Below are 57,671 nucleotides of genomic sequence, written 5' to 3'. Positions count from 1 at the left end.
CGAGAAAGTGAAACATATTATTCTTGTTTCATCTCCATATGATGCATGGGTTATGGAAGAAGACTGCAATCTTTCTGAACGCCTTGCCAATGAGTACCGCGGCCTGAACTTGAGCTCACCGCCACGCCTTACGTGGATATCCTCACCGGAAGACATTCCTTCAGCTCTGGAAAAGCGCCCCGCAGATATGGTCATTCTTATGTCAGGCCTTGCCGAACGGGAATTAATAGACCTGAAACAACGTATTGATCAATTTGTGCCGGATCTGCCTGTGGTTGTTCTTACGCACAGGGAAGTGGACAGCTCACAACTCAAACGAAAGAACCTTGATCACTGCTTCTTATGGACAGGTGATGCGGAGCTTCTGCTGGCAATTGTTAAACTGACTGAAGATAAAATTAATATTGACGCAGACACTCGAGAAGCCGGTATCCGGAATATTATTCTTGTGGAAGACTCACCAAGCTACATTTCATCATTTCTTCCTATTCTATACCGAGCACTCGTACAGCAAGCACAGGCCGTCATTCAAGAGGGGCTTAATCAGGAACATCGTCTACTGGTTATGCGCGCACGACCAAAGATTCTAGTTGCGGAAACGTATGAAGAAGCAATGGAATACTTTCGACAGTACGAACAATACGTGCTTGGCGTAATCTCTGACGTCCGCTACCCCCGAAACGGCAAAATAGACCCTTCTGCCGGCGTCGCGTTACTTTCTGAGATCAAAAAAGAGAGTAAAGACATACCACTGCTGCTCGCAAGCAGTGAATCTGTTAACAAATGGTACGCAAAAGAAATTCCCTGTGAATTTATTGATAAAAACTCACCGCTTCTACTTGCAGAATTGCATAGATTTGTCAGTGAGCATCTAGGTTTTGGCGATTTCGTATTCCGCAATAAGGCTGGAGTTGAAATAGACCGTGCGCACACGATGTATCAATTGAAAGAAAAGTTGAATCAGGTGCCTGACGATGTCTTTCTTGCCCACTGCCTGAATAATGACTTTTCCCGCTGGTTCTTTGCCAGAACGGAAACAGAGCTTGCCTGTCTCATGCGTCCACTTACACCTGAAGACTTTGACAACAGTGTGGAAGCAATGCGCGCCTTTGTCATCGAACAGCTCCACAACAGGCTACATCAGCGGCAACGCGGGATTGTTGTCAGCTTCAAAGAAAACGACTTTGACCCACAAACAGATTTTTTAAAAATAGGTGAAGGCTCCATCGGCGGCAAAGCCCGTAGCCTTGCCTTCATGTTTCGCCTTATAGAGAAAAGCAACGGATTAAGTAAAAAGTACCATAACATCGATATCATCACGCCAAAGGTACTCAGCATTGCCACAGAAGGCTTTGACAGTTTCCTGCGGTTAAATGACCTAGGCTACTTGGCAGACGAAGACTTTAAAGATGATGAAGTGGTAGAAATCTGTCTTAAAGCAAAATTACCTGAATGGTTGAAAAGCAAGCTGCGTATCTATTTAGAAAAAGTCAAAAAGCCATTGGCCATTCGCTCCTCAAGTTTACTTGAAGATGCCCAGTATCAGGCATACGCAGGACTGTACTCAACGGTCATGCTCACAAACACAAACCCTGACATTGAAGTTCGTTACGCCGAGCTGGCAGCAGCAATAAAAAAAGTTTACGCCTCAACCTTTTTCCAGTCTCCAAAGTCTTTCTCACGAAGAGTTAAACTGCGCACTGATGAAGAAAAAATGGGTGTTATTATTCAGGAAATTATCGGAAGACATTACGATGAATATTTCTATCCGGCAATTTCCGGCGTTGCTCAGTCAAAAAACTTCTATCCGTTTGGAAGAATGAAAACAGACGACGGTATCGCATCTATAGCTATGGGACTTGGGAAAACCGTTATGGATGGCGGACAGGTACTCCGATTCTGCCCGAAATGCCCTCATGTTCAACCGCAAGCTGCCAATCTGCAGGAGCTTCTCAAAAATTCTCAGAGCACATTCTACAGCCTATACATGGGAGATCCTAACCTTGCACCAAAGGCAAAAGAACAACATGGGGCACTGATACAACGACGAATCCACAATGCCGAACCAACAGGTCCTATTTCTTTTCTTGCAAGCAGTTACCTTCCGCAGGAAGGAGTTATACGGGATACAGCATCTTTCCCTGGCGGCTCCAAGGTTCTGCTTTTTGCGCAAGTTCTTAAACACGGCCTGTTCCCGCTTCCTGCTCTCCTGAATGATCTGCTTGCATTAGCTGAGGAAGCAATGGGTGGCCCTGTCGAACTGGAATTCTGCGTTAACATGGATATGGACGGCTCAAACGCTGAGCTTGCCTTACTGCAACTGCGCCCGATGAGCTCTCTTTCTGCTTTATCTACCGTAACCATCACCAAGCGGGAACGTGCAGCTGCGTTCTGTTATTCCAAACATGCGCTGGGGAATGCTGAAAGTCAGGATGTCTGCGACATTATCTTTATTCATCCAGATGACTTTGATGTGACAAAAACCATGGCTATCAAACAAGAAATACAAGAGCGCAACAAACAGATGCTCCGCGAAGAACGCAAGTACATCCTCGTAGGACCCGGACGTTGGGGGACATCTGACCGCTTCCTTGGAATTCCGGTAACATGGAATGATATCTCTAGCGTTTCTGCGATTATTGAAACATTTACGGAAAACCTGCGGGTTGAGCCGTCGCAAGGCTCACACTTCTTTCACTGCATCACAACGTTAGGTATCAACTACGTAATGATCACTAATTCCAATGAAGAATTTATTCATTGGGAGTGGCTGGCAAATATGCCAGTACACTACAAAGGAGATTTCATTACCCACATACAATTTGAATCTCCAATTACTATTAAGGTAGATGGTAGAACAGCTGAGTGTGCAATGTTAAGACCCGCCCCACAAGGGGCTGAAGTTCCAATCATTTAACACACTCTTCCCAGCTGGAATAGTTTACTTTTTTGGAAATGTTGCAAAAATAACACACTCGCTTGGAAATTCTTTTTCGAGAATATACTCCTTAACTGTTGATATTAAAGGACTCTAACGCCACGCTGCGTTTTTGCAACACGATACAAAAACAAGCTTTTGCTAGGGATGCGTTTTTGCAACACAACTAAAGGGACACTATTATATCTAGTTTTCCGCAAACACTTGATATTGTGTATTTTATAAAAAAAAACATCGTTTTTATAAAGTTGGCACCACAGTTGCTATATTAAAATTAGCTTTTCAAAAAAGCACATGTGGTATCCTCTAACACAGTGAAATTGTGAGTAACTGCCAACACTCATTTCACCTCCGGTACCAGTTTACCTAAACTTCCTTTTTCTATCTGACACCCCGCTGTGATTGCGCTTTAATGGCGGGGAGTTGTCAGATAGCCTGAATGTTCCACGAATATTTCCTTGCAGAGGCTCTGTAATCGTCATGATTACAGAGCCTCTCTTGGTTTTATTGCCGTTTATTTCAGCACTCATCTTGTTCATAATTATCTCTTATTTGACGATGAGCATTCTTTTTGAAACAGTGCTTATCCAATGCTTGATTTTTTCTCACCAGAGCTGGGATACCCTGCTCTTTTCTTTCTCAGCTTCCTTGCTGCAACAATACTTCCTCTCGGCTCCGAGTGGTTGCTTATTGCTATGGTAGCTGGCTCCTTTGACCCATCCTCCTCAGTGCTGATAGCAACAGCAGGCAACACTCTTGGCGCGTGCACAACCTATTTCATTGGTATATGGGGTGGTACCTACCTCATTGAACGAGTTTTACGAATCGATGAGACATCACAAAAAAAAGCCCACCATTTTTATTCCAAATGGGGGCAATGGTCACTTCTTCTTTCCTGGTTACCTGTAATCGGAGATCCGCTCTGCCTTGTGGGGGGGATTGCTCGCGTCCGATTCTCTTTCTTTTTCCTTCTTGTACTAGTTGGGAAATTTTCCCGTTATGCAGCCCTTACGTGGCTGACGCTACAGGCAGTCTAGACCGCCAACCTCATGAACTCTGTTCAATCTGTTATTCTTTCATGCAGAAGCATATAAATCTTCCATAAGGCCATTAAAAGACTATACACCAACGCTTCCTATGCTAGAATGAACCAAACTTCTTTATACAGATCATTATGGACATTTTACGCGCCGGAGGAAGGTATGCGAACAATCAAACACATCCTTGTCGCTGTTGACCTCATGGAAGACAGTTCATTTATCGCGGCATATGCAAGACTTTTTGCGGAAAAACTGAATGCTAAAATGACAGTAGTCTATGCCACGCCGCCTCTAAGCCAGTACTTCGGGCTTTATCTCCCACAAGATACCATTGCAAAATTCCACGAAGAATCTGAACAAGGTGCCATCCGCGAACTCAAAGAATTTGTTGAAAAACACTTTGAAGGTCTGGATGTTGAACGACGACTAGCTAACGGTCATCCGCAGGATGTTGTTCTAGGAGTAGCCAGAGAAGGCGACTTTGATCTGATTATTATTGGCACTCATAGCCGCAAAGGCGTTGATCGAATTATGTTCGGCTCTGTTGCCAACAGCGTTGTAAAACAGTCTGACATTCCTGTACTGACAGTACGCCCAGACATGTAACCTTCTGCTATAAAATAACAATTCCCCTATTAACAAAAACCAGCGCTAGTAGGGGAATTGTTCTATTCTCAAATAAATATAAAAAATTTCATCTGTTGACTAATTTTGGTTGCATTCAACCCCTTCTTAGTATTAATTACTATTAACGACAGTGAATAATATCTAAGCAACGTTTGCTTGAATCCAGCACAGCATTTTTAATTCAAACAAACAAAAATAACGACGAGTACCATTGTCCACAATGTAACCAGCATTCCCGATTATTAAACATCCTTGGAGGTCACCATGCGTACTATCAATAATATTCTTGTTCCTGTTGATGTCATGGAAGATAATGATTTTTTTGTTGAATATGCAAAAGTTTTAGCAGGAAAACTAGGTGCAAAAATCACCCTGCTGTACGCTAGACCGCCTCTGGACCGCTTCTACGATGCATATCTGACAGATGATATTGTAGAAAAACTCAAATTAGAATCTAAAGAGCGCGCTATCGCAGAGCTTGAAAAAATCGCCGAAAAACATTTCCAAGACATGGATGTATCCATCAAGTTACGTCGCGGTCAGCCACAGGATCTGATTCTGGAAATGACCGATACTGATGAATACGATATGGTTATTATGGGAAAACATTGCCGTAAAGGCGTTGAGCGCGTCCTCTTCGGCTCTGTTGCAAACCGTGTTGTAAAATACGCCAATACCCCAGTTCTTACTGTCCATCCCCCTGAGTGCAAGCACTAGCGACAGCAGAGCTTTTTACTCCCACCCCCTAGCAAACACAGGATCATGTAACGCCCGAGCATAGACGGGAACGTTACAGAAACAACAACTTCACTGACGCAAAATGAAAAGCCCTTCCTGTCCTTTCCCTCAGGTAGGGCTTTTCTGTTTTTCTTACCCAACAATATTTATTATACATTAATATCATAAGATAAACATACCATTCTAGACAAAGCCACGCATCCAGACAAGCACAGCATTATCATCCCCCAATATAACCTCTTGCAGGCAGGTATGAGAGTTTCCCTAAAATTATTACTTATATTTTACACAAAAGTATAAAAATAAGTGTATCTTCTTTTTTTTGTTAGATAATTTAATTAAAAAGTGTAAAAAAGATGACTAACAAATTCTATTTATTGGCAGAAAAACAAATTAGTAGTTGCAAAAAAGACTTTTTTAGTATTGATTACTATTAACGAGTGACTGACAGGACATATGTGTGTTCTGTTAAAAATATTCAACTTTCTTTTGAAACCTGGGCGTCCGCTGCCTGCTCTGACAGGACGCTAGCCGAAGGGGGTTAATGTATGGACGTAGTAATGCTGTCCAGAATTCAGTTTGCAGTAACTGTATTCTTTCATTTTATTTTCGTACCATTAACGCTTGGTCTGTCTGTACTGCTTGCCATCATGGAAACCATGTATGTGCGCACTGGTAATGAGATGTACAAGCGCATGGTAAAGTTCTGGGGAAAACTGTTCATCATCAACTTCACCCTTGGTGTTGTTACAGGTATTACGCTCGAATTCCAGTTCGGCACAAACTGGTCACGCTACTCTGAATACGTAGGTGACATTTTCGGCTCCTTGCTTGCAATTGAAGCGAGCACCTCTTTCTTCCTTGAATCTACCTTTATTGCGGTATGGTACTTCGGTTGGAAAAAAGTCTCCAAAAAAGTTCACTGTATGTGTATCTGGCTTGTAGCTCTTGCTTCCAACATGTCTGCTTACTGGATCATCATGGCAAACGCGTTCATGCAAAATCCTGTAGGCTACAAAATGGTTGAAGGTAAGCCACAGCTTAACGATTTCTTCGCAGTCATATTTAACCCATATGGACTTGGCGAATTTGCGCATACAGTATCCTCTTCATGGATGGTTGGCGGCATGTTCGTTCTTGGTATCTCCGCATGGCATCTTGTACGCAAAAATGAAGTAGAACTATTTAAAAGCTCTTTTAAAATTGCGTCCATCTTCTTCCTTATTTTCTCCTTAGCAACAGCAGCAGCCGGTCACCATCAGGGACAAATTGCAGCCAAGTATCAGCCTGCTAAACTTGCAGCCATGGAATCCCACTGGGAAACCGGAAACAATGTTCCTATGTACCTTCTTACATGGCCTAACGCAGAAAATAACGGTAATGCCATTCAAGCTCTGCCAATTCCAAGTGCATTATCTATCCTTGCATACAACGATCCTAATGCTGAAGTTATCGGTCTGAATGATATTCCAGAAGAAGATCGTCCACCGGTACTGCCTACATTCATTAGTTTCCGAATCATGGTAGGTTTAGGCACCTTCTTCCCTATCTTTGCTATCGCCCTCTTTATGTGGCGTAAAAAAATTGAAACAAAGACTGTTGTTCTCAAAGCACTCCCTTGGCTTATTCCGCTTCCATACATCTGCATCATGTTTGGATGGACAGTAACTGAAGTAGGTCGCCAGCCTTGGATTGTATATAATATGCTTCGAACCTCAGATGCGGCTTCTCCAATCGAAGCCTCCATGGTTGTCTGGTCTATTGTCGCCTTTACCCTGATTTACACCTTCCTTGGCCTGCTCGATATCTACCTGCTCAGGAAATACGCAATGAAAGGCCCTAAATAGACTGACAGGACAAATCCTAAGCAATCAATAGAGAGGTTTTTTGTATGACTCTTGAACTTATCTGGTTTTTATTATGGGGAGTCCTGTGGAGCGTCTACTTTGTGTTAGACGGCTTTGATCTTGGGCTTGGCACACTGTTCCCTTTCTTTGCGAAAAACGAACGCGAAAAGCGCGTTTTGTACAATACAGTGGCACCGTTCTGGGATGGTAACGAAGTATGGTTGATTGCAGCAGGTGGTATCACCTTCGCAGCATTCCCTAAAGCTTACGCTATTATGTTCAGCGCACTTTACGCACCACTTCTCATTATCCTGTTTGCACTCATCATGCGTGCAGCAAGCTTTGAGTTCCGCAACAAAGTAGATTCCGATGGTTGGCGTAAGATGTGGGACGTATTCCAGTTCCTCGGCAACTTCGTTCCGGCTCTGCTGTTCGGTGTAGCTTTTGCCAACATCTTCCAGGGCATTCCTTTTGATACTGACGGCGTATACCACGGCAGCATCATTAAGCTGCTGAACATCTATGGCATCATCGGTGGTCTGTTCTTTGTGATCAACTTTGCAATGCACGGTGCCATGTGGCTTTCCATGAAATCTGAAGGCGAAATTCACAATCGCGCTATTCTCTACGCAAAGAGATTGTGGCCGTTTACTGTTGCTCTGGCGATTGCCTTCATAGCAGCTACAGTTATGCACACTGACCTGTTCAAAAACTACCAGAAAAGTGGTGTGCTGCTCTTTATCCCTGCAATCGGCGTAACAGCGCTGTTTATGGTTCGTGTATTTCTTGCCGGTGGTCGTCATCACCTTGCATGGATCAGCAACGCCATTTCTATCTTCTTTATAATCATGGGCGGCATCGTAGGTATGTTCCCGAAACTACTACCTTCCAACCTTGATCCAGCAGCTTCTGTGACAATCTTCAACGGTGCATCCAGTACTCTTACCCTGCAGATTATGCTCGGCGTAGTGGCTGTAATTATCCCGCTCGTCCTTCTATACCAGCTGTGGGCTGTAAAACTGTTCCTGCACGTAGTAGACGACGAAGTGCTCGATTCTGACGAATCCTACTAGCACTAGATAACTGTGCCTAAAAAAAGGCTGTCCTTCGTATGAGGGACAGCCTTTTCTTTTATTGCCACTAGAGGAAAAAAAGCCCCTACTTGCCCTGCTCCTCAAAGGCCTTTTTAATAGACTCAGCAAACGGAGGACGCAGCACGCCTACTTCGGTTACGATACCAGCGATAAGCTCGTTTGGAGTTGGGTCAAAAGCAAAGTTAAAAACAGGTACATCATCAGGAGTAATCTGAGTATCGCCTACGTGTGTTACTTCCAATGGAGTACGATCTTCAATCGGGGTTGAATCACCATCAGGCATGTTTCTGTCGATAGTGGACAAAGGCGCTGCTACGTAAAAAGGAACATTGTGTGCTTTTGCAAGCAATGCAACGGAGTAGGTACCAATTTTGTTTACGGCATCACCGTTTGCTGCAACGCGGTCTGCACCTACTACAACCTTGTCGACCATACCGCGACGCATGAGAAGACCGCAGGCATTATCACATGCTACTGAAACAGGAATATTGTCTTCTTTCAGTTCGTAGGCTGTGAGGCGAGCGCCCTGAAGGAATGGACGGGTTTCGTTTGCGATAACGGAAATATCTTTTTTACCTGCGTCAATAGCACCACGAACAACACCAAGCGCTGTACCGTAACCTGCTGTTGCAAGAGCACCGGCGTTGCAATGAGTCATAATGGTATCGCCGTCTTCAATAACAGTTGCGCCGTGCACGCCAATAAGTTTGCAGATTTCAATATCTTCTTTATGGATAATTTTTGCTTCTTTAAGCCATATACCCATGAGCGCTTCAATAGTTTCCAGCTGGGAAGATTCCCACAGAGCTTTCATACGTTCCACACCCCAGCGCAGGTTAACCGCAGTAGGTCGTGCTTCTGCAATTTCTTCAAGCTTTACTTTGAGTTCTTCTTTCCAATTCTCGCTGCTTGCTACTTCTTTTGCAGCAATCCAACAGCCGTACGCAGCGGTAACACCAATTGCAGGTGCACCACGAACAACCATTGTCTGCAGCGCATAGATAATATTTTCGACAGTGCGACAGTAGTAATCGTCCTCACGTGTTGGCAGGTAACGCTGATCGAGCAACACTAAGGCTGAATCTTCATCAGAAAAACGAATATGACGTTCCATTAAATACTCTCTATGGGGTTTAGAAAACGCCTCAATACGCCGATAAAAGAGTTAGGGGGGCAGAACTATGAAAGACCGGAATACTTCTGGCACATCATAACTGCACATTTTCCTGCACAAAAAATATTTTTAAGCAGAAAGCATTGAGCAACGTATTCTGTGAGTAAAATTTGTGACTCAACTGATACCCTGTTGGCCTTAACTGAGCAAGACAACACACAGGGTTGCTCCGCACGACACTTCACGCTATGACGTGCATTAGAGAGGGTTGGAATTAAAGATGATATCAAAGGTTACGAGGTTAATATGAGAGCACTTACCAATTTAGTACTCTCTTTGTTCCTGCCTATTACCATCCTTGGGGGAACGTTTTTTATCTTAATGAATCAGCACGTTATCCCGGACTCTGTTTTCCCAATTATGCCTGCTTTACCGTTTGTTTTCGCCGCTAGCGGCAGCGCTATGGCATGGCAGTTTAAACGAAGCAGAGCGGTTTTTCTTTTACTACTCATCGCACTTTGCTGCTGGTTTATTACCCTTTATTTACCCGGCATGAGCAGCACCGGTATGCGCCTACGTTTAGCGTATGATCTTTCTGCACTGTTACTGCCAATAAACCTTGTTATCTTCGCCTACTGTGAAGACAGGGGTGTACTAACCCTCTGGGGCGCTCTTTCCGCTGCCTTTATCACTGCCCAGGCCGCAGCTGTTGCCACCATGCTCGCCCCTCCCCAACATAGCGGTGCTATCGCTTGGCTTCAGGACGCTGCATTGTCTCTCGACCGCATACAAATTCTTCCCACATGGGCAAGCAATTGGACGTTTCTCCCACAAAGCGTGATCATCATTACTGGCACCGTCCTTTTTCTTTTGCTTCTTTTTATGGTGCTTAACAAAGGAAGAAGAGACAGCATGTACGTTACGCTTATTACAAGCTGCCTCGCTGTTATTGCGGCTTATCACTATGTGGCTATACCCCACGCAAGCGCCCTGTTTTTTTCAGCAGCAGCACTCATCATCACCCTTTCTCTCTTCCAAGATTCCTATTTCATGGCGTACGTCGATGAACTTACAGATCTACCTTCACGAAGAGCTTTAAACGCAGATTTCAAAAAACTCGGAAGAAAATACGCGCTAGCAATGGTGGACATCGACCACTTTAAAAAATTCAACGACACCTATGGGCACGACATCGGTGACGATGTTCTTCGTATGGTTGCAGGGCATCTATCCAGAGTTTCCGGTGGCGGCAAAGCATACCGGTACGGTGGCGAAGAGTTCACCATCATCTTTCCTAAGGGAATTGCCACTGACGTCCAGTCACATCTCGATGAGTTGCGCGAACGCATAGCAAAAACAGACTTCCATATCCGTAGCGGTAAACGTGCTCCTAAAAAACGCAATGCACGCAAGGGCTCTGTAAACGTCACAATCTCTATCGGCGTAGCAGAACGCACAGACGGGGCACAGTCTCCTATGGAAGTAGTAAAACAGGCTGACAGAGCCCTCTACAAAGCCAAAGGCGCTGGGCGAAATATTGTGAAACTTGCCACTGCACCTCGAAACAGCAGGTCTAAAGAAAAGTCTTCCCGATTGGGCTTCAAGCGCAATACTCGCAAATAAGTTTTTCGAGATAAAAGAGTTAGCATAATGCCTCCCCCACAAGAAGATATCCTCTTAACTGCGATTAGCGACCCAAACCTGTTTTTGCACCACATCCGGCTTCATGCAATTCTCAAAAAAGAAAAAAAGTCAGTTCCTCGTTTGAACTGACGTTTTTTCTGTTACGGCTTCTTCGCGATACACAATTCTGTACTATTTCCATCGGCACACCAAACTAGCTTAAAAACAACCATCTCAACTTCACACACTACCTTTATCCACTTAAAGATATCACAACTACTCACTTAATAAACAAAAAAAGCGACTTATCCCATAAAGGACAAGCCGCTTAAAATTAACTCTGCCACTCGTTAATACATGTTCTCTTCCACTATACGAAAAATGAACTGTACTCTGTCGAGTACAGTTCATCATTATTTACGCAAGAAGATTGAGAATACAGGTACCTACAGCAATACCGAATGCTGGAGGGTCAACGTGAGAGTCGCCATGGTTCCAGAAGAGGCGTGCGCCAAGTTCCTGAAGAAGTGCACCAGCAACTGCAGCTACTACACAAATACCAATGTTACCAAAGTTAACCCAAGCGATACCGGCAAGAATCGCCTGACAATGCCATACAGGTACACGCTGAATGCTGTCATTACCAAGCTGCAATGAAATAAGAGAAACAGCAGCAACAGCCCAGCCAATTACAACCTGAGCAGTAACGGTTACACCAGAAGCGATGCCCTGTGCCTGAGCATATTCACCAATTGCCATCGCAGCACCACCGGATGCGAAACCAATGCCGATAGCAAACATGATCATGCGGGAGAACGGCAACATCCAAGGTACCCATGACAAGTTATTGTCATCAGTGCCGAGCAGGCCGAATTTTTTAATAGATTCAGAGTTACCAAATGGGCTCTGACGAAGGAATAACGCGCGAGATACGAAAGCGCTGGTAAGAACAGTCAGGGCGATAGTATCCTGGCCAGTCATGAAAGTGCTGAACCAGTAGTTACAAAGATGGCCAAATACTGCGAATACGCCACCAACGAACAATACGTCCCAAGAAGTAGGCATGAGAGATGCAAGAATATCCTTAGCTCCACCTGTAGGATGGTTCTTGCGAATGCCCTGTGCATAGTTAGCAGCAGCAACGCCAGCTGCGAAGCCACCAACGTGTGGGCCGAAGATAGGACCAAAACCAACAACGGAGAACATAAAGTCGCCGCCGCCAGCTAAAGCGATTAAACAGCCTGAAAAAACAAACAGACCACAAAGCACGAAAGACAGCAGCCCGCCAAGAGTGCCGCCCAGAATTCCTCCACCAAAACAGACTAGTAACGTCGTTAAGCTTAACGGTTCCATTCTGCCTCCACTTTTTGTGCTCTCCTTCTTAGCGTATGTACTGTACACCCCAAAATGTGGCAGTAAGGGCGTTCAAGTGCATATAACTAGGGCGATAAGAAGGATTACATAGTATAAATGAGATAACGATTGGTCGTATATACTAGTATAATCAATAAAATGCTACTCAAATCCATAACGTTTTAGCTTATTATGCAGCGTAGCCCGCGTAATTCCTAATCTTCTTGCCGTCTTACTTTTGTTATACTCACACTCTTCCAACGTCGCCAAAATAGCTTTTCGCTCTAACTCATCAAGAGACATACCTGTTAATACAGTATGTTGCGCTGGCTGTACTGGTGCTTCATTTTCCTTTGCAGATAATGATAGAGGCAGTTCGCGGGTCGAAATATACTCGCCCATTGTCATAATTACAGCGCGTTCAATAACGTTTTCCAGTTCACGAACGTTCCCCGGCCACGCATAACGAATAAGGGTATCCATTGCCTGAGGAGCAAGTCCCTTAATGGTTTTGCGATTCTTATTTGAATATTTCTTAACAAAAAATTCAGCCAATAACGGAATGTCACTGGGACGCTCCCGTAATGCCGGAACGCGAAGCGCAATAACATTAAGTCGGTAATACAGGTCTTCCCTAAAATTACCGTTCTCAACTTCTTCGGGTAAATCACGGTTCGTTGCAGCAATAACCCGCACATCAACCTTTTCGACAGTATCACTGCCTACACGCTGAACTTCTCCCTGCTGCAATGCACGCAGCAACTTCGGCTGCAAGGAGACAGGTATTTCACCGACTTCATCAAGGAACAAAGTACCGCCGTCAGCCTGTACAAAACGTCCTTCACGCCGTTTATCAGCACCGGTAAAAGCACCACGTTCATGACCAAACAGCTCTGATTCCAACAGATTCTCACTTAAAGCAGCACAATTGATTGCAACAAATGCCTCATCTGCTCGACTACTAGCATTATGAATTGCGTTTGCTACAAGTTCCTTCCCCGTACCAGATTCACCTGTAATAAGCACGGAAGCATCTGAAGGGGCTATAGTTGCTATAATCTTGCGAAGCTCTTTTATTACTTCGCTATTACCCACCATGCCCATGGTGTTAGGCTCAAGAATGCTTCTCAACTCCTCATTTTCCGAAACAAGACGAGTATGATCCAGCATGCGCTCAAGAGTGAGTTTAAGAACATCAAAGTCCAACGGCTTAGTAAGGTAATCGTACGCACCAATTTTCAATGCTTTCACCGCAGTATCTACAGACGAAAAGGCAGTCATAATAAGAATAGGAATGGATGGATTGTATTCCTTGATCAACTCAAGAGCGGTAATACCATCCATATTTACCATCCTGATATCCATCAAAATTGAGTCGTACGACTGGTTACGAACCATACTCACTGCGACATCCCCATCATCAGCTTCCGCTACATCGTAGCCCCAGCCCTTAATGATTGTCTTAAGCATGGAGCGATGCGCCAAATCATCATCAACTACCAATATTTGCGCGCTCATTATGCGTTCTCTCCTACCGGCGATACTGGAATTTCGATAATAAACTGAGCACCAGCACCTTCCTGTGATTTCACACGAATAGTGCCGCCATGTGCTTCAATAATCTTAAGAACAATGGCCAGTCCCAGCCCTGTGCCCTGACTTTTCGTTGTATAATACGGTTCAAAAATACGGACTGCATCTTCTTTGCTGATGCCCTTACCGGTATCAGAAATAGCCAACGTAACCAGATTGTCCGTATGGGCAAGATTCATAGTAAGAATACCGCCTTGCGGCATAGCTTCAAGACTGTTCAAACAAATATTCAAAATTGCCTGTGACAATCTGTCCGGATCAACAAAGAGCTTAGGCAAGGTGTCATCAATACTTATATCTAAAACAACGTCATGTGCTGCTGCATCTTGTTTAATTAACCCAAAGCAATGTTTTGCAAGAACATTCAAATCCGTTTCAGCACGCCGCAAATCTGATGGTCGCGAAAGACTTATGAGGTCTGTAATTACACGATTAAGGCGTTCTACCTCGTGCACCATAATGTTAGCTGCTTCCCGATCCTCTGACCCTTCTTCAAAACGGCTACCGAAGTATGTTGCATACCCCTTAATTGAACTTAGCGGGTTACGGATTTCATGTGCAACGCCCGCTGCAAGAGATCCCACTGCAGCAAGCTTTTCTTTACGACGAACTTCTGCTTCAAGGCGACGCACTTCGCGAAGATCTCGTAAAAGATACACATATCCGATGGAAGTACCGTCATCCAACGTAACAGCAGACCCGCTCACACCGATCGGGATAATTTCACCACGCTTACCAAGACACTCAACTTCAACCTCTGAAAGCGCCTCACCGCCGGTCAGTTCCACAAGACGGGCCACACATTCCGGCAACACTTCCGATGGGCTTTTTCCGACAACATTAGCGTCAGTAATATTCAGCTGTTCCAGAGCAACGTCATTCAATAAGGCTATACGACCATTGTCGTCTGTTACCAGTAATCCATCAGGCAGATTAAACATAACCTCGTTTGCCAAGGCTTCAGAGCTCTGCATACGTCTACGAGACTGGCGCGCTTTCTGCGCCCATGTGAGAGCAAGGAACCCAGCAAGACCAATAAGCAAAATGAACACTGCATTCACAACAGCGTGTTCTCTATTCACCTGCTGTGCAGTTGCGAAGGTCTTCTCATCCAGTCCAATATAAATAACCGGAACAGGACCGCTTTTCGGAACAAGCTTACACCTGAACGAATGCTCTTCTTTTGTACATCCTTGTTCCTGCGCTCTCATTTTATGCCCCATCCTACGCCCCATCATTTTCATATGAGACATCATCTTGGGCCTGCCCCCAACAGGCGCAAATGGCCTGAACTCTCTATAAACAACAAAGGCCTTTTCGTTACCTTGCTCCATAATTCGCCATGAGACCTGCCTTCCCGGGCGTAATTCAGCCAACTGCTGTGCAGTAAATGCACGGGAACCAACAGTATCTGGATTACTATGAGCAATGATCTTGCCGTTAGCATCTGTTACCATCAAAAAAAGTATTCCAGACTGGCTGGCCATTTCTTCAAGCAACGTCTGGAGCCTGAGCGCTCTCATGTTGTGGCGAAAATCTGTTCTGGTTCCGGCCTCCAGAGCTGTAATGATGGAGGCACCTTTCTCTTCATAGAATGTTTCCAACTGGCGATTTTCCTGCTCAATCCCCCGTATAGTCATAAAGGTGATCACAGTACCGAGGATAACTATTCCCCCGATAAGCAACCATAGCGAGGTAGCAAATTGAGATCGCAATATTTTTTTCTTACGAAGAATGGTCTCTTTCATATCAGCCCTGTGTATTCTTTTTTATCAGTGTAAAAAAAATGAACAACCAGCACAAAGCATTCTGTATGTTTTTTTTACACCTGCATTTCGGCTCATCTTTCGCCAAAATAACTTTCTCTATTTAACCATTTGTTTTTTAATGAATTACAAATCATGCAAACAAGTTTGGCACACGCGTTGCTCTAGTAGAACTAGCAAAACGCGAACCATTACTTGATTATTGAACATAGGAGTTCATTATGCGGTTTAAAGCATTCAGATTATTAATTGCAACAGCATGTGTCATGGCTGTCGCTACCGTAGCGTTGGCAGCAGGTCCAAACTGGACGGATCTCAGCGAAGCTCAACAGCAAAAATACATGAGCCTCCATGATGACTTCATTCAGAACACTACTCCACTCCGTGATGCCATGTGGGCAAAAAAAGTAGAGCTAAATGCTCTTATGAATAACGAAAACGTTGATGCAAAAAAAGTGGCAGCTTTAGCTACTGAAATGAATAAACTCCGTGCCGAAATGCGTGCACAGCGCGCCACATTTGCAGCTACTGTTAAAAAGGAAGTCGGAATTGAACCACTCGCCAATCCTCATCGTGGCAACATGGGCTACGGCTGTCCAGGATACGGTCCTAACAACGGCTGTGGATATGGTGGAAAAGGTATGGGTAAAGGCATGATGCGTGGAAAAGGTATGGGACAAGGTATGATGCGCGGACATGGTCCTTGCGGCAACATGCCAATGCAAGCACCAATGCAGGCTCCTGCCCAGTAGTAACTAACCTTCACACATTCCGTTTATACACTTCGCAATTCCGTCACACTCGTGACAACGAGTCCTTCACCTCGCGTGACGCATTGCATACTCGTTCTTAATTACCTCTCCTAAGGTAATATGAATATAAAGGGTAATAGGTACCCTTTCTCCCCCAAAAGGAAGAGCCCTGTACACACTCCTCAAGTACAGGGCTTTTTCTATTATCCTATCGAAAAAATGGTCATATTCTCTGCCCCCCTATCATACCTCTATCATTGAGACGTCCTCGTTCAATAGTACAATGTTGGGAACCTATACACTTCCGGACACACATTAAGGGGGAACTATGCGCCAAACCACCCTTATCTGGGGAGCATTCGTAGCCCTGCTACTCATTCTCTCCATTACTGCCGTACAATATGAAACACGGAAAAATTCCGACACAATCTATGTTGAGCAGACTGAACCACAGCAAGTCACACTTATCCTCAACACAGCAGCCCCAGATAAAGTCGAAACAACTTTTTCTCTTGCACGCAAGCTCTACGACAGAGGAGTTGACACCACGGTGCTCCTGGAAGGTTCAGGAGTAACACTGATACGGACAACGCTCGCAACATCAACTAGGTATAAAGGTGCGATTGCTATCTGCCCTCACTGCATGGCTAAATTCAATATAAGGAAAAGCGAACTACCGGATGGAGCCTACATGGCCCCAGAAGAATTAACCTACAGCATTCACGCAGGTGACAAGCTACGTCCAAGATTCGAATAAACAATGAAAACAAATGGGGATATTCCAAAAAATATTAGGTGCAATATGTACCCTAACTCTTCTTACAATCACAACTACAGCATGTGCCTCAACACCGCTTCCGGCTAAATTCTATTCACCGGAAAACCCCATGTATCAAAACATGACATTTGTCATTCACAATAGGGATAACCTTCGACAAGCAGTACGTATCGTGACTCTAGCAAACAAACGCCAACAAGCTGGGATTCAGACTATTATTCTTTTTCAGGACACAGCGGTAGCGCTTCCAGTTGTTCAAGGTATCCCCTACGGAAACATAACAACATACAATACGAACAAGCTGAGCGTACAACCGCAACTAATGCCCATCTGTCCCAAACAGCAGTACAGAGGATATTTCTCCTCTTGTGCCGGAAATCAGTCTTCCGGATGCTCCGCAAATCTACCTGCCAATTTTAAAAAAACTGCTCATCAACCACGCTAAACTGGGTGGAAAAGTAGTGCTGTGCCCATGCTGTTACCAAATTCCATCAGAACGAATCAAATTCCTCCCGAAAGAAATTACACCTGAAAAATTCCAGCGCCTTAAAAAACAAATGAAAATAAAAGAAGGTGGGTATTAAAGCCCCCGTCGATAACAAGAGCAAAATAAAAAAGGAAGGAAAGTGTACTAGCAGAAATACATACGCCCTATATAGCCAGTGAGTTATTTTAAACCATAAAGGACACGGCCCTATTCTTCATCAAATCCAAATAACCTGCCACGAAAAATAGCTTTTTTTCCAAACTTGTTACGCACAGCATCCAACGCTTCATCAAGCTTTTGCTGTTTTTGCGTAGCGCGTACAACTCCAGTGCATTCATGCTTCATATGATCAAGCATATTCAACTGTTCGACACCGGTTGTGTTGTAATTGGAAATTCCAACTCCAATGAGACGAACAGGCTTCACAAGCTCAATTGCATCCAGAAGATCAACTGCGACCTGATAAATAACATCTGTCGTATTGGTAGGATCTGGCAACGTCTTACTGCGAGTCAATGACTGAAAATCGTTGTACTTGAGCTTTAGCGTAATGGTTCTTCCTTTCAGCCCGTACTTTCGCTGATTCTGTCCAACACGCTCTGCGTGACGCATAAGCCACTTTTTCAACAGCCCCTTATCAAGGGTGTCCTGATGCAAGGTGTTTTCAGCACTTTCAGACTTTGCTTCTACAAACGTCTCTACAACACGATTATCAATACCGTTGGAACGCTCCCAAAGGGCTATGCCGCTTTTACCGAACCGACGCTCCCAGAATTCTTTCGAATAATCCAACACCTGTCCACAAGTGCTCACGCCGAGCTCTTCAAGTTTAACAATAAACTTTTTCCCGACACCAGGGATTTTGCGCACAGGAAGATCATGTAGAAAAGAAGCAACATCCTTTTCGTAAATTGCATACAGCCCGTTAGGCTTATTGTAATCCGAAGCAATCTTAGCAAGAAATTTTACAGGCGCAATGCCGATAGAGCAGGTAAGCCCCACTGTATCAAAGATTTCCTGCTTCATACTTTGCGCCATTTGCACTGGAGACCGAAAAAGATGACCGTTTCCTGTGGCATCAATATATGCCTCGTCAATTGAGGCTTGTTCCACAACCGGAGAATATGAATTGAGAACGGACATCACGTTTCGAGATAGTTCGACATATCGTCCACGGGAGTTGCCTGTATAAATAGCGTGCGGACACAGCTTACGAGCCTGAACAATAGGCATGGCAGAGTGCACCCCGAACTTACGAGCTTCATACGACGCTGCACACACAACCCCGCGATCACTAGAACCGCCCACAATGACAGGTTTCCCCCTCCATTCTGGATGATCCAGTTGCTCTACAGAAGCAAAAAAAGCGTCCATATCAAGATGCATAATACAACGTTTCATAGCGATCATATATCAGAATGCTACTGGAGACAGAAGCCCCGCCACCAAGCAACGCAATTTCGTACAACATTCACGTAAGAATCATAGAAATTCAGTATGATAGTAAAAACACATTTTTCTTCTTTTCTTTTTCCAAAAACTAGCATACTCTCTGACGGTTTAAACAATGCCCCATAGCGTGGGGTTTTTCTGTGTCCAATCTATGAAAATCCCTGATCACAGGGAAATAGGTGTGCATATGGCTCTAACAGCTACCTGCTTTGGTATCATACCCGCACGGTACGACTCCTCACGTTTTCCAGGCAAGCCGCTTGCGCTTATCGAAGGCAAGCCGATGTTCTGGCATGTATATCAGCGTGCCTGCTCTTGTCCGGAATTCGATAAAGTTGTGCTGGCAACCGACGACGAACGTATCGCAAGCATGGCGCGCGAACTTAACGTCGAATACGTAATGACCCGAAAAGATCATCCTAGCGGGACAGACAGGGTTTATGAAGCAGCTTGTCTGCTCGGTGCCGGTGAAGACGCTGTTATTGTGAACATCCAGGGCGACGAACCTGCACTTAATCCAATTATGCTCACCGAGTTAGTTACCCCGTTTCTTACAGACAGCAATGTGCAGGTATCGACACTTGCCCACCACATTTCTTCTGAAGAAGCAGCCAGCCCTGACAAAGTAAAAATTGTTCAGGCTGTTAACGGTGATGCGCTGTACTTCTCACGTGCGCTGGTACCGTTTGCAAGAGATGGTAAAGCAACTAACGGGTATCTTGGGCATATCGGCTTATATGCATTCCGTTTTGGAGTTTTAAAGCAGTTTACAGAGTGGGAGCAGTCCAGCTTAGAGCGAATAGAAAAGCTTGAGCAGCTGCGCCTTTTAGAGAATAATGTTCCAATCAGAGTGGTATGCACCGAGCATAAGACACACGGTGTGGATCGTCCTGAAGATATAGACGTAATTTTAAAACTTTTACGGGAGAACGCCTGATGAAAGCCATTTTGGCACTTGAAGACGGCTTTGTACTTGAGGGTCGCTCATTCACCGGACCTGGTGAAACTGGCGGTGAGGTCATCTTCAACACTGGTATGACCGGATATCAGGAAATTTTGACAGACCCTTCCTACGCTGGACAGATGGTATGTATGACATACCCGCTTATTGGTAACTACGGCGTAACTGAAGAGGATATCGAGTCAGGCGGAGTTCACGCTGCAGCACTTATCGTTAAAGAATGCTGTAAAGTTCCTTCTAACTGGCGTTCGGTAGCTTCCTTGCCGGACTACCTTAAACGTAACAGTGTGCTTGGTATTGAAGGAATTGATACAAGAGCACTTACCAGCCACATTCGCAAGAACGGCGCAATGCGAGCCATTATTTCTACAGAAGAACTTGATGTAGAAAAGCTTGTAGAAAAAGCAAAAGCTCTTCCATCTATGGAAGGACTCAATCTTGTAAAAGAAGTTGCACCAACTGAAGTATACCGATGGGACGGTGTTCGACCACAGAATGTTCGTCTTGTAGACGGTGTTTACAACTGGAACGGCAAAGGTCCTAAAGTTGTTGTGTACGACTTCGGCATAAAATGGAACATCTTACGCCTATTGCATGAACAGGGACTTGACTTACTAGTTGTTCCTCCGTCATTTACAGCAGAGCAGGTTGCATTGACTGGTGCTGATGCAGTATTTTTATCCAACGGTCCTGGCGACCCTGCTACTCTTAAAGATGAGATTGCCGAAATTACTAAGCTTTGCGAAATGATGCCTGTTGGCGGTATCTGCCTCGGCCATCAGCTGCTTGGTCACGCATTGGGTGGTACTACATCCAAACTTAAATTTGGGCATCACGGCTGTAACCATCCTGTTAAGGATTTGACAACTGGACGAATTGAAATTTCTTCACAGAACCATGGCTTCTGTGTTGAGCTGGATAGTGATGATGTAGAAATTACGCACATCAACCTCAACGACAACACTGTTGAAGGCATTGCGCATAAAATTAAAAAAGTAATTTCTGTGCAGCACCATCCGGAAGCTTGTCCGGGACCTAACGACAGTCACTACTTCTTCAAACGATTCAGTGACATGGTTAAAGACAGTCTCGACAAGTAGTTTCATCACGCTTCCAAAAAGGGGTTTGGATGTCTGCTGAACTGACTAAAGCTCGTAACCAGCTGAGCAACGTACGTACGTATTAAAGCAAGAAAAAATTCAGATGGCCGCTCAGGCTCTTCATGACGGTTTAATTGCATATTTAAAGCATCCGTTAATGAAAACTGAGAAGCAGGAATTTTTGCGTCTGCTTGAGGACAGTACAATGTACTTGGCTGCATCACCAAAGCTTCAAGAAGTTTACCCTATTGCTTTTGTGTTCAAAGAAGGCGAAGAGCGCCAGCTTATTGAAACACTGAAAGAGCTGCTTAAGGAACTTCAAAAAAACGTAGCTAACGAAGCTCAACAGATGCTTGAGGCGCTGGAAAGGCAAAAACAGGCAGAACTAGAAAAGGGGCAATCGTTCCTTGATACAGAGCAGCATGAAAACGCAATCTCTGTATTCAATGCCTTGCTCACCAGATTTTCAGAAGATGCAGAACTCAAAAGTGACATCGCAGAACGCTATATTCGCGCAGGATTATACAGCGAAGCATTTGCGCAACTTGCAGAGGCAATTGAACTTTCTCCGGAAAACATCCGCTACTACAACAGCATCGGTATGGCACTCCGGAAGATGGGCAAATTCGACGTGGCAGAAAAATATTTTGCTAAAGCCGTCAAAGTTGCCGGAAAAGACCCTCACCTATTCTTTAACCTTGGTCGAGTCTATCTTGACTGGGAAAAATGGGATAAATGTGCAAAGTCAGCAATGATGGCACTTAAACTTGATCCTGAATTTAAAGAAGCTGAGAAAATGCTCGCATTCGCTAACAAGCGAATTGCATAACCTCTTATAGCGACATCCCCTTATCGTACAGGGCGCTTTCCAAGAAATATGCCCCGTACATTACCAGCAGACTATGAGCAGGCAGTGAAAACTGCCTGCTCTTTTTTTATTGCATGTAATTTTTATCTCTAATCACAAATCTCCTTTCTTTTATTGACTTTTCTAAAAAATTAGAAAAAACAGCACTTGCATAAAAAAGTTTGATTTTCGAAACAACACCCCTTGTGCAAAAAAACACAATATTGCACGAAAAATAATATTTCATCATAAATCCGAAGTATTATGCTTGTTGAAAGCACGTGAAAAAAGTGTCTACCCTACTGTTTTTTTCAACTTTTTCCAAATGTGCAGCCTATTAGAAGCATATGTATTAATTTTAATAAACTTGAATATCAGTGGGTTATTTCGATTCTTTTCTTCACTCAGGGTGATTGACATATTTTTCACATTCTTTTACCCCAAAAGTACGGAACAACATTTGATTAGAGGTCAACGTAAGTTATGCGAGGAAAAAATGCTGAAAAACGTTACTAGACTATTCACGATGCTTTCCCTCTGGGTTAGCGCAGTAGTATTTGCATCCCCTATAGGGGCATTTGCTACTGAAGCAGCTGCTACCGGTGCTGCCGCTGGTGGTGATGCTCATGCTTGGTGGTTTTGGCCACTTATACTTTTGGTTTTCTGTTTCATCCTTGGTGTGATCGCGGTTCTCGCCGGCGTTGGTGGTGGTGTATTATACGTCCCACTGGTTTCCGGCTTCTTCCCGTTCCACATTGACTTTGTGCGTGGTGCAGGCCTTATGGTTGCACTTGCAGGTGCTCTTGCAGCAGGCCCGGGTCTGCTGAAGCGTAACCTTGCAAGTCTTCGCCTTGCATTGCCTATGGCACTTATCGCATCTGCTTGTGCGGTAGTCGGTGCTATGCTTGGTTTATACCTTTCTAAGCTCGATCCACGCTATGTTCAGACTGCACTTGGTGCTACCATTATGGGTATCTCCATTCTACTGCTCTGTTCCAAAAACTCTGAATACCCTGTTGTTACCAAGCAGGACGCAATCAGTCATGCACTCGGTATCCAAGGTATTTATCAGGATCAGGCAACCGGTAAAGAATTCGAATGGAAAACTCACCGCACTTTCGCCGGACTTCTGCTATTTGTCGTAATCGGTATTATGGCAGGCATGTTTGGTCTCGGCGCTGGCTGGGCTAACATTCCTGTTCTCAACCTGCTCATGGGTGCTCCACTGAAAGTTTCTGTAGCAACATCCAAGTTCCTGCTCTCCATCACAGATACCTCTGCTGCATGGGTGTACATGAACCAGGGTGCTGTTATTCCACTGATCGCTATTCCTTCCATTATCGGCCTGATGCTCGGTTCTCTTGTGGGCGTTCGCCTGCTTGCTGTAGCTAAAGCATCTTTCATCCGTTACATGGTTATCGGCGTTCTCTTCTTTGCTGGCTTCAAGGCACTTGATAAAGGTCTTGGACTTGGTATTCTGGGTTAATGGAGGCAAGTTATGACTAAACAAAACGTATGCGTAACTCCACCAGAACAAATGCGCTATGCAGTAATTCTGGAACGCGGTGCCTATCTAGGTATCCTTATCATGCTCGTTACCTATGCTATTTATGCACTTGGAATCCTTACTCCACATGTGCCAATCGAAGTAGTAACGCAGAACTGGCACCTTGGTGTTAGCGAGTACCTTAAAGCAACCAACAGCCCTACAGGTTGGGGATGGCTCGCCCTTATTGGAACCGGCGATTTCATTAACTTCATCGGTCTCGTCCTACTCGCAGTTATGACTATCATCTGCTACGGAACACTGATTATGCCGTACTTCCGATGCGGCGACTTCATCTACCTTTCTATCGTAATTGCAGAAATTGCAGTTCTCACTCTCGCAGCTTCCGGTATCCTTGGAAGTGGCGGACACTAGTAGTCTGGTATTGACTGACAATAATAAAGCCTCCGATCATTGATCGGAGGCTTTTCTTTTTTCTTTTGTCTTCGAGAGAGTCGCACTAAGCTTGTAGCTATCTAAAAATTATTCCTTACATAGCAACCGGATCCAGCACCCCGTTTGTAACGGTATATACGCCAACATCTTCAGCATGCTTTTGCATAAGATCTACTGTCTGCGGATGGCAGGTAAAAAGAAATACCTGATTATGCGCTGCCAACTCTGCAATAGCTTCTGCAGTATTTGCGGCTCTAGTTGGATCGAAGTTCACCATGATATCATCCATGATGACAGGTAAAGGTTCATTTTGACCTGAATGACTCAGAATGTGTCCCAAACGCAACGATAAATAAAGCTGCTCAACAGTACCGCGACTTAACTCTTCCGGTTCACGACGTGTACCATCTTCTGCCAACGCATAAATAGTATCTTCACCAAGCGGCTTAAAGACTCCGCTGTAAGCACCTCTTGTGATGGTATTAAAGAAAATACCTGCCTGTTTTATAACTTCCGGCTGCTGTTCGCGCTCAAACCGCTCACGGGCACGGGATAAAAGATGCTCTGCAATACAATACCGTGCCCACTCTTTTGCTAGTCCGTTCGCTTCCTCTTTATGCGCTTCGCTTTGCGTCCGTAAACGCGCCTGGTCTTCTGCTGAAGTTAATTTTTCCTGCTCAACCTTGGCTTGAATTAATTTTTGGCGAAGCTCTTCCTGCTCTTGTTCTTTCTGTTGAATTGTTGTTGCTAATTCAGAGGCCTTAACAGCCAACTCCTGCTCACTCTGCTGACCAATACGTACTGAAAGCTGTTCTATGTCACCGTCTTCACTTGCAGCTGTCAGAGACGCTTTCAACGCATTAAAAGCAGAAAGTAACTCCTGCTGTCGGGTATATACCGCGTGATTTGTTCTAAAAGACTCTTCATCAATTACACTTGCAGCAGTAAACAGTGCGTGAATTTCTTCTTCCAAACCTGCTAAAGAACCACGAAGTACTTTAGCAGCCTCTATCTCTTTTTGTAGAGATTCTGAAAGAGATAAAACTGCAACTTGCGCAGCTTGGGATTCTGTTAAGATGCGAAGCAACTTATCCTGCGTCACATCACGCTTAATAGTACGATCAAACGAATACTCCGGCTCAACCCCAGTTGTTTTACATAGAATATCCTGCTGTTTTGCATAGGCATCAAGCATGTTGTAAACAGAGGTCTTACGCGCCTCCAGGTCGGAAAGCTGACTAATCTTAGATTTGGCGTCCTTAATAAGCTGCAAGGTTTCCGGAATATGCTGAACACGCAGAGAAGAGGATAATCCACGATCTTCCAGCCATTGTTCAACCTTTGTATTGACTGTTGTTAGAATATCGTCTGCATTCTGCTCAGCACTGCATCCTTTTTCAACCTGTTCCTTTGCTATATCAAATTGCTTTTGAGCAAGTTGCACCTTGTCCTGCAATGCTTCATACGCAACAACATCACGCTGCATGTCATCATACAAATCCTCAGCCTTACGCAAACACGCCTCTGTTACAGACGGTTGAGGAAACAACAATGGTACATTCCCCATCAAGTCCAACATATCCTGTTGCTGCGCTTTTATAGCTTTTTTTTGTCGCGATGAACTCAGAAGAAGAACTAAGACAGCTAACGCAATCACTGCGATGCCACAATGCATAGTATACTGGGGAACTGGAGCAAAAAATGGCAGGACAGATATACCTGCTCCAACAAGACCTAATATTGACGGCACAATAAGCGTGAAGCCGGTTGAAGTATGTTCCGCTGCTAGCACCATTGGCAAACGAGAACGCACGGTTCGCAATACCTCTTTCTCGTGCTGCAAATCGACCGTGGTAGAATCCAAATCATTCTTCAAAGAAGCAAATCGAATCACACCAGCATTCAGCTCAAATTCATAACGGCGCTGTTCAAGGTTACGGCTGGCATCTTCAAGCACTCCTGAAAGACGTGCAGATTCACTCTGTGCAAGCGTTACGGCCTGTTTTGCCGCATCTACCTGCTCCTCAAGCTGTGCAATATCACGACGTGTATTCTCTGATAAGTCAAAGGCTGCAACACGCTCTGCATTCCAATCAACACCGAGCTGCTCAAAAGTCTCAGAAAGATCACGCTGAAGAGTTTTATGCTCTATTTCAAACTGTTCAAGCTCGCTCTTTTTAGCGTTCATCACAGCTTTTTCTTCACTTAATGCACGAACAATATCCTGTTGAGCTATCAGTTCTGAATTGATAACTTCTTCTTTTTCTGCAATTTCACGTTTTGTTGCCTCAATGCTGCCTTTACGCTTCAAAAGCTCTTCACGTTTTTCTTGAGCCATACTGCTATTGTTCTCAAAACGCAGCAATCCATCCTGAGGAAAAACAATAAGCGGCTGAACAGCATCCAGCGCAGCTTTCTTTTCTTTATATTCTGTAAAAATACCCCACAAACGAATATCCGCATTTACGGTTCCAGCTTCTATTCCAAGCTCCCGCAACGTACTATTTCGTTCAGCAAGTTCTTCTTCCAGCTCTTTAATCTGCTCAGAAACCGCCAAGTACGCAGCAACACTGTCTTCACTCGCATTCATATCTTTGCGAAGTTGCTCAAGCTCTTTAAGATGCTTGTTTAGCGGTTGTACGCTACCTCTTTTTTTATACAATGCCTCGCGCTTTGCAGAAAGATGCTTCATCACATCAGTGTAGGAAGCCCCGCCACCATGCACAGTACCGTACAGGGCATTACGAACAGCATCACCGGTTAATGCATCTTTATTTTGCAACTCTGTCAGCGAAAAACCATACACATTCTTGTAGAGATCAAACGACACATTACCGAGCAGCGCCTGCAAAGCAGTTTCGTCCATCTGAAAACCATCCGCACCAGAAATTACAACGCGTTTAGGTTTGAAAGAACGCTCCAGACGCAATGCGCCAAACTTTTGTGTATCCAGCCCTAATACACCTGCGTGGTTTCCACCCCGAAGCGGCTCATGATGGGAAATACCTTTCACTCTTCTTGGCAATCCAAACAGCATGTACCGTAAAAATGACAGACACGTGGATTTTCCTGCTTCATTGTTACCAAGAAAAACATTCACGCCGGAAGAAAAGCCAGAAACTTCCTGTTCTGCAAAAACACCAAAACCATTGATATGAAGGTCAGTTATCCGCATTATTCTGCCTCCAGTAAATCAAGGCATACGTATTGTGCTTCTGTCGCCAGTTGCGTCAGCTCTTCATCAGAAAGAATTGTCAGATGCCGCTTACTGGTTGGAGAACTGAATAGTTCACTCACAGCTTCACGAAGCTCTCCAGCACCGTCTTCACTTGTCAGCTGCTCTGCAACCGTCAGAGCCTCACCAAGCAGGTCTGGACGGCTTCGCATAGCTTCAATATCTACATCCGGTTTACAGGCAAGTTCTATATCTTTAAGCCAAACAAACGGATTATTCTCCATTTGTCCCTCACGAATACGATCCGCAAATTCCTTCACCGCACCGTTCTTCCTCAACTCACCGTCGAGTACACTGCGGCCTTCGAGCACAAGGCGTACAATCACTCCCTTACAGTTCTCTGGGAGTTGCTGCACAAGGTCTTCAAGACGGGATTCAACCACTTCTTCCAACATATCGAGTTTTTCTACGGCAGAAATATCTACTTTCTCAATCTTCCACTGAATTACGCCAAGCGTGTAGTGTTCTGTTGAAATCTGACCATCTGCAACAGTGACCATTAAACAACCACGTTCACCCTGTTCGTTAATATGCAAGCCTTGAATATTGCCTGAATACGCAACAAACGGCTCACGGCTCACAACCTGCTGTTCATGGATATGACCAAGCGCCCAGTATTCAATGCCTGACTTGGCAAAATCAGCCACGCTCGCCGGAGCATATTGCTCAGAAGCTGCAACCGAATCCACAGTGCAATGTAACACCGCCACCTGAACCACCTCGTCCTCAGTACGGCTATACAGTCTGGCAAGCTTTCTACGCTCATTATGTTTGCCATGGCTTACGCCATGTACGACAGTAACAAGCTCCCCTTCCGCATCTTCTATTCGCACCTGTTCAACACCATCAGTCCCAAACACATGCACGTTTTCAGGAAAACTAAATGATCTTTCAGTCTCCTGTAGTGGGTCATGGTTTCCGTGAACAATAAAGACTCGCACCCCCACGTCGCGCATCCTCTTACACGCATCTAACAATGCAAAGCGTGCCTTCAAGCTCTGGTCTTCCTGATTGTAGATATCGCCAACAAGAACGACGAACAATGGACGTTCGCTACACGCAAGTTGCGTCAAACGTTCCAACGCCTCAAAAGTAGAGGATTGCAGTACACCCGCAAGCCTTGGTGATACATTAGCAACACCTTTAAAGGCTGCGTCCAGATGCAAATCTGCTGCGTGGATGAAAGAAAATGTCGGTTTCATAGGTGGTCAGACTCCGGTGGGTCTTCGACAAGCCTCCGGCGGTCTAAGAACCTTTCTCAATAGAAAGGTTCTTAAGAATCTCCAAAGACTTTTACTCGCGAGTTCAGTAGGTTTTTTATTTTTCTCTCACAGCTTTTACGCCACCACCTCGGGAGTACGTAAATAGTGAGGACAGCGAAAAATTTATTTCAATAAAAAAATACAATCTAACAATTAGATATTACTAACAAGTTCAGCTCCAACATCAAAAGGGGGGGTCCATCTAGGCATACAGATGAAGGATTCATCAGGTAAAACAATCCGCCATGCATGGAGCAGCATTCCTTGTGTATTCGGCAAGCCGTTATATTTAGTATCACCGATAATAGGATGGTTTCTGCTAGAAAGTTGCACTCGAATCTGATGCGTACGACCTGTCTGTAATGAAATGTGCAGCAAAGATTTTCTATTTGTTACGAGCAGCGGGGTGACAGTGCAAAGAGACTCTTTCCCTCCACCAGTCTCCATACGCTCTTTTCCGTCTTCTTGAGTCTGTTTACTCAATTGATCATGGAGCTCGACTGTGTCGGGATATTTCCAGCGGCCTTCAACCCAGGCAAGATAATGTTTACCCAGCGCATGCTCATTACGAAAAAGTTCATGAAGTTCTTGCAAACGAGTATAGCTGGTCGCAACCAACAGTAGGCCAGATGTATTTTTATCCAACCGATGAGCAGGAGTAGGGCAAAATGGTGCATCAGCATATTTTGCCTTCAAACGAGTGGTCACAGCGTCCGCATGCCCTGTCCCCGGTTGAACCGGCAACCCCGCAGGCTTATACAACACAAGCAAGCCATCAGCTTCACCAACAATAATAAGCTCAACGTGCTCTTTCGCTGAATCCAGTTTTTCTTTTTTCTGCTCAGAAGCTCTCAACTCATCGATAGTATATGGTGGGATACGCACCATATCATCCTGCTTTAAACGCACAAAAGGCTTCACGCGTCCTTTATTCACGCGCACCTGTCCTGTCCTGATCCAACGCATAATTGCGCTCTTAGGAACATCTTTATCCACACGGCGCTGTAAAAACTGTAATAACTTCTGACCAGCTTCTTCTGGGGTTACCCTAACAAACTCAACCTTACTTCCCATGAAAATCCTTTCTCAGCCTTGAACGAATCCCCTCTGAAATTTTTTTACTTAGATCTCTTCTACAGGGGGCAACCATTCACATTCGTTTGCGGCATTCTACTATTCAAATTTTTAATATCCCGCATTTGTACTGCATCATATTTCAATTGGCTACCGCAGATACGTTATCTACAACATGTTCCTAACTCATATCAGTGGAAAATGTTCGTAACTTTTTTATCCCATTTTTTTTTCAAAGAAATCAAACAACATCTTACGAACATTTATGTTTGTACATAACTTGTTCCTAACACCTTCAAAAAAGTCCTTTCACGATATCTTTCCAGAAAAAATTCCTAGCTAGAGGTACCTGCCTGCCGAAAACAAAAAAGTTCAAAACAACTACAAACAATCATCGTAAGAATTATTTTTATGATTTTTTTTAGCCGAACCTTCGATTTCGCACAGAACGCCCTTAGAATGCCTTAAAAAGGGGGAAGATAGCTTTAGACTCATTTTGTCGAAAAAAACAGGCGCAGAACGGCGATTGCTTGGCTTACCCTTTGTTTTTTGATATATAACTAAGGTTGCGTCGCCTGATTTCAGGCACGAGAAATTAGGTAACAACTTTTGCTAATAACCAACCGAAAGTAGTAGATTTATTTTGCTGAAAAACGGGCTGAGATCTTTTCTCGAACAGCGGTATCCTGAAAAGGAGCTTCGCAACTGGTTCGACCCCCTCACGATACGCTATGGTGATGTTGAAAAAAGCGTATCTGTTGCTTTTCCTCACGCTTTTTTCGGCTCATGGTTCACTACACATGGAAAAGCTGCTCTGGAACAGGCAGTGCGGGAATACATCAGTCCGGAAGTGGTTGTCTTATACGACACACCAATTACGGAACCTGCCCCCGCTGTAACTGAAAAAACACATGCTGCACGACCTGCTGATACGCAGGAAAAACCAACACCTATCGTCAGCCGCGCGGTGAGCAATAATCAGTTTACGTTCGATACATTTTTACACAACGCTAAAAATGTATTCCCTGTTGCAAGCGCAAAAGAAGTGGCCAAGGCGGAGATTTCCCCGAAGTATAATCCGCTCGTTATTGCCGGCCCTTCTGGAAGCGGAAAAACCCATCTATTGCGAGCTATTGCACACTCAATCATTGAACAGCGCGGAGAGGAGTCAGTGTTCTTAGGGAACATTGAAGATCTTGCGGCGCTATATCAGGACGGCAGCCCCGGCGCCCGATTTGAGATGCGCAAAAAAATTGTTCAGAAGAATTTCTTTTTATTGGATGACTTACAGCGACTGGAAGATTTTCCAATTCTACAGGAAGAGCTTATCGCGCTCTTTGATGCATTCCATGACAACAATAAGCAGATGGTATTCTGTTGTACGGATGGATTGACTGCGCATGACTTTCTGCTGCCCACCTTACGCTCCCGTCTGGAGTGGGGACTGCTGGCTCAATTAAAGCCTCAGGATATGGACATCAGGATCAAGTATGCCACAAGCCACCTGAAAGATAATCAGATAAAGCTGACCAATGACCAGATTATCCTGCTATGTCAGCGTTTTGATGACTTCAGATTGTTACAGGGTGTACTGCTCAAGCTTGCAGCATTTAAGGACCTGATGAACACAGAAGTCTCTGAATATGAATTTAATCAGATTATCGAACACACGGACAACACAAAGTCTAATCCGCTTACCTCTGACATTATTATCAGGGTGGTAGCTGAACACTACATGCTGCAGGCAAAAGATTTATTAAGTGAAAAACGACACCAGAAGATCGTACTCGCCAGACAGGTTGCCATGTATCTGACCCGTACACTTCTTGGTTCATCGTATCCGGCTCTTGGTAGAATGTTTGGCGGAAAAGACCATTCTACCGTTATCTATGCGGTTAATAAAATTAAGAAATTTATAGTTAAGAACAAAGATACGAAACTTTTAATAAACGAGCTGAAGGAAAAGTGTCTAACTGCGACAAAGTAAAAAACACGCCTTTAGTTACGCGCACCCGGTTACTAACGGGTTATTTTTAGTGACACAATATAAGTATGAAAAATCAAACAGTTACCAAAGTTAATAACATAGTAACAGCCCCTACAATAACTACAAGGAGATCATATGTATTTAAAAGTATTTAAAGAAGACGTCATTGACGGTCTCCTGAAAGCTGCGAATATCATTCCTGCAAAGACAGGAGCAGCCTACTTACGTTCCATCTGGCTTAAAGCTGAAGGCAACACGCTACAGATTCTTTCTACTGACTCTAATATTGAATTCAGCGGTAACTACACAGCAGAAGTAACCGAAGAAGGGTTGGCTGGTGTTCAAGGCAGAGCATTTGTTGATCTGGTAAAAAAAATGCCTGCAGGCGAAATCACACTCCGTCTTGAAGAAGACGGTAAGAACCTTCTTATCGAACAGGGCAGAAAACGCTACAAACTTCCTGTTAATGAAGTAACTTGGTTCCAGAACTTCTCTGATTTCCCTGAAGCAAACTCTGTTTACTGGTCTGGTGACTTCCTTCAGGAAGTTATCGATAAAATTTCTTTTTGTATTTCTGATGAAGACACTATGGAAGCGATTGCTTGTCTTTCCATCAAACCAATGGAAGATCAGTACATCGAGGCATGTGGTCTTAACGGACATCAGTTCTCCATGCAGCGTTTCCTTAATGATGAATTGCATGCACTGCTTCCTGAAGACGGCATTCTTCTTCAAAAGAAATATCTCAACGAACTTAAGAAGTGGCTCGGTGGTGATGAAATCGAGCTGAACATTGATAATAAACGTCTCTTCTTCCGTACAGGTGATAAACGTGAGGTCTTCACTATCCCTCTGTCTTACTATCAGTACCCAGACTACAATTCATTCTTGTCCCGTCTTAATTCTGAAGATGTGACCAAGCTTACCGTTGATCGTAAGCTTATGATTGATGCGCTTGATCGTCTCCTCATTTTCAACACAGACAACAATCGTTGCACTTACTTCACCTTTAACGGCAGTGAAGTAGAGCTTGCATCTCAGGGACAGGAAGTAGGTATCGCAAAAGAATATGTTGATGCAGAGTTCTCTGGCGATATCGAAAAAATTGCGTTCCCGACTCGTAATCTGATCGAAATTCTCAATCACTACCAGTCTGAAAAGTTGTCTTTTATCCTTACCGGAACAGAAGGTCCTTGTGGTTTACGCGGCAATGATGATCCTGAATATACAGTGATTATTATGCCAATGAAGATTGTAGAAGAGACTTACTACAGCGAGGAAGAAGTTTAATGACCAGTAAGAGTCAGTATACTGCGGATAGTATTCAGATCCTTGAAGGCCTTTCCGCAGTTCGTAAACGTCCGGCCATGTATATCGGCAGCACGGACGTTCGCGGTTTGCACCATCTCGTTTATGAAGTTGTGGACAACTCTATCGACGAGGCCATGGCAGGATTTTGTGACAAGATTTCAGTAAAGATCCATCTTGATAACAGTGTAACTGTTCAGGATAACGGCCGTGGTATTCCGGTAGATATTCACCCGAAAGAAAAACGTCCTGCTGTAGAAGTTGTTATGACTGTTCTGCACGCAGGCGGTAAGTTCGATAGCGATACCTATAAGGTGTCCGGTGGTCTGCACGGTGTTGGTGTTTCCTGTGTAAATGCATTGTCTGAATATCTCGAAGTTACCATCGACAGAGAAGGTACCCGCTATAAGCAGCGCTATGAGCGTGGTGTTCCGGTAACCAAAGTTGAAGAAGTAGGTGGTTCTAGACGTCGCGGTACTACTGTTCGCTTCCGTCCTGATGAAGAGATTTTTGAGACGAACCAGTTTGTGTTCGAAACTTTGAAAAAGCGTTTCGAAGAACTTGCATATTTGAACTCTGGTCTCGAAATCGAATTTATTGATGAACGCTCCGGTGATTCCATCACCTTTAAAGCTGAAGGTGGCATTAAGCAGTTTGTTAAAGATATGAACACCGGTGAAGGCGGTATGCACGCTATTATTTATGGTGGCGGTACCGGTGCCGGTCAGCATGAAAATATCTTTGTAGAATATGCGTTACAGTACAACGCAAGCTACAAAGAGAACTTGCTGACCTTCTGTAACAATATTCGTACAAAAGAGGGTGGTACTCACCTTCAGGGCTTTAAAACAGCACTTACACGTGCAATCAATGCATACATTCAGGCAGCTGATCTGCCACGTAAGTACAAAGTAAAGCTTTCCGGTGACGATGTCCGTGAAGGTCTTACTGGTGTTATCAGTGCAAAAATTCCTCAGCCTCAGTTCGAAGGTCAAACTAAGACCAAACTTGGTAACAGTGAAGTTGCCGGTATTGTGTCCGGTTTGGTGTATGAACAGCTGATGACCTATTTTGAAGAAAACCCGAAAGACGCACGCACAATTATTGAAAAAGCTGTTGATGCTGCTCGTGCACGTGATGCTGCGCGTAAAGCTAAAGACCTTGTTCGTCGTAAGGGGGCTCTTGGGGACAATTCTCTGCCGGGTAAGCTTGCTGACTGCCAATCCAAAAATCCGGAAGAGTCCGAACTCTACATCGTGGAAGGTGACTCTGCGGGTGGTTCTGCTAAACAGGGGCGTAACCCTAATACGCAGGCAATCCTGCCTCTTCGCGGTAAGATCTTGAACGTTGAAAAAACACGTTTCGATAAGATGCTCGCGAATAAAGAAATTAAAGCTATGATTACGGCAATGGGTGCCGGTATCGGTGAAGAAGACACTGATTACGATAAGCTCCGCTATCATAAGATTGTTATTATGACAGACGCGGACGTGGACGGAGCGCACATTCGTACGTTGCTGCTCACATTCTTCTTCCGTCAGTATCCGGAACTTATCAGTCGTGGTCACCTCTATATTGCGCAGCCACCACTGTATCGTGCTCATTCCTCACGTTTTGAGCGATTCATTAAAGATGATGACGAGCTTACAACATTCCTGCTTGAACGAGTTGCCAAGGAACTCATTATCGTGGGTGAGAACGGCGTTGAGTTCGCTGGTGATGATTTGAAAGGACTGTTGACCACTGTACGTTCCATTAAAGGAAAAATACGTGAAGTGGAAAATGTAGGCATGAATGAAGAGCTTTTCCGTACCCTTCTCGACCATGATAAGCGTCTCTTCCCTCAAAACTTTGAGGAAGAGAAGTTGAACGGTCTCGGTGCACTGCTGGAAGAGCGTGGGTATTCTGTTGAGATTGAAAGGGAAGAAGACGAAATTGATTCCCGTACCTTCATCGTATTCGAAGACTTAAACGGACACCGTACGCGTGTAGGCTCAGAGTTCTTTAACTCTAAGATGTATAAAATTCCGTACATTGCTTTTGATGATCTGCGTAATATGTGTGGCGGTTTAAGCTTCAACCTGCGTCGTAAAGATGCTGAGACGAAAGTTGAAGATGTTCTTGAGCTGGTTGATACCGTTATGCAGGAGGCTCGCAAGGGATTGAATGTACAGCGCTACAAAGGTCTTGGTGAAATGAACCCTGACCAGCTTTGGGAAACCACAATGAACCCGGAAAACCGTATTTTCTTGCAGGTGACCATTGATGATGCAGAGGAAGCAAGCGAGACCTTTGAAAAGCTTATGGGTGACAAAGTAGAGCCACGTCGTGAGTTTATTGAACGAAATGCGCTTAACGTGCAGGAACTGGATATTTAGGAGAGCTACGTGTCACTAGAACCGCAAATTACTATCGAAGAGGAGCTCAAGAAAGCATATCTTGAGTATTCCCTCAGTGTTATTGTCGGCCGTGCTATCCCGGATGCCCGAGACGGTCTTAAGCCGGTACACAGACGTATCATGTACGCACAGCATGAGCTTGGTAACTCATTCAATCGTGCACATAAGAAATCTGCACGTATCGTCGGTGACGTAATCGGTAAGTACCACCCGCATGGTGACTCTGCGGTATACGATGCTTTGGTACGTATGGCGCAGCCGTTCGCAATGCGTGACCCACTCGTTGATGGTCAGGGTAACTTTGGTTCCATCGATGGCGATGCTGCAGCGGCAATGCGTTACACCGAATCACGTATGTCCCGTCTTGCAGGTGAGTTTTTGAGCGATATCGAAAAGGAAACTGTTGAGTTCCGTCCGAACTACGATAACACCCTTCTCGAACCAAGCGTGCTTCCAACCAAGGTGCCAAACTTATTACTTAACGGTACTTCAGGTATTGCGGTTGGTATGGCTACCAATATTCCACCGCATAACCTTGGTGAATTGATTGGTGCATTACTTATTCTGCTTGAAAACCGCGATGCTAAGGTGTCCCAGCTTATGGAACACGTTAAGGGACCTGATTTCCCGACTGGCGGTTTCTGCTACGCGGGTAAAGGTCTTGTAGATGCATACAATACCGGTCGCGGTACAGTAAAAGTTCGCGGTAAAGTTGAAATTGAGGAGCGTAAAAAAGGACTCCAGTCTCTTGTTATTAGAGAGATTCCATACGCACTCAACAAATCTTCTCTTGTAGAAAAAATAGCATCTCTGGTTAACGACCGTAAAATCGAAGGTATTACCGACCTCCGTGATGAATCTGACCGTAAAGGTATTCGCGTTGTTATTGATCTTAAACGCGGCACCATTCCGGAGATTGTTATTAACTCCCTGTATAAGTTTACTCCGCTGGAAACTTCCTTCGGTATCAACATGCTGGCAGTTGTTAACAACAAGCCACAACTTCTTAACTTACGCACCGCGTTGCTTCATTTCCTTGATCATCGCCGTGAAGTTATTATCCGTCGTACACGTTACGATTTGCGTAAAGCAGAAGCACGTGCACACATTCTTGAAGGTCTGCGTATTGCTCTGGATAATATCGATGAAGTTGTTAAAATCATTCGAGCATCCAAAACAGCAGCAGATGCAAAGCTGGCTCTTAAAGATCGATTCGAGCTTTCAGATGTTCAGGCACAGGCAATCCTCGACATGCGCCTCCAGCGTCTGACTAACCTTGAGCACGAAAAACTTCTTGAAGAATATAACGAGCTCATCAAACTTATCGAATACCTCACATCAATTCTCGAAAATCGTGAAGTACTGCGTGGTGTTATTCGTGAAGAGCTTGAATACATCAATGAACGCTACGCAACGCCTCGTCGTACCTCTATCGAGTTTGATGAGCTTGATGGTATTGAGATCGAAGACCTCATTCCTGATGACGACGTAGTCATTACTCTTTCCCGCCGTGGTTACATTAAGCGTACAACCCTTGATGCGTACCGTGCTCAGCGACGTGGCGGTAAAGGGGTTGCTGGTCTACATACCGGTGACGGAGACTTTGTTCAGGACTTCCTGACAACCTCCAACCATCAGCACCTGCTTCTCTTTAGTAATAAGGGACGTATGTTCCAGATGAAGGTTCATCAGGTTGCAGAAGGTTCCCGTACTGCGAAAGGCGTACATATTGCGAACCTGTTGCCGCTTGAAAATAACGAGTGGATCACAACAGCCTTATGTGTTCGTGATTTTGACGAAGATCGCTACTTCCTCTTTGCGACCAAGAACGGCATGGTTAAGCGCTCCAGCGCTGAATTGTACAAGAAGAGTCGTCGTACTGGCATTATTGCAGTAGGTCTTAAAGAGAATGACGAACTCATTATGGTCCGTGAGGTTGACGATAATTGTCAGATTGTTCTGACAACCGCTTCCGGTATCGCTATCCGCTTCTCCTGCACGGATGTACGTGCTATGGGACGTTCAGCAACCGGTGTAAAAGGTATTGCGCTTAAAGGTGACGATGAAGTTGTAGCATGTGTAACCCTGCGTAGTGATACTGAATGCGAAATTATGACTGTTGCTGAAAACGGCTACGGTAAACGTACCAGAGTAGAGCTCTATCGTATTCAGTCTCGTGGTGGTAAGGGTATCATCAACTTTAAGGTAACACCGAAAACCGGTAAGGTTCTCGGCGCAATTCCAGTACTGCTTGAAGATGAACTTATTCTTTTGACTTCCGATAACAAAGTTATCCGCATGGAAGTTAAGGAAATTCGTTCTGTAGGTCGCGCAACACAGGGTGTACGTCTTGTTAATATGGATAAAGGCGGACACGTTGTTGGCTTTGACCGTGTTGTTGAACAGCAGCAGGACGATCAGGAATAACAAATGGACCGAAGCGTTCTCTTGCTTCTCGTAATAGTAAGTATCCTCGTCTCCGGCTGCATGCAGTCGGAGATCGAGGATGAACTTTCTAGAGCTCGAAAAGCATTCATCAATAAAGAATACACAGAAGCAGAACGTTTTTATCAACGTTACCTGCGTGATAACGATAGCGGGATAGAGCGTTGGAACGTCTGGAACCGGCTTGTTGAGGTTGCCGGAACTGTTCGGGGAAACAAAAACCGAGCCATTGAATTGCTGGATGCAATGCTTTTGGAGTACTCTGGAGAGCCGGATAGATATAGGCAGGTCTTAGTAAAAAAAGGAAACATGCTTATTGAAGGTGGGCTCTGGTCGGAAGCAATCACAGTATGGTCGCAGTTATTAAGTGCTCCTGCGGTGAAAATTGAAGAAGAAGCAACAGCATATGCCAATCTTGGAAAAGCTTACCTTATGCGTGGTGAGTACGGGCTTGCAGTGGACGCCTTTAAAGATTGCCGAGAGTTGGAGTACAATAACTCCGGACATAAGCAGTTGTGTATTTATGAGCTTGCGCAAGCTTACGCTTTTTTAGGTAATCATGTTGAAGCAGAGAAGAATCTGAATAATCTGTTGCAATATGAGGCTGTCGAAGTCACACTCATGGCGCGAGCAAAATTGTTGCTGGCTGATATTTATGAGCAGCAGGAACAGCCACAAAAGGCCATAGCGTTATTACAAGATATTCGTGAAACTTATCCGAACCCGCGTGTCGTTGAGTTCAGGTTGAAGAGTTTACAGAAATAATTTTAATGAACGTAATATACTTTGGTGAAGTCCTTTTTTGAAGGTACGGGTAAGAAATTCTTATACGTTTTTTCAGGAAGAGGAATGCAGAGGGGGAACCCCGTTTTTTTCAAAAACGGGGTTCCCCCTCTGCCCGCCAGAGGCTGTAAAAAACTTTCAGAAAACTATGCACCTTCCCAGTGAGCAAAACCATGCTTATATAAATAAGAGGTGCGGTGATAAATTGTCTTTTTAAGAGACAGAGCATACAACCGTTCCGGTCGATGAGTTACCGGAGGGAGAGATATAGATGATTTGTGAAGTATTACATTACCCTGATACCCGTCTTGTTGAGAAGAGTAAGCCGATCGAAAAAGTTACTGAAGAGATCAAAGAGCTTGCTGAAGCAATGGTTGAGACCATGTACAAGGAAGAGGGGATCGGTCTTGCTGCACCGCAGGTTGGAGCACTGCATCGCCTTGTTGTCGTGGATGTTTCTGGCCCTGAAGTTCGTAATGAGCTGATGACACTCGTTAACCCTGAGATTATTACAGCTGATGGTTCTTGCGATTCTGAAGAGGGTTGTCTGTCTGTTCCTGGGTACCGCGCTAAAGTGAAGCGCTCCGAGACTGTGACTGTTAAAGCACAGGACTTGGAGGGAAATGATGTGACAATTGAAGCTGACGGCCTTCTTGCTATTTGCTTGCAGCATGAAATTGATCACCTTGATGGTGTTCTTTTTATCGATAAAATCAGCCGTCTTAAACGTTCAATGTACGACAAGAAGGTGAAGAAATGGATGAAAAGGTAGGTAAACTTCGCGTCGTATATATGGGAACCCCTGATTTTGCGGCAACAATTTTAGATCGTGTATCTCAGTGGGAAGAAGCAGACGTCGTTGGTGTATACACTCAACCGGATCGTCCTTGCGGACGTGGGCAGGTGTGTAAGCCGTCTGCCGTAAAGAAGCTCGCTCTTGAAAATGGCTACGATATTTTTCAGCCGCTGAATTTTAAAGAAGATGTGGATGTTGAGCAGCTGGCAGCGCTCAAGCCGGATGTTTTACTTGTAGCAGCATACGGTCTTATTCTTCCGCAGCGTGTGCTTGATATTGCAACGTATGGTGCTATTAACGTACATGCTTCTCTGTTACCAAAATATCGTGGCGCAGCACCTATTCAGCGTGCTATTATGAACGGTGATCCAGTTACCGGTATTACCATTATGCAGATGGAAAAAGGCTTGGATTCTGGTCCGATCCTGTTACAGCGTGCACTTGCTATCGGTATTGATGATACAGCAGGTACTTTGCATGATGAACTTGCTGTACTTGGCGGCGAGTTGCTGGTTGAAGCATTACAGAAGCTTATTGTTGGTGACCTGCACCCTAAGGTTCAGGATCATAACCGTTCAACACATGCAGCAAAGTTAACCAAAGCCGAAGGGTTGTTGGATTGGAACAAGACTGCGTTAGAATTGCATGCTCATTTACGTGGTATTTCTCCTTGGCCGGGCGGGTATTTCATTCTCGAACGTGCTGAAAAGAAACCTGTCCGCGTTGCAATTGAGCCGGGTACCATCGGTCTAGACCTTGAAGAAGGTGTTAAGCCGGGAACCGTACTTGGTTTACAGGATGATGCCATTGCTATTGCTACTGCAGACCGTGTGTATCTAGTGCACAAGCTGCGTCCGGCAAACAAAAAGGTAATGGATGCCAAGGCATTTGCCTGTGGGTATCTTGCACAGTGTGATGATGCAACTTGTTCCGGTGAAGGGCTTTGCTAGCATAAAGAGAAAATGCTGTTTCATAAAAAAGACTTAGATAATCCAGAACGGTATTACGGGGCCCGTAAACGGCTATTTATTGGCTTGATTACGGGCACTTCTATTTTACTCTGTTCTCTTCTGTTCGCAGGCTGGATTATTCCGCTCATCGGCTTTTCTAATATTCATCCGTCGTTGCCGTATATTTTCGGGCTTCTTTTCGGCTCTACTGTTTTGTTTATTTGTTGGTCAACCCTCGGGCTTGTTTTACAGATTCTTAAGGGTAGGGCGGTACTCGGAACTGCTAAGATGCGCGGGATGACTATTCGGCTGTTCTTGCCGCTTATGATCATGCTTGCCCGTTTTCTTGGGATTGATAAGCGTCGCGTCCGTCAGTCATTTATTCGGGTGAATAATGAATTGGTTCGATCTGAAAACGGTGCGTTTGAAGCAAAAGATATTTTAATTCTTACGCCGCATTGCCTGCAGGCGAGCAATTGCTCACTGCGTCTTTCTTACAATGTAGATAACTGCGAGCGATGTGGACGTTGTCCTGTAGCTATGCTGCTTAAGTTACGTGATCATTACGGCGTTAAATTTGCCATTGCAACGGGTGGCACCATTGCTCGACGTATCGTGGTGAAAGAGCGTCCTAAATTTATTATTGCTGTCGCGTGTGAGCGCGATTTAACCTCCGGCATTCAGGATACATATCCTCTTCCTGTGTATGGTGTATTGAACGAACGTCCGTGTGGGCCATGTCTTGATACGACTGTGCCGGAGCTTTCAATGGAGCGTGCATTGCGCATGTTCATTAAAAATCCAGCACCTCCGTTGCAGTTCGAAGCCGCCTTCGGTGAAGCTGACACAAAGTGCTAACGCACACTGAAAGAAATTTTTTAAGGAATATATATGGCTAGACGTAAGGATTCAGCATTACCGCCAGCTCGTTCGGTTGCGCTTGAAGTTATTTCACAGGTTTTAGATAAAGGCCGCGATGTTCAGGCAGCGCTGGATTACCAGCTTAATAATCAGAAGATTACTTCACAGGACTCTGCACTCTGCACAGAGCTGGTATACGGTTTTTTGCGTTACAAAGGCCGTATAGAGGCTCTTTTAGGTTTGTTCCTGAAGGATAGCTCGAAATTACCTAAAAAGGCTGCAAGCGTAATGGGGCTTGCAGCATACGAAATGCTCTATCTTGACCGTATTCCAGTCTACGCGTCTGTAGACTGGTGTGTAGGGTACGTGAAAAAGCGTTTCTCATTAGGTCTTGGAAAGCTTACCAATGCTGTACTGCGTAACCTAGACCGTATGGGCGAAAAAGCGCACGACATGGAGTCCATACGCAAGGAGCGGATGTCTGACACCGCACTTCTTGCTGCATGGCATTCCATGCCTGAGTGGATTGTTAACGCATGGATGGAGGCATACGGCGAAGAGCGTACACAGGTGCTTCTTGCGAATGCGCAGAAACATGCACCGCTCGGTATTCGTGTTAACCAGACATTTGAAGCCGCTATGGATCTTGTTAACGAGCTCACAGAGGATGGTAAAAGCGTTGAAACCATCGGCTACGGCGTCATGTACCCTGCAGGTTCTCAGCCAGCAGAGCTTAAAACCATGATCAACGACGGTCTTATTTCTCGTCAATCTATGGCATCACAGGAAGTTTTACGTGAAGCTCACCCGGAAACATGGGAAGGACCAGTATGGGATTGTTGTTGTGGACGAGGCGGTAAAACCTACGCTCTGCTTGAGCAGGATGTAGACGTAACTTTTGCTTCCGATACTTCACGTAAACGTCTTTTAGGTATGCGTGAAGAAGCAGAGCGTCTTGCTATGTACCCGCCGGAATCTCTTTTGATGTCCGCAGCAGAACCGCCAAAGAAAGGTTCTCCGCTTCAGGAAGATCCGCCAGCAACCATTCTTGCAGATGTGCCGTGCTCAGGCTTTGGTACTCTCTCTCGTCGTCCGGATGTACGTTACCATCGTACAACTGAAGGTGTTTCTGATCTCGTAGAAGTGCAAAAAGCTATTATGGAGAACACGTTCTCTGTACTCAAAGGCGGCGGTCTTCTTGTGTACATGACATGTACCATCAACCCTGATGAAAACGAAAAGCAGGTTCAGGCGTTCCTTGAACGGCATCCGGAAGCCAAGCTTGAAAAAGAATGGCATACACCAGATGATAGTCCGTATGGCGAGTATTTTTACGTCGCGTTGCTGAGAAAGCCTTAACTTGTTAAGCGGGACATTACATTGTTGTCGAGATTAACCCGTTGGGTATGTCTCCAGCATATATTTCATTAAATTAAAAAAAGCCCCTACATCGGTCGATGTAGGGGCTTTGCTATTTCAAGCTATGAGTAAGCAGTGCTTACTTCATCTGCTCAGCTACGTGATCCGCGCCAGCCTGAAGGGCTTCAGCGTTTTTAGGGATCAGGTGACCGTAGCGGGAGCTGATAACAGATTTAAGAGACTCTTTAACCTGTTCTAATGGTACACAACCGGTTGCCTGCACGTATGCGCCAAGAGCAACCATGTTTGCCATACGGGTATTGCCGAGGCCGTCAGCAATTTCGTTAGCAGGTACTGTGTAGGTTGTTACACGGTCTTCAGCCTGTGATGCATCAACGAGGGAGGAGTTCAGAATCTGAACGCCACCGTCGATGAGTTTTGGCTGGAATTTGTCCAGAGAAGGCTGGTTCATGATGATCAGAGACTTAGGGCTCTGGATGATCGGGGAACCGATGTCTTCAGAGGAAATTACAACGGTGCAGTTTGCTGTACCGCCTCGCATTTCCGGACCGTAAACAGGGATGTAGGTAACTTCAGAGCCTGCTTCCATACCTGCGTATGCGAGCAGGTTACCGATGAGCATAACACCCTGACCACCAAAACCGGCGATGATAACGTCTTGATACATGCTATTCCTCTCCGTCCTTGGTCACATCTTTGAATACTCCCAGTGGGAAGTAAGGGATCATTTCTTCAGAGATGCGTTTGTTTGCAGCAATTGGATCCATTTTCCAGTTAGTAGGACATGCGGAGAGCATTTCTACAAAACCAAAGCCGGTACCGTTAACCTGCATTTCGAACGCCTTACGCAGAGCTTTTTTAGCACGACGGATGTTCTTGACAGAGTCAAGAGATACACGTTCGCAGTATGCGGTGCCACCGAGACCACCGATGATTTCACTCATACGGATAGCCATACCGTGCTCTTCAGAGGTACGACCTTTAGGAGACGTGGTAGTTTTCTGGCCTTCGAGAGTGGTAGGAGCCATTTGGCCGCCGGTCATGCCGTATACAGTGTTGTTAACGAACACAACGGAGATTTTTTCGCCACGGTTAGCAGCGTGAACAATCTCAGCAAGACCAATAGAAGCCAAGTCGCCGTCACCCTGATAGGTGAAAACGAATTTATCTTTATGTGCGCGCTTAAGGCCGGTTGCTACTGCAGGAGCACGACCGTGTGGTGCTTCAACTGCGTCTACGTCAAGGTAGTTGTAGATAAATACGGAACAACCGATGGAACCAACACACAGAGTATCATCCACAAGGCCCATTTCGGTAAGCACTTCACCAACGAGGCGGTGTGCAACGCCGTGATGACAGCCCGGGCAGTAATGCGTAGGGCGGTCGATCATGATTTCAGGTGCGTCGAAAACGAGTTTTTCAGACATTCCCTAGTCCTCCAAGTACTTGATGATAGGTGCGATGAAGTCATCGGAACCAGGGAGGTCGCCTGGCATGTGACCATGGAATTCGGAATCTGCAATACCACGTACGGAAAGGCGTACGTCTTCTACCATCTGGCCGCAGTTCTGTTCAATAGTAAGGAAGCGTTTGCCTTGCTTTGCAAGGTCACGAAGTACTTCAGATGGGAACGGGTACAGAGTAAGAGGACGTACCAGACCAACTTTTTTACCTTCGGAACGCAGACGGCGAACGGTAGATTTTACAATACGGCCAATGGAGCCGAATGCAACTACAACGAGTTCAGCATCGTCGCATTCAAAAACGTCTGCGCGTGCTTCTACCTGCATTGCTTCATACTTTGCCTGAAGGTTGCGGTTCTGACCTGCAAGTGCGCCGTCTTCGAGGAAGAGGGACTTGAGCAGACGCTTTTCACGGCCTTTTGCTCCATCGATGCACCAGTTTTCTGCGCCATGGTTGTTAGTGGTTTCTGGTTCCCAAGGGGTTACAGGCTCTTTCATCTGACCAACGATGGCGTCAGCAAGAACGAGAACAGGGTTACGGTATTTAAATGCAAGGTCGAATGCCTCAATCATCATATCGTAGCCTTCCTGACAGGTGCCCGGAGCGAGAACGAGAGTACGGTAGTCACCGTGTCCGCCGCCTCGGGTAGACTGGAAGTAGTCACCCTGAGAGGAACCGATGTCACCAAGACCTGGGCCACCACGGTTTACGTTAACAATAACACCAGGGAGCTCGGAGCCTGCCATGTAGGAAATTGCTTCCTGCATGAGAGATACGCCAGGGGAGGAGGAGGTGGTCATTGCACGTGCGCCACCGGCAGCAGCGCCGAGGAGCATATTTGCAGCAGCTACTTCAGATTCAGCCTGAACAAACTCACCGTCGTTGACGGCAGCCATTTCAGTTGAAAGAAATTCAGGAATATCGTTCTGAGGAGTAATAGGGTAGCCGAAGTAACAGGTACAACCAGCTGTAAGTGCGCCACGGGCAATAGCTTCGTTACCTTTAATGAAAATACGTTTCTTTTCGGACATGGGCTACTTCTCCTTTTTCTCTTCGCGGTAAACCTTGATAGCAAGGTCTGGGCAAATAAGCGCACAGGAAGTACAGCCTGTACATTTTTCCATGTCTTCTGCTTTTACCTCTGCCACTTTGTACCCTTGCTGGTTAAAGCGGGAGGACTGACAGATAATGTTCTTAGGGCAAACGGTAGAACAGAGCATGCAGCCCTTACACCGTTCTTCGCGGAATTCAACGCGTGCCATGTTTTCACCTCGACTTTATAAGTAAGATCAGTATGTTGCCGTGTGTTACAACGCAACGAACGGCTTATTTTTAAAGAGTGACTTAAACAATTATGTCAAAAGTGGGAGTGTATTACAATACCCATTATAAGCATTGTATAATGTTTAAAGAATGAGCATTGAATCTCCGTAGCTGAATACTCTAAAACCTTGCTCTATAGCTTCAGCGTACCCGTCCAGAATGCGCTGTTTTGAAGCAAACGCACTGATCATCATGAGTAATGAAGACTCTGGAAGATGGAAGTTTGTAATCATGTGGTCAACAACATTGAACTTGTATCCTGGGTAGATAAAAATGTCTGTCCACCCTTTAAATGGAGCAATGTGTCCCACTTCTTTAAAAGCACCCTCTAATACACGGGAAGATGTTGTTCCAACTGCGATTACAGGACGACCTTCAGCTTTTGCTTTGGCAATTTTTTTTGCGGTTTCTTCTGAGAGTTCAATAAACTCTTTGTGCATTGAATGTTCACGAATATCGTCGCACCGCACTGGGGAGAAGGTACCGTACCCGACGTACAGGGTTACTTCAGCCCATTCAATACCGCTCTGAGAAAGCTCTTCGCGCATTTCTTCGGTAAAGTGGAGACCGGCAGTTGGTGCAGCTACAGAGCCAAGCTGACTGTCATTTGCATATACTGTTTGGTAACGGTCCTTGTCTGCTGTTGTGTCCTCTCGTTTGATGTATGGAGGCAGCGGAAGGTGGCCCTGCTTTAGGAAGTGATCTTTTAACTCACCACGCCAGTTGATGGTTGCTTCGCAGCGTCCAAACTCAGCAGTTTTGGTTACTTCAATCCATAAATCGTCACCAAATTCTGCTTTAGTGCCTACTTTTACGCGCTTAGACATGCGCATGAGACCTTCAACAGTGGCGCTTTTCCATTCCCCGTTGTCCACTGGTTTAATCAGTGGTAGTGGGGTGAGCATAAGAAATTCTACTTTACCGCCGGAAGGACGCTGTCCGTATAGGCGGGCTGGCAGTACTTTTGAGTTGTTAACAACAAGCAGCGCGTTTTTTGGCAGAAACTTTCCAAGGTCTGCAAACATTGCAGAATGGTTTTTGCCACTTTTTCTGTCGATGACAAAAAGTCGTGAACTGCCACGTTTATCGGCAGGATTTTGCGCTATTTGATCTTCAGGAAGTTCATACGTATATGCTGAAAGCCTGAAATCTTCAGGAATTGTTTGTAAATTTTGTTTTATACAGTGGCTATCGCGTTCCATTATTAAAACCTATTCTCTGTTATTTAGGGATCGTAGTAAATTGCGGTTTATCTTGCATTGCGCTATTCATATCCCACGTAACATTATATACATGATGTGCACTCCATGTGCCTACACTTGAAATCTCTAAGACTCAATCATAAAGGAGCGGCCAATGCGAGCCCGATTAATTTTCTCTATACTAGCTCTTTGTGTAATGCTATCTGGTTGTACTCTTTCCAATATGTCCGGCACAGCAGAGCCAACAGGGGGTGCTCAGGCACCTGCAGAATCTAAGTTCATGTACTATAACTTTCCTGATGTACGTGTTCCTGTTGAGATGAAAGCAGATGAATCACAGATGTTTGTTCATGGCATGGGGCAAAAGCAGACCGGAGTTCTGGTTTTTTCCGGTAATGTTGATTTTATGTCCCTTACGAATGCTATGATCACCACTATGCAGCAGGATGGATGGGAATTGCGCTTCCAGTTTACTTCTCCACGAACCTTACTGCTCTTCACCAAACCGACTCGCTTTGCTATTTTGAATATTACGGACACAAGCTCATTTAGTACTGATCTTGAGATTTGGGTATCCCCACGTCCAGAGCAGGATTCTATAATTGAAAAACCGCTTCCGTTTCTAGACGTGCCGAAATCATCTTCAATGATTGCTCCAAAACGCAAGACATCTCCAGCGCCGGCAACAGACCTTCCGGCAGAAGAAGGATTGGATAGCTAGTGAAATCACATACAGCATTCACAGGCTTTCTTGGTAAGCGTATGCACCTTGGCATCAGTGGTTCTATTGCTGCATACAAGGGTTTAGACTTACTGAGAATGTTTAAAGATAGCGGTGCAGATGTCGGAGTTACACTTACAGACTCTGCACAGCAGTTTATTACCCCCCTCAGTTTTGAAGCTCTTGGGGCCTCACCTGTTTTTTCAACCATGTACCCTGTTGGTGATGATGTTTTCGGACACCTCATGCCGGGAGAAGCATGCCATGCTTTTGTAATTGCTCCGGCTTCAGCAACAACAATTGCGCGCCTTGCTAATGGATTGGCAGATGAGATGCTTTCTTGTCAGGCGTTAGCGTTTCCTGAAAAATTAGTCATTGCACCGGCTATGAATCCTCGCATGTGGCACAACCCAGCGACACAGGAAAATGTGGAAAAACTGCGCAAACGTGGTCATATTATTGTTGAACCTGGTTGCGGACGTACAGCATGCATGGAAGAAGGACAAGGTCGTTTAGCCCCTGTTGACGATATTTACTTGCATGGTCTTCGTGCTATGTCACCGCAGGATATGGCAGGACAGACCGTTATGGTTACGCTTGGGCCGACCCGCGAAAAGTGGGACGGTGTTCGATTCTGGTCTAACCCGTCTTCCGGAACAATGGGCGCTTCATTTGCTATTGCAGCATGGTTGCGTGGTGCGGAAGTTCATGCAATTTGTGGAGCTGGTACTCCATGGTTGCCGGGTGTTATTACTAGACACGATGTAATCAGTGCCGCAGAAATGTACCAAGCCGCTGATTCCTTATGGAAAGATATGAGTATTGGTGTATTCACAGCAGCTGTAGCTGATTATGCTCCAATCCCTTTTGGGGATTCCAAGTTTAAAAAGGGTGGAGATGATCTGACAGTTTCCTTTACACGAACTGTGGATATTCTTAAAACCCTTGGCAACGCAAAACGTGATGATCAGCGGGTTATCGGATTCGCAGCAGAAACGGACAACATTCATGAGAATGTGAAGAAGAAGCTTGCTGCAAAGAATGCTGATATTATTGTTGGTAACAACGTTGCGAAAGCAGGTTCCGGATTCGGGACTGCCACAAACGAAGTTTGTATTGTTGATCGTAATGGCAGGCAGGAGGATTGGCCTTTGGCTCCTAAGCCTGAAGTTGCATGGAGAGTTTTTGATTGGCTGCTTCAACTGTAGTTCTTAGTGAGCAAATACGTCCTTGGCATAATGCCGGACTTCGCTTCCTTTTTGATGAGGATGGTTCCATTGCACAGGCAATGGCTGATGCACAAGCGGTAGCTTCTGCACAGCCTTCTGCACCTGTGGTTGAGCCTGCCTCTTCTACAGTTGCGCCTGGTCAGTCGCAGGCACAGCAGCAATACCAGCAGTCAGTTCAACAACAGACTTCTCAGCAACCAGTTCAGCAGGTAACTCAGAGACCGCAGGCTTCGCAGCAACGTCCTGTCCCACAGGGGCAAAGACAGGCCGCAGTGCCACCAAGGGTTATGCCGTCACTTGTTATTCACCCAACGAACAAACCTCCAGAAGAATGGCCACAGCAGTGGCAGGCTTACTGGAGCAAGGTTCATGTTCCAAGTCCGGTTGTATGGACGTATTGGTCTCTTGGTGATGATCTTTCCGGTCATGCTGATCCGAAGCGACGTGAGGTGCTGAAAAAGCTTATTGCTAGCCTCAATCTACCGCGTGGTACTAGTTCGTTTTGGCCAGTTGCTGCAAGTGGTGAATCAGCAGGTGATTTAACAGCAGCTCCTGAAATTTTTTTGGCCGGACTTAGACGGTTGCGTCCTCGGTATAGTGTAGTTTTCGGCTCCAAAGCCCTTAAAAGCTTTATGCCGGATTCAAAGCTGCGCCCGTATCTGTTTACTCAGTTTCTTGGGCACAGGCTTATTGCGCTACCGGATGTTGATTATCTCGTAAAATCACCGAATATGCTGGCTCCTGTTATAGCGTATTTGAGAACTGCTATTCGTTTGTCGCGTTAGATTTCGCGTGGCACTCAGAAGCTTATTCCTTTCTTAAAATTGAAAAGACTGCTCTTCGTATGAAGAGCAGTCTTTTTTATATTCATTGTGTTTCACGTGAAGCTTTTCTCTCTTATTAAAAATAACAATTTCTTTTTTGTTCATACTGGTATTATCTCGTAATAGATTCTAGTCTTGGAATAGTTAGTAGGAACTATTCCTTTTTAGATCCTATATAGGGGGTCGAAATGAGTCATTTACGTTCTATTGCCCTTATTAGCCTGTTTGCGGCGTTTTTGGTGTTTTTTCAAGCAAACACCTTGCCTGCTGAAGAAAATTCGCCCGTAGAGACCTCTCAAAATGGCCAAAATTCTACGGTCAAAATTCTGCATTATACAATTGATAGTGGAATTGGACCCGCACAAGTTGAATTGACAGAAAGCGTATTACGGCATGCGGGAAAAATAGGAGCTCAATTTGTAGTGATGCAGTTAGATACACCTGGTGGGCTTGTTTCTTCCATGCGCGAGATATTGAAGAATATGTTGAATTCTCCCATCCCAGTTTTGGTTTGGGTTGGCCCTCGGGGAGCACGAGCTGCCAGTGCTGGTGTTTTTTTAGTTGCAGCGTCTGCATTTGCAGGCATGGCTCCTCAGACAACAATGGGTGCTGCTTCACCGGTCGATCCCGGTGGCAAAGAGATCGACCCGACTATGAGTAAAAAAGTTATTAATGATCTTGTGAGCCTGGTTCGAACGGTCGCCGCAAGACATGATAGAAATATTAATTGGTATGAAGATGCCATACGTAGCAGTACAACCATTACAAGTGAACGGGCTGCAACCGCCAGAGTTGTAGAGGTTGTTGCACCTTCAATTAGAGATTTCCTAGTACAAGCAGGGAACCATGGAATAAAAAAATTAAATAGAACTGTGTTCTTTTCTTCAACACAGCTCGAAATCGTTCAGTACGAACCAACTTTCCGATATAAGGTATTGTCGTGGCTTATTGATCCGCAGGTTGCTTATTTACTTGTGCTCGCAGGTGTTGCTTGTCTCTTTATTGAGTTTACTCATGCTGGTGCTATGATCCCTGGGATTATTGGTGCCTTTTCTTTACTTCTTGGCCTTTATGCCATGTCCATTTTACCAACCAATATTGCCGGACTCTTACTAATTCTTTTCAGCCTTGTATTGTTTGCCTTAGAGGTGACAGTCACCAGCTATGGCTTACTTACTATTGGTGGTGTGTCAGCTCTCTTGATTGGATCCTTAATTTTGTTTCCTGAAGAGGGTGGTCATATGGCGCTTCCAATTTCACTTATCGTAGGCACGACAGGAGCAATTGCTGCCATCATGGGTGGTGCTGCGTATTTGGCAGCAAAAGCGTTACGAAAAAAACCTGCAAGCGGTATGGATGTAATGATCGGTAAACAAGTAGAGATAGTTTCTTGGAAGGGGGGTAGTGGGAAAGTGTTTGCTGATGGAACAATTTGGTCAGCAAAGGTGGATCCAGAAAAATATCCTGACGGAATTGAGCTTGAAAACGGCTCATTAGTAATAGTGAAGGCAATTGATGATCTAACTGTTACCATCGATGTTGACTGATTTTTTCAGCTAAAAACTGTAAAAAGAGAGTAGATAGGGAAGTAGGAACTGCGAGAAGTATAGCATGTGAAGTATTCTCGTGAAGAATAATTCTTAGGTGGTGACATGGAGCAACTCACTAAGCCGTATCTGTCGAAAATTCTGTGGGTACGGAGGTTCTTTTCAAGTTACCAGTGGCAAAAAATAGAGGAGCAGCTATGTATGCGATTTCAGCAATAATGGGTGTGGTTGTCGTATTTCTAGTCTTAGCGATTCGTATCATGAACGAATACGAGCGTGCCGTAGTTTTTCGCCTTGGCCGTGTTTTACACTCCAAGGGACCAGGTCTTATCATTCTCATTCCGGTTATAGACCGTATGATTCGGGTTTCCATGCGTGTTATCACGTTGGATGTTCCTTCTCAGGATGTTATTACGCGCGATAACGTTTCGGTTCAGGTAAGTGCAGTTGTGTATTTTAAGGTCGTAGAACCAACCAAATCAATAATCGAAGTGGAAGATTTTTTGTTCGCAACATCTCAGCTTGCGCAGACGACATTGCGAAGCGTTTGCGGTGGTGCAGAGCTTGACGAATTGTTGGCGCATCGTGAAAAAATGAATATGCGGATTCAGGACTTGCTGGATAAGCAGACCGCCCCTTGGGGTATTAAAGTGAACTCTGTTGAGTTAAAGCACATTGATTTACCTCAGGAGATGAAGCGTGCAATGGCCAAGCAGGCTGAAGCTGAGCGTGAGCGTAGGGCGAAAGTTATTAATGCTGAAGGTGAATATCAGGCAGCAGCAAAGCTTTCAGAGGCCGCAGGGATTATTTCCCGTAATCCTCAGGCATTACAACTGCGCTACTTGCAAACCATGCAGGAAATATCTACCAATGCTGAGGCCACGTTGATTCCAATACCACTAGACATTGTGAGTAAACTCATGCCACAAAAAGATGTTGAACCAACTGACGATAACTAATTCCGGACGCAAGGAGTACTCAACCGGCGGCTCGGATTACATACACATCATTGCACCTTTAGGAGCTTTTGAATGCATATTCTTGTAACTGGAGCTGCCGGTTTTATCGGCTCAGCACTTTCCCAGCGCTTTCTTTCTGCAGGTCATACCGTAGTTGGCCTTGATAACTTGAACGACTACTACAGTGTTCAGTTGAAGAAAGACCGCCTCGCACCGCTTCTCGCTAATCCTGATTTCCGCCATGCGAATATTGATCTTGCTGATCGTGAAGCTATGCGTGAACTGTTTGCTACAGAAAAATTCACTCATGTTGTGAATCTTGCAGGGCAGGCTGGTGTTCGTTACTCGATTGAAAATCCAGACTCCTATGTAGATGGAAACTTAGTTGGTTTCGGCAATATTCTTGAAGGATGCCGACATAATGATGTTAAGCATCTTGTTTATGCTTCTTCCAGTTCAGTGTACGGCTTGAATACTAATATGCCTTTTGACACTCACAAGGCTGTGAACCACCCTGTTAGCTTGTATGCTGCGAGCAAAAAAGCAAACGAACTTATGGCTCATACCTATAGCCATCTCTACGGTTTGCCTACAACAGGTCTTCGTTTCTTTACTGTATACGGTCCATGGGGACGTCCAGACATGGCTTTGTTCTTGTTCACAAAAGCTATCCTTGAAGGTAAGCCGATTAATGTATTCAACCATGGTAAAATGAAACGCGACTTTACGTACATCGATGATATCGTAGAGGGTGTGGTTCGAGTAACTAATAAAATTCCAGAACCAAATCCTGACTGGGACAGTAATAATCCTGATCCAGCTTCCAGTTCCGCCCCATACCGTGTGTACAATATCGGTAACAACAACAGCGTGGAGCTTGGTCGATTTATCGAAGTTCTTGAAGAGAAACTTGGTCAGAAAGCTGTTAAGAATATGATGGACATGCAGCCTGGTGACGTAGAAGCTACCTATGCAAATGTAGATGATCTCATGAATGACGTAGGCTTCAGACCGGATACTCCAATCGAAAAGGGTATTAGTGCTTTTGTTGATTGGTATCGCGAATATTATAAGGTGTAGATTCGGTTTCACGTGAAACAAAAAAAAGCAGCTCTTTTTAGAGCTGCTTTTTTTTGTGGGTGAAAATAACTTAGTTGTTAGATAAAAAAATGATAACGGTGTTCCACATGAAACACAAAAAAGTTCAAATAAATTTTCTAATTAGTTTGCTGTGATGATTAGAGTATAACGAAGGAAATAAAATATTTTTTAGTATTCACCAAACATTGCTTTATGTTGACATAAACACAATATTTTAACTAGCAATGGAAAAGTTACTACGCAAAGTTGTATTTCGAGAGGGTGGGACAGGATTATTTTTGCAACGTTTCACGTGAAACATAGCGCATGATTATCCTACTTCAACTGTACAAGAGAGGTTCATGTGGCACGGATTATTGCTGTTGCTAACCAAAAAGGTGGCGTAGGTAAAACCACATCATCGGTAAATTTGGCAGCATCTTTGGCTGTAATGGAAAAACGGGTTCTGCTCGTTGACTGTGATCCGCAAGCAAACGCGACAAGCGGTATCGGCTTGGATGTGGAGAGCTTGTCCAGCAATTTGTACCGTACTTTCTTTACTCCCGAAAAAGCTCTGCATGCTATCTATCCGACCAGAACTCCCTACCTTTCAGTACTTCCTGCTTCAACAGATCTTGTAGCGGTCGAGTTGGAACTCGTCGATAAAATGGGGCGTGAGTATTACTTGCAAGACGTGCTTAAGAACGTTGCTTCCAGATTTGACTACATTATTATTGATTGTCCGCCGTCACTTGGGCTTATTACATTGAATGCGCTTTGTGCTGCGCACGAGGTTCTCATTCCTCTTCAATGTGAATTTTATGCGTTGGAAGGAATCGTTAAGTTGCTGCAGACCTATGAGCAGGTAAAAAAACGTTTAAACACTAGTTTGTCCTTACTGGGGGTTGTGCTCACCATGTTTGATACACGAAACAAGCTCTCAGCTCAGGTTAAAAACGAAGTGGAACGATGCTTTCCAGAACATGTCTTTAAGACGATCATTCCTCGAAATGTACGTCTTTCAGAAGCTCCAAGTTACGGGAAATCAATTATTCACTATGATATAAAATCAAAAGGCGCAGCAGCATATCTTGCCCTTGCTAAAGAAGTGGCAATGAGAAGTGCTACTGCGCCAGTAAGATAGATTTTAATAGAATAGCTACTTAGGGTAGATACATTCCGGTTCACAAGATTCACCGGAGTGGGATGTAGCTTCGAGGCAGATGTGATCTTTGAAGTGCTTTTTACGAACGGTAGCACCGCATTTTTCACAATGGAAAACAAGAAGGCCACTTAACGATGCATTGGTGAGATAGAATACTCGAGGGGAATCTTCTTCCCAGTTTTCAGATTCTGCACCGCATGCTCTACATGAAACTTTTGCATTGAATGGATATTTAAAATCCCAGTAGTCTTTAAACATCTGCCAGTCTTCAATAGGTTCTTGATGAATCTCAGAAGCAGGTTTGTCCTGAGCCTGATCAAGAATCTCTGATATTTTTTTACCAGCTTTTTTCCAAATTTCCGGGCTAAGCAATACGCCGTGTAAATTGCCATCACGGTCGTAAAGCGGCTTAACGTGGTTTTCATATTCAGACATTTCAGTCTCCAATATTGTGCAGTTTGTTTATGAGTATGAATATCCAAGAGTCATGTTGAAAAGATTTATTGTCAAGGAGAGATATATGGCAGGCGCACAAAGAGGGCTTGGCAGAGGGTTAGACGCACTGTTTAAGAATACTGAAGCAGTTGAAGAGCAGGAACATCCAAATATGTTGCCGCTGCGAGTGCTTCAGGCAAACCCGAATCAGCCACGTAAGCAGTTTGATGATGCTGCGCTGGAAGAACTTGCGGCTTCCATTCGAGAAAAAGGTGTGCTTCAGCCGTTACTTGTCCGCCCACAAGTTGTCGGTGGGGAAAATATTTATGAAATTGTTGCAGGCGAACGTCGATTCAGAGCAAGCCAGCTTGCAGGTATCCGCGAAGTGCCGGTTGTCATCCGTGAACTTGATGATATGGAGACTTTGGCTATCGCGTTGATTGAAAATCTTCAGCGAGAAGATTTAACCCCGCTGGAAGAAGCAAACGCACTGCAAGAATTAAAAGATCAGTTCAATCTTTCACAGGAAGAGCTGGCAAAGCAGGTCGGCAAAAGTCGTTCTGCTGTTGCAAACACGTTGCGTCTTCTCCAGCTTCCAGATATGGCTCAGGACGCGTTGTCAGCAGGAACGATTACAGCAGGGCACGCACGAGCCATTCTTTCCGTTGACGACATTGCCCGAATAGAGTTTCTTGGTATCATTGTCTCACAGATGCTTACTGTACGCGAAGCAGAAGCTATTGCAGCCTCTTGGAAGCAGCATAAAAGCTTTATAGCTCCTGATGAGACGAAAAAAGAAAGCGCAAAAGTTGTAAAAACAGAGGCTCTTAAAGAATTTCAAACCCGCTTGAATACACTTTTTGTTAGCAAGGTAACCGTAAGTGGTACAGAGCAGAAAGGTAAAGTAACGCTCAGTTACAACACAGAAGAAGAGCTTTATGAATTACTTGGCAAGCTGGGAATAGAACAAGCAGGATAACGCTGAACCGTGGCTTAATATGCACATCAGGGTCACGGTATAGTACAAAACACAGCGTAATTATTCTGAGGATAACATTATATATGGTAAATAAAGATACACTTGCATGGCGTGTTGAAAGCTTTGCAGGATCAAAAGTTCTCATCATCGGCGATATCATGATTGATGAGTATTTGATGGGTAACGCAGAGCGAATTTCACCAGAAGCACCGGTTCCGGTTGTCCACGTAAGTAGTGACAGGCATGTGCTTGGTGGTGCAGGAAACGTAGCTAAAAACGTGCGAACTCTAGGTGGCTCCCCAAAAATTATCACTGTTTCTGGTGCGGGGATGGGAGCCGATCTATTGAATGCGTTGCTGGATTCTGAGGGGATCGATCATGACATTCTGCAAATCGGCACCCGTAAGACAACGCGTAAGACCCGCATCTTAGCAAGTAGTCAGCAGATGATTCGCATTGATCGTGAAGATACTGCAACTATTGGTGGCGAAGATCTTGATCAGCTTATGGCGCGTGTTGAAAGCTGTATTGCTGAATATGAAGTTGTTATTGTTTCTGATTACGGCAAAGGTGTTGTGAGCAAAGAGTTTATGGAGCGTCTGAGCATGTTATGCGATGCTCAGGAAAAATGTCCAAAAATATTCGTAGATCCAAAAACTCGTAACTTCAAATTGTACCAGAATGTATTTATTCTTACTCCGAACTCCAAAGAAACAAGTGAAGGTGCGAACCTTCCTGTTGGAAGCCGCGAAGAAATTCTGGAAGCAGGACGAGAGATTTTCCGTCTTCTTGGGTGCGAAAAGCTGCTCACCACACTGGGGCCACAGGGAATGGCGCTGTTTGATGATGAGAATACTGTGTGGCATGTTCCAACTATGGCACAGGAAGTATTTGATGTGACAGGTGCAGGTGACACTGTTATCGCAACAGCAGCACTTGCTGTAGCTTCTGGCTGCACCTTGGTTGATTCTTGTGTACTTGCAAACTACGCAGCAGGTGTTGTTGTAGGACATGTGGGAGCAGCTTCTGTTACTCCTGAACAATTGGTTGAAACAATTCAAAATTTGCCACTTCCACCTGTAGAAAAATGGACTTAACTGATAGTTCCGTGTAGAACAATTCCGGAACATTAGTTTAGGGATATGTTTTGTATCTCATGCCGAAATGCGGCATGATCATCTTAAGTCACAGTAAGTATTAAAAGCCCGAAGAATGTTCTTCGGGCTTTTTTATTGGTACCGCGCATGAACATAAATAAGCTTCCATTAGTCCGCACGTTTTTTCTGTGTCTTTGTGCATTACTCTTTACGGGGTGTGCATCAATGAGCAAACTTAACAATTACAGTGCTAATGAATTGTACAGAGGGTATCTTGCCAAAGACGAAGTTGTACTCGCCCTGGATGGCAAGATAGTTCATGTAGAAGGTACAATTACACGCATCGATCAGAGCAAATTGAATGATGTATTCATCGAACTTAATTCTCGAGTTATCGTTATTCTCCAAGAAGATGAGATTGTTAAAATCTCTAAAATTGGATTGAAAAATGGAGACTCCATAACAATAGTTGGTAATTTTGAAGGCGAAGGCGTTTTGTCGAAATGGCTGACAAACGCTAGCAATAGGGTTTTAGTGATAGAAAACGGACAAATTATCGATAAAGATCGATGGTATGATCTTGAAAACTTCGAAAATCCACTTTTCTTTTAAGTAAATCGTATTTTTTAGTTTTTATATTATTGTTAAATAACAGTAGTTTATTCTCTACTGTTAAGTTTATCTGAAGAAACTTCTAAAAAATTTTAAAAACTTGTTGACGGAGAGGGCGTGTTTGCATAGAACCTCTCTCGCTGCAACGGAGCAGCCCAAACGGGTCGCAACGGAACAGCTTGTTCATTTTCAAACTAACGACGCAAAACAAAAAGACAACTTCTTAAAAAAAAGTTTTAAAAAGAGGTTGACTCTCGAAGCGGGATAAGGCAGAACGCTTTTCGCACTTCGGAAGACAACTGGTCTTTTGTTGTCGCATTGAAACTCTTTGACAATTAAATAGCGAATCGGATTGATTTAGAGATCAGCTAGCGTCATCTGCTACGATGTAGTGGATGTCACAATACAGAATTATTAAACTGGAGAGTTTGATTCTGGCTCAGATTGAACGCTGGCGGCGTGCCTAACACATGCAAGTCGAACGCGAAAGTTTCTTCGGAAA

General features: G+C 44.7%; 48 protein-coding genes and 1 rRNA gene (1 of these 49 running past the window's edge). 35 read left to right on the top strand and 14 right to left on the bottom strand.

What is annotated here, in order from left to right:
• From BUR09_RS04820 to cydB, 6 genes are all read left to right on the top strand, one after another.
• Positions 1-2,917, top strand: partial view of a PEP/pyruvate-binding domain-containing protein gene (locus BUR09_RS04820; RefSeq protein ID WP_074215833.1) — the 3' portion only. Its footprint begins 71 nt before the window's first position; the window shows 2,917 of its 2,988 coding nt (coding positions 72-2,988); the start codon falls outside the window, past its left edge; it ends in the stop codon at positions 2,915-2,917.
• A 611-nt stretch (positions 2,918-3,528) separates the two neighbouring features.
• Positions 3,529-3,975: a YqaA family protein gene (locus BUR09_RS04815; RefSeq protein ID WP_074215832.1), complete on the top strand. Its 447-nt coding sequence runs from the start codon at positions 3,529-3,531 to the stop codon at positions 3,973-3,975.
• A gap of 165 nt (positions 3,976-4,140) precedes the next feature.
• Complete coding sequence (locus BUR09_RS04810; protein WP_074215831.1) at positions 4,141-4,584, top strand: universal stress protein; 444 nt, start codon at positions 4,141-4,143, stop codon at positions 4,582-4,584.
• A gap of 285 nt (positions 4,585-4,869) precedes the next feature.
• The gene (locus tag BUR09_RS04805) at positions 4,870-5,322 is read left to right on the top strand and encodes a universal stress protein (RefSeq protein WP_074215830.1); all 453 of its coding nucleotides are present in this window, start codon (positions 4,870-4,872) and stop codon (positions 5,320-5,322) included.
• A gap of 569 nt (positions 5,323-5,891) precedes the next feature.
• On the top strand, positions 5,892-7,190 hold the full coding sequence (locus BUR09_RS04800) for a cytochrome ubiquinol oxidase subunit I (protein ID WP_074215829.1): 1,299 nt from the start codon (positions 5,892-5,894) through the stop codon (positions 7,188-7,190).
• Between the two features lie 44 nt (positions 7,191-7,234).
• Positions 7,235-8,263: a cytochrome d ubiquinol oxidase subunit II gene (gene cydB, locus BUR09_RS04795; RefSeq protein WP_074215828.1), complete on the top strand. Its 1,029-nt coding sequence runs from the start codon at positions 7,235-7,237 to the stop codon at positions 8,261-8,263.
• Between the two features lie 85 nt (positions 8,264-8,348).
• Here the strand turns inward: cydB and mtnA are convergent, their stop codons facing one another.
• A complete protein-coding gene (gene mtnA / locus BUR09_RS04790; protein WP_074215827.1) occupies positions 8,349-9,398 on the bottom strand; it encodes an S-methyl-5-thioribose-1-phosphate isomerase in 1,050 nt (349 codons plus the stop codon).
• Positions 9,399-9,704: 306 nt separating this feature from the next.
• On the opposite strand from mtnA, the gene BUR09_RS04785 reads away from it, so the two are divergent.
• Positions 9,705-11,021, top strand: a complete 1,317-nt coding sequence (locus BUR09_RS04785) for a GGDEF domain-containing protein (protein ID WP_074215826.1) — start codon at positions 9,705-9,707, stop codon at positions 11,019-11,021.
• A gap of 417 nt (positions 11,022-11,438) precedes the next feature.
• On the opposite strand, the gene BUR09_RS04780 is transcribed toward BUR09_RS04785, so the two are convergent.
• The 3 genes from BUR09_RS04780 to BUR09_RS04770 form a co-directional block, all read right to left on the bottom strand.
• Entirely contained in the window at positions 11,439-12,374 is a 936-nt protein-coding gene (locus BUR09_RS04780; RefSeq protein ID WP_074215825.1) for a hypothetical protein, read from the bottom strand.
• A gap of 162 nt (positions 12,375-12,536) precedes the next feature.
• Positions 12,537-13,892 carry a sigma-54-dependent transcriptional regulator gene (locus BUR09_RS04775; protein ID WP_074215824.1) on the bottom strand — a complete coding sequence of 452 codons (1,356 nt, stop codon included), beginning with the start codon at positions 13,890-13,892 and terminating at the stop codon, positions 12,537-12,539.
• Positions 13,892-15,715: an ATP-binding protein gene (locus BUR09_RS04770; RefSeq protein ID WP_084539340.1), complete on the bottom strand. Its 1,824-nt coding sequence runs from the start codon at positions 15,713-15,715 to the stop codon at positions 13,892-13,894. Before BUR09_RS04770 ends, BUR09_RS04775 begins: the two co-directional genes overlap by 1 nt.
• 239 nt (positions 15,716-15,954) lie before the next feature.
• Here BUR09_RS04770 and BUR09_RS04765 point away from each other — a divergent pair, with 239 nt between their 5' ends.
• From BUR09_RS04765 to BUR09_RS04755, 3 genes are all read left to right on the top strand, one after another.
• Entirely contained in the window at positions 15,955-16,485 is a 531-nt protein-coding gene (locus BUR09_RS04765; RefSeq protein ID WP_074215823.1) for a Spy/CpxP family protein refolding chaperone, read from the top strand.
• Positions 16,486-16,813: 328 nt separating this feature from the next.
• On the top strand, positions 16,814-17,242 hold the full coding sequence (locus BUR09_RS04760) for a vWA domain-containing protein (RefSeq protein ID WP_074215822.1): 429 nt from the start codon (positions 16,814-16,816) through the stop codon (positions 17,240-17,242).
• 389 nt (positions 17,243-17,631) lie between these two features.
• Positions 17,632-17,847, top strand: a complete 216-nt coding sequence (locus BUR09_RS04755) for a hypothetical protein (RefSeq protein WP_074215821.1) — start codon at positions 17,632-17,634, stop codon at positions 17,845-17,847.
• A 110-nt stretch (positions 17,848-17,957) separates the two neighbouring features.
• Here BUR09_RS04755 and BUR09_RS04750 read toward each other — a convergent pair whose 3' ends face one another.
• Positions 17,958-19,160 (bottom strand): DNA polymerase IV, encoded by a 1,203-nt coding sequence (locus BUR09_RS04750; RefSeq protein WP_322788043.1) that lies wholly within the window; start codon positions 19,158-19,160, stop codon positions 17,958-17,960.
• Positions 19,161-19,389: 229 nt separating this feature from the next.
• Between BUR09_RS04750 and kdsB the strand changes: the two genes are divergently transcribed.
• The 5 genes from kdsB to BUR09_RS04725 all read left to right on the top strand — a co-directional run bounded on the left by kdsB (position 19,390) and on the right by BUR09_RS04725 (position 24,031).
• A complete protein-coding gene (gene kdsB, locus BUR09_RS04745; protein ID WP_074215820.1) occupies positions 19,390-20,139 on the top strand; it encodes a 3-deoxy-manno-octulosonate cytidylyltransferase in 750 nt (249 codons plus the stop codon).
• Complete coding sequence (carA, locus tag BUR09_RS04740; protein WP_074215819.1) at positions 20,139-21,263, top strand: glutamine-hydrolyzing carbamoyl-phosphate synthase small subunit; 1,125 nt, start codon at positions 20,139-20,141, stop codon at positions 21,261-21,263. The genes kdsB and carA overlap by 1 nt, the downstream gene beginning before the upstream one ends.
• A gap of 157 nt (positions 21,264-21,420) precedes the next feature.
• Positions 21,421-22,092: a tetratricopeptide repeat protein gene (locus tag BUR09_RS04735; protein ID WP_245796705.1), complete on the top strand. Its 672-nt coding sequence runs from the start codon at positions 21,421-21,423 to the stop codon at positions 22,090-22,092.
• Between the two features lie 514 nt (positions 22,093-22,606).
• The gene (locus tag BUR09_RS04730; protein ID WP_074215818.1) at positions 22,607-23,596 is read left to right on the top strand and encodes a sulfite exporter TauE/SafE family protein; all 990 of its coding nucleotides are present in this window, start codon (positions 22,607-22,609) and stop codon (positions 23,594-23,596) included.
• A gap of 12 nt (positions 23,597-23,608) precedes the next feature.
• A complete protein-coding gene (locus BUR09_RS04725) occupies positions 23,609-24,031 on the top strand; it encodes a DUF1634 domain-containing protein (protein WP_074215817.1) in 423 nt (140 codons plus the stop codon).
• A 115-nt stretch (positions 24,032-24,146) separates the two neighbouring features.
• On the opposite strand, the gene BUR09_RS04720 is transcribed toward BUR09_RS04725, so the two are convergent.
• The 3 genes from BUR09_RS04720 to BUR09_RS04710 all read right to left on the bottom strand — a co-directional run bounded on the left by BUR09_RS04720 (position 24,147) and on the right by BUR09_RS04710 (position 29,623).
• Complete coding sequence (locus BUR09_RS04720) at positions 24,147-27,227, bottom strand: ATP-binding protein (protein ID WP_074215816.1); 3,081 nt, start codon at positions 27,225-27,227, stop codon at positions 24,147-24,149.
• Positions 27,227-28,489: a metallophosphoesterase family protein gene (locus tag BUR09_RS04715; RefSeq protein ID WP_074215815.1), complete on the bottom strand. Its 1,263-nt coding sequence runs from the start codon at positions 28,487-28,489 to the stop codon at positions 27,227-27,229. The genes BUR09_RS04720 and BUR09_RS04715 overlap by 1 nt, the downstream gene beginning before the upstream one ends.
• A gap of 213 nt (positions 28,490-28,702) precedes the next feature.
• Positions 28,703-29,623 (bottom strand): RluA family pseudouridine synthase, encoded by a 921-nt coding sequence (locus tag BUR09_RS04710; RefSeq protein WP_074215814.1) that lies wholly within the window; start codon positions 29,621-29,623, stop codon positions 28,703-28,705.
• Between the two features lie 643 nt (positions 29,624-30,266).
• Here BUR09_RS04710 and BUR09_RS04705 point away from each other — a divergent pair.
• The 9 genes from BUR09_RS04705 (at position 30,267) to BUR09_RS04665 (ending at position 42,511) form a co-directional block, all read left to right on the top strand.
• Complete coding sequence (locus tag BUR09_RS04705; RefSeq protein ID WP_074215813.1) at positions 30,267-31,610, top strand: helix-turn-helix domain-containing protein; 1,344 nt, start codon at positions 30,267-30,269, stop codon at positions 31,608-31,610.
• A gap of 135 nt (positions 31,611-31,745) precedes the next feature.
• Entirely contained in the window at positions 31,746-32,900 is a 1,155-nt protein-coding gene (gene dnaN / locus BUR09_RS04700) for a DNA polymerase III subunit beta (RefSeq protein WP_074215812.1), read from the top strand.
• The gene (gene gyrB / locus BUR09_RS04695) at positions 32,900-35,296 is read left to right on the top strand and encodes a DNA topoisomerase (ATP-hydrolyzing) subunit B (protein WP_074215811.1); all 2,397 of its coding nucleotides are present in this window, start codon (positions 32,900-32,902) and stop codon (positions 35,294-35,296) included. Before dnaN ends, gyrB begins: the two co-directional genes overlap by 1 nt.
• Before the next feature lie 9 nt (positions 35,297-35,305).
• Positions 35,306-37,744 (top strand): DNA gyrase subunit A, encoded by a 2,439-nt coding sequence (gyrA, locus tag BUR09_RS04690; RefSeq protein WP_074215810.1) that lies wholly within the window; start codon positions 35,306-35,308, stop codon positions 37,742-37,744.
• 3 nt (positions 37,745-37,747) lie between these two features.
• Positions 37,748-38,527: a tetratricopeptide repeat protein gene (locus BUR09_RS04685; RefSeq protein WP_074215809.1), complete on the top strand. Its 780-nt coding sequence runs from the start codon at positions 37,748-37,750 to the stop codon at positions 38,525-38,527.
• Positions 38,528-38,816: 289 nt separating this feature from the next.
• Positions 38,817-39,317: a peptide deformylase gene (def, locus tag BUR09_RS04680; protein WP_074215808.1), complete on the top strand. Its 501-nt coding sequence runs from the start codon at positions 38,817-38,819 to the stop codon at positions 39,315-39,317.
• Positions 39,302-40,291 carry a methionyl-tRNA formyltransferase gene (gene fmt / locus BUR09_RS04675; RefSeq protein WP_074215807.1) on the top strand — a complete coding sequence of 330 codons (990 nt, stop codon included), beginning with the start codon at positions 39,302-39,304 and terminating at the stop codon, positions 40,289-40,291. The genes def and fmt overlap by 16 nt, the downstream gene beginning before the upstream one ends.
• Positions 40,292-40,303: 12 nt before the next feature.
• Positions 40,304-41,149, top strand: a complete 846-nt coding sequence (locus tag BUR09_RS04670; RefSeq protein ID WP_074215806.1) for a DUF116 domain-containing protein — start codon at positions 40,304-40,306, stop codon at positions 41,147-41,149.
• A gap of 33 nt (positions 41,150-41,182) precedes the next feature.
• Complete coding sequence (locus tag BUR09_RS04665; protein WP_074215805.1) at positions 41,183-42,511, top strand: transcription antitermination factor NusB; 1,329 nt, start codon at positions 41,183-41,185, stop codon at positions 42,509-42,511.
• A 139-nt stretch (positions 42,512-42,650) separates the two neighbouring features.
• Here BUR09_RS04665 and BUR09_RS04660 read toward each other — a convergent pair whose 3' ends face one another.
• The 5 genes from BUR09_RS04660 to queA form a co-directional block, all read right to left on the bottom strand.
• Positions 42,651-43,199: a 2-oxoacid:acceptor oxidoreductase family protein gene (locus tag BUR09_RS04660; protein WP_074215804.1), complete on the bottom strand. Its 549-nt coding sequence runs from the start codon at positions 43,197-43,199 to the stop codon at positions 42,651-42,653.
• Between the two features lies 1 nt (position 43,200).
• Positions 43,201-43,959 (bottom strand): thiamine pyrophosphate-dependent enzyme, encoded by a 759-nt coding sequence (locus tag BUR09_RS04655; protein ID WP_074215803.1) that lies wholly within the window; start codon positions 43,957-43,959, stop codon positions 43,201-43,203.
• 3 nt (positions 43,960-43,962) lie between these two features.
• The gene (locus tag BUR09_RS04650; RefSeq protein WP_074215802.1) at positions 43,963-45,027 is read right to left on the bottom strand and encodes a 3-methyl-2-oxobutanoate dehydrogenase subunit VorB; all 1,065 of its coding nucleotides are present in this window, start codon (positions 45,025-45,027) and stop codon (positions 43,963-43,965) included.
• Positions 45,028-45,030: 3 nt separating this feature from the next.
• Positions 45,031-45,258 (bottom strand): 4Fe-4S binding protein, encoded by a 228-nt coding sequence (locus tag BUR09_RS04645; RefSeq protein WP_074215801.1) that lies wholly within the window; start codon positions 45,256-45,258, stop codon positions 45,031-45,033.
• A 144-nt stretch (positions 45,259-45,402) separates the two neighbouring features.
• Positions 45,403-46,521, bottom strand: a complete 1,119-nt coding sequence (queA, locus tag BUR09_RS04640; protein WP_074215800.1) for a tRNA preQ1(34) S-adenosylmethionine ribosyltransferase-isomerase QueA — start codon at positions 46,519-46,521, stop codon at positions 45,403-45,405.
• A 154-nt stretch (positions 46,522-46,675) separates the two neighbouring features.
• On the opposite strand from queA, the gene BUR09_RS04635 reads away from it, so the two are divergent.
• From BUR09_RS04635 to BUR09_RS04605, 7 genes are all read left to right on the top strand, one after another.
• Positions 46,676-47,242, top strand: coding sequence for a hypothetical protein (locus BUR09_RS04635; protein WP_074215799.1), 567 nt, complete (start codon positions 46,676-46,678; stop codon positions 47,240-47,242).
• Complete coding sequence (gene coaBC, locus BUR09_RS04630; protein ID WP_074215798.1) at positions 47,242-48,450, top strand: bifunctional phosphopantothenoylcysteine decarboxylase/phosphopantothenate--cysteine ligase CoaBC; 1,209 nt, start codon at positions 47,242-47,244, stop codon at positions 48,448-48,450. The genes BUR09_RS04635 and coaBC overlap by 1 nt, the downstream gene beginning before the upstream one ends.
• A complete protein-coding gene (locus BUR09_RS04625; RefSeq protein ID WP_074215797.1) occupies positions 48,432-49,256 on the top strand; it encodes a hypothetical protein in 825 nt (274 codons plus the stop codon). Before coaBC ends, BUR09_RS04625 begins: the two co-directional genes overlap by 19 nt.
• A 227-nt stretch (positions 49,257-49,483) precedes the next feature.
• Positions 49,484-50,842: an NfeD family protein gene (locus tag BUR09_RS04620; RefSeq protein ID WP_074215796.1), complete on the top strand. Its 1,359-nt coding sequence runs from the start codon at positions 49,484-49,486 to the stop codon at positions 50,840-50,842.
• Between the two features lie 197 nt (positions 50,843-51,039).
• Positions 51,040-51,801, top strand: coding sequence for a slipin family protein (locus BUR09_RS04615; protein ID WP_074215795.1), 762 nt, complete (start codon positions 51,040-51,042; stop codon positions 51,799-51,801).
• Positions 51,802-51,873: 72 nt separating this feature from the next.
• Entirely contained in the window at positions 51,874-52,881 is a 1,008-nt protein-coding gene (locus tag BUR09_RS04610) for an NAD-dependent epimerase (RefSeq protein WP_074215794.1), read from the top strand.
• A gap of 364 nt (positions 52,882-53,245) precedes the next feature.
• Positions 53,246-54,025: a ParA family protein gene (locus tag BUR09_RS04605; RefSeq protein ID WP_074215793.1), complete on the top strand. Its 780-nt coding sequence runs from the start codon at positions 53,246-53,248 to the stop codon at positions 54,023-54,025.
• Between the two features lie 15 nt (positions 54,026-54,040).
• Here BUR09_RS04605 and BUR09_RS04600 read toward each other — a convergent pair whose 3' ends face one another.
• Positions 54,041-54,481 carry a hypothetical protein gene (locus tag BUR09_RS04600; protein ID WP_074215792.1) on the bottom strand — a complete coding sequence of 147 codons (441 nt, stop codon included), beginning with the start codon at positions 54,479-54,481 and terminating at the stop codon, positions 54,041-54,043.
• An 85-nt stretch (positions 54,482-54,566) separates the two neighbouring features.
• Between BUR09_RS04600 and BUR09_RS04595 the strand changes: the two genes are divergently transcribed.
• The 4 genes from BUR09_RS04595 to BUR09_RS04580 form a co-directional block, all read left to right on the top strand.
• Positions 54,567-55,460, top strand: coding sequence for a ParB/RepB/Spo0J family partition protein (locus BUR09_RS04595; RefSeq protein ID WP_074215791.1), 894 nt, complete (start codon positions 54,567-54,569; stop codon positions 55,458-55,460).
• 83 nt (positions 55,461-55,543) lie between these two features.
• Positions 55,544-56,557: a D-glycero-beta-D-manno-heptose-7-phosphate kinase gene (gene rfaE1 / locus BUR09_RS04590; RefSeq protein ID WP_074215790.1), complete on the top strand. Its 1,014-nt coding sequence runs from the start codon at positions 55,544-55,546 to the stop codon at positions 56,555-56,557.
• A gap of 225 nt (positions 56,558-56,782) precedes the next feature.
• The gene (locus tag BUR09_RS04585) at positions 56,783-57,169 is read left to right on the top strand and encodes a hypothetical protein (RefSeq protein ID WP_074215789.1); all 387 of its coding nucleotides are present in this window, start codon (positions 56,783-56,785) and stop codon (positions 57,167-57,169) included.
• A gap of 416 nt (positions 57,170-57,585) precedes the next feature.
• A 16S ribosomal RNA gene (locus BUR09_RS04580) occupies positions 57,586-57,671 on the top strand; the annotation flags it as partial.

This window comes from Halodesulfovibrio marinisediminis DSM 17456 (genome assembly GCF_900129975.1).
Lineage (GTDB): Bacteria > Desulfobacterota > Desulfovibrionia > Desulfovibrionales > Desulfovibrionaceae > Halodesulfovibrio > Halodesulfovibrio marinisediminis.
Note: the sequence above shows the minus strand (reverse complement) of the source record. Positions and strands in the feature narration are given on the sequence as shown.

What these genes read in the sequence shown, in the direction of transcription:
- BUR09_RS04685 (WP_074215809.1), top strand. Translation starts at nt 37,748, where the DNA reads ATGGACCGAAGCGTTCTCTTGCTTCTCGTAATAGTAAGTATCCTCGTC.
- BUR09_RS04595 (WP_074215791.1), top strand. Translation starts at nt 54,567, where the DNA reads ATGGCAGGCGCACAAAGAGGGCTTGGCAGAGGGTTAGACGCACTGTTT.
- mtnA (WP_074215827.1), bottom strand. Translation starts at nt 9,398, where the DNA reads ATGGAACGTCATATTCGTTTTTCTGATGAAGATTCAGCCTTAGTGTTG.
- dnaN (WP_074215812.1), top strand. Translation starts at nt 31,746, where the DNA reads ATGTATTTAAAAGTATTTAAAGAAGACGTCATTGACGGTCTCCTGAAA.
- cydB (WP_074215828.1), top strand. Translation starts at nt 7,235, where the DNA reads ATGACTCTTGAACTTATCTGGTTTTTATTATGGGGAGTCCTGTGGAGC.
- BUR09_RS04730 (WP_074215818.1), top strand. Translation starts at nt 22,607, where the DNA reads ATGCTGAAAAACGTTACTAGACTATTCACGATGCTTTCCCTCTGGGTT.
- fmt (WP_074215807.1), top strand. Translation starts at nt 39,302, where the DNA reads ATGGATGAAAAGGTAGGTAAACTTCGCGTCGTATATATGGGAACCCCT.
- rfaE1 (WP_074215790.1), top strand. Translation starts at nt 55,544, where the DNA reads ATGGTAAATAAAGATACACTTGCATGGCGTGTTGAAAGCTTTGCAGGA.
- BUR09_RS04770 (WP_084539340.1), bottom strand. Translation starts at nt 15,715, where the DNA reads ATGAAAGAGACCATTCTTCGTAAGAAAAAAATATTGCGATCTCAATTT.
- BUR09_RS04645 (WP_074215801.1), bottom strand. Translation starts at nt 45,258, where the DNA reads ATGGCACGCGTTGAATTCCGCGAAGAACGGTGTAAGGGCTGCATGCTC.
- BUR09_RS04660 (WP_074215804.1), bottom strand. Translation starts at nt 43,199, where the DNA reads ATGTATCAAGACGTTATCATCGCCGGTTTTGGTGGTCAGGGTGTTATG.
- BUR09_RS04615 (WP_074215795.1), top strand. Translation starts at nt 51,040, where the DNA reads ATGTATGCGATTTCAGCAATAATGGGTGTGGTTGTCGTATTTCTAGTC.
- carA (WP_074215819.1), top strand. Translation starts at nt 20,139, where the DNA reads ATGAAAGCCATTTTGGCACTTGAAGACGGCTTTGTACTTGAGGGTCGC.
- def (WP_074215808.1), top strand. Translation starts at nt 38,817, where the DNA reads ATGATTTGTGAAGTATTACATTACCCTGATACCCGTCTTGTTGAGAAG.
- BUR09_RS04765 (WP_074215823.1), top strand. Translation starts at nt 15,955, where the DNA reads ATGCGGTTTAAAGCATTCAGATTATTAATTGCAACAGCATGTGTCATG.
- BUR09_RS04655 (WP_074215803.1), bottom strand. Translation starts at nt 43,959, where the DNA reads ATGTCTGAAAAACTCGTTTTCGACGCACCTGAAATCATGATCGACCGC.
- BUR09_RS04670 (WP_074215806.1), top strand. Translation starts at nt 40,304, where the DNA reads ATGCTGTTTCATAAAAAAGACTTAGATAATCCAGAACGGTATTACGGG.
- BUR09_RS04725 (WP_074215817.1), top strand. Translation starts at nt 23,609, where the DNA reads ATGACTAAACAAAACGTATGCGTAACTCCACCAGAACAAATGCGCTAT.
- BUR09_RS04635 (WP_074215799.1), top strand. Translation starts at nt 46,676, where the DNA reads ATGCGAGCCCGATTAATTTTCTCTATACTAGCTCTTTGTGTAATGCTA.
- BUR09_RS04715 (WP_074215815.1), bottom strand. Translation starts at nt 28,489, where the DNA reads ATGAAACCGACATTTTCTTTCATCCACGCAGCAGATTTGCATCTGGAC.
- BUR09_RS04810 (WP_074215831.1), top strand. Translation starts at nt 4,141, where the DNA reads ATGCGAACAATCAAACACATCCTTGTCGCTGTTGACCTCATGGAAGAC.
- BUR09_RS04585 (WP_074215789.1), top strand. Translation starts at nt 56,783, where the DNA reads ATGAGCAAACTTAACAATTACAGTGCTAATGAATTGTACAGAGGGTAT.
- BUR09_RS04600 (WP_074215792.1), bottom strand. Translation starts at nt 54,481, where the DNA reads ATGTCTGAATATGAAAACCACGTTAAGCCGCTTTACGACCGTGATGGC.
- gyrB (WP_074215811.1), top strand. Translation starts at nt 32,900, where the DNA reads ATGACCAGTAAGAGTCAGTATACTGCGGATAGTATTCAGATCCTTGAA.
- kdsB (WP_074215820.1), top strand. Translation starts at nt 19,390, where the DNA reads ATGGCTCTAACAGCTACCTGCTTTGGTATCATACCCGCACGGTACGAC.
- BUR09_RS04800 (WP_074215829.1), top strand. Translation starts at nt 5,892, where the DNA reads ATGGACGTAGTAATGCTGTCCAGAATTCAGTTTGCAGTAACTGTATTC.
- BUR09_RS04735 (WP_245796705.1), top strand. Translation starts at nt 21,421, where the DNA reads ATGAAAACTGAGAAGCAGGAATTTTTGCGTCTGCTTGAGGACAGTACA.
- BUR09_RS04650 (WP_074215802.1), bottom strand. Translation starts at nt 45,027, where the DNA reads ATGTCCGAAAAGAAACGTATTTTCATTAAAGGTAACGAAGCTATTGCC.
- BUR09_RS04620 (WP_074215796.1), top strand. Translation starts at nt 49,484, where the DNA reads ATGAGTCATTTACGTTCTATTGCCCTTATTAGCCTGTTTGCGGCGTTT.
- BUR09_RS04710 (WP_074215814.1), bottom strand. Translation starts at nt 29,623, where the DNA reads ATGGGAAGTAAGGTTGAGTTTGTTAGGGTAACCCCAGAAGAAGCTGGT.
- BUR09_RS04760 (WP_074215822.1), top strand. Translation starts at nt 16,814, where the DNA reads ATGCGCCAAACCACCCTTATCTGGGGAGCATTCGTAGCCCTGCTACTC.
- queA (WP_074215800.1), bottom strand. Translation starts at nt 46,521, where the DNA reads ATGGAACGCGATAGCCACTGTATAAAACAAAATTTACAAACAATTCCT.
- BUR09_RS04785 (WP_074215826.1), top strand. Translation starts at nt 9,705, where the DNA reads ATGAGAGCACTTACCAATTTAGTACTCTCTTTGTTCCTGCCTATTACC.
- BUR09_RS04750 (WP_322788043.1), bottom strand. Translation starts at nt 19,160, where the DNA reads ATGATCGCTATGAAACGTTGTATTATGCATCTTGATATGGACGCTTTT.
- BUR09_RS04805 (WP_074215830.1), top strand. Translation starts at nt 4,870, where the DNA reads ATGCGTACTATCAATAATATTCTTGTTCCTGTTGATGTCATGGAAGAT.
- BUR09_RS04775 (WP_074215824.1), bottom strand. Translation starts at nt 13,892, where the DNA reads ATGAGCGCGCAAATATTGGTAGTTGATGATGATTTGGCGCATCGCTCC.
- BUR09_RS04720 (WP_074215816.1), bottom strand. Translation starts at nt 27,227, where the DNA reads ATGCGGATAACTGACCTTCATATCAATGGTTTTGGTGTTTTTGCAGAA.
- BUR09_RS04610 (WP_074215794.1), top strand. Translation starts at nt 51,874, where the DNA reads ATGCATATTCTTGTAACTGGAGCTGCCGGTTTTATCGGCTCAGCACTT.
- BUR09_RS04665 (WP_074215805.1), top strand. Translation starts at nt 41,183, where the DNA reads ATGGCTAGACGTAAGGATTCAGCATTACCGCCAGCTCGTTCGGTTGCG.
- BUR09_RS04780 (WP_074215825.1), bottom strand. Translation starts at nt 12,374, where the DNA reads ATGGAACCGTTAAGCTTAACGACGTTACTAGTCTGTTTTGGTGGAGGA.
- BUR09_RS04815 (WP_074215832.1), top strand. Translation starts at nt 3,529, where the DNA reads ATGCTTGATTTTTTCTCACCAGAGCTGGGATACCCTGCTCTTTTCTTT.